We start from the raw sequence: 57671 nt of genomic DNA on the forward strand, positions 1-57671 counted from the left end.
TGGCCTGCCGGATGATGGCCGGGGATTCGGAGGCGCTGCTTTTGTACGCGGACTGCATCCTGGCCGAGAAAACCACGGATCGGCTGACGCCTGTCCTGCGGATGATCGAAGCCGCTAACCGTTATGAATATGAGCTCGACGGGCTTTTATTCTGCTTTGATCCTTTAATCGACAATTATGCCGCAAATGCTGGCCAAGAGAAACAGGCCGGGAACAAGCTCCAGGAGGAAACGGCGGTCCATTTCTTCGCCGAGCTGGCCGTATATGAATTCAAGAAGCGGCGTTACGCCACGGCGTTCCCGTATCTGCTCCAGAGTTTGACACTGAGCATTCAAAGCGGCGACGACGCCGGCGTCGTCCGCTGCGCGGCTTTGTTTGAGCAGTACCGTGAGCATGCCGGGCCGGAAGCCGTTTCGGCCTACCGGGAACTGCTCGCCGGAATAAGGCTGTATAAAGAGCTTAAGCGCCGCACTCCTTCGCGCGGCGCTTAAGATGTTGAACACGATAACCCTTTTGATGACTTATTAGGACATAACGGCTTCCATCACCTTATCAGTGACCGATTCGCTCCATTCCCAGAACTGCCGGGCCTGCTCCAGGGAGGCCGCACGCGCGGCCATTTTCGCAGGTTTGCGTTTGTAGAAATACATGCCGGACAAGCCGGCAACCTCCGGCGAGGACACCAGATATAGAGCGGTATCTGCTCCTTCCTCAGGCGTCAGGAACAAGGGCCGGAGCAGCTTGTGGGCAAAAGAGCCGAATCCGGTGCTGCGGTTTACGCCCAGACGCGTCGACACCGCTCCGGGATTTACGGCATTTACCGTGACCGGAGTTCCTTTAAGGCGTTCGTCGAGCTCCTTCATGAACCAAAGGTTAGCCAGCTTGGACCGGCCGTACGCCCCCCAAACCGTGAAGCCGCGTTCCATATGGGGATCGTTGTAATTCATCCTTCCAAACTTGTGAACGCCTGAGGAGACGATGACGATCCGTCCCTGGCCGCTCTTCTGCAATAAGGGGAGCAGCTCCCGGGTCAACACGAAATGTCCGAGATGGTTAACGCCCATATGGCGCTCAAAACCGTCTTCGGTTTCTTCCCTCTTTACGGTAACGACACCGGCATTATTGACCAGAAGATCAATATGGCCAAAGCCGGTTTTAATTTCATCGGCAGCCCGCCTAATCTGCTTCAAGGAGCCCAAATCACACAGGATCAGCTCGTGATCCTCCCTTTTGCTGCATCGTTTCACATGTTCGAGGGCTGCCGTCCCCCGTTCCAGGCTCCGGGCCAGCAGAACCACTTTCATGCCGTGCTCCGCGGCCAGCAGCCTGGCTGTAGCCAATCCCATTCCTCCGCTTGCTCCGGTCACAACGGCAATCTTCTGCCCGTTACCGGCTTTGCTGTCTCCTGGATTGGACATATAGCTTCACCTTCTGTCAGAAATCTTTAAAACCTAAAGTTAGACGACAATTAAACGGTATGCCCTCAGTCTAAAAGTTCTGGAAACAAAAATCAAGAAACGCTATCTATTCAAATTTGGACCTTCATGATATAATAAAAAGTCGTTTACCAACTTTAAATTTCGAGAATAAATATACATTATGTCTATATCCAAATGACCCTATGAGAGGTGAATTCCCTTGCTGGATAAACTTGAAGCCCTGATTGACCGTTATGAGAAGCTTAGTGAACTCCTTTGCGATCCGGATGTGGCCAGCGATCCAAAGAAGCTGCGGGATTATTCGAAAGAACAGTCCGATTTGCAGCCCACCTATGAAGCCTATAATGAATATAAACAAGTAGTTGATGAGCTTGAAGCCGCGAAAGAAATGCAGAATGAAAAGCTCGACGATGAAATGAAAGAAATGGTCAAAGGCGAAATCGACAACCTGACTGCACGCAAGACCGAGCTTGAAGAGCAGATCCGCATTTTGATGCTGCCTAAAGACCCGAATGACGACAAGAACGTAATCGTCGAAATCCGGGGAGCGGCCGGCGGAGACGAAGCCGCTTTGTTTGCGGCCGACCTTTACCGCATGTATACCCGTTACGCCGATACCCAAGGCTGGCGCGTAGAGCTCATGGACGTGAACGAAAGCGACCTGGGCGGCTTTAAAGAGGTTATTTTTATGATTAACGGCCGGGGCGCTTACAGCAAAATGAAATACGAAAGCGGCGCGCACCGCGTACAGCGTATTCCGGCAACGGAATCAGGCGGGCGGATTCATACTTCGACTTCTACGGTAGCCGTGATGCCGGAAGCCGAGGAAGTGGATATCGACATTCATGACAAGGATATCCGCGTAGATACGTTCTGCTCCAGCGGCGCCGGAGGACAGTCCGTCAACACGACCAAATCCGCCGTGCGGGTTACCCATATCCCTACAGGAATCGTGGCGACATGCCAGGACGGCAAATCGCAGAACTCCAACAAGGAGAAAGCCCTGCAGGTGCTGCGCACCCGGATTTACGACATGATGCGTCAGGAAGAGGAAGCGAAATATGCCGGCGAACGGAAAAGCAAAGTCGGCACCGGCGACCGCAGCGAACGCATCCGGACCTACAACTTCCCGCAAAGCCGCGTAACCGATCACCGCATCGGATTGACGCTGCACAAGCTGGATCAGGTCATGAACGGGGAAATTGAAGATATCCTTTCCGCGCTGACGATTGCGGAACAGTCCGAACTGCTGGAAAAAGGAGAATAACGCTTTGAACAGAGACAGATTTGTCATGTCTGCAGCGATTTCGATCAGAGAAGCCCTTCAGGAGGCTTCTTCTTTTTTGACGGCGGCCGGCATCGCCGAGCCCGAAGCCAATGCCCGGCTGCTGCTCGGCCATGTGCTGGGCTTATCGCCGGCATCCCTGCTTGCCGCGCAGAGGGAAGGGTTCCCGCAGGACCGTAAAGCGGAGTGGGAACAAGCTATTACCCGCAAAGCCCAGGGAGAACCTGCCCAATATATTACGGGTGAGCAAGAGTTTTACGGGCTTGCATTTAAAGTGAATCCCGCGGTGCTCATTCCCCGCCCGGAAACGGAGCTGCTGGTGGAACGCATCGCCCAGCTTGGAGCGGAGCTATGGCCGCAGGGGAAACAGCGGGAGGCCGCTGGGAATCCGGGAAGTGGAGGAACAGCACCGGCTGCACCAACAGAATCAACGGAACCAACAGTACCAACAGTACCAACAGTACCAGTACCGCGTGATCGGCCGCTGATGGCCGATATCGGCACGGGCAGCGGGGCTATCGCAGCCTCCCTTAAACATTTGCGCCCGCATTGGCGCGTAATGGCGAGCGACATTTCGCCCGCTGCGCTGAAGACGGCGCAACGCAACGCACGAGAGCTCGGTCTCGATATCGAGTTCCGCGAAGGCAATCTGCTGGAGCCCTTCCAGGGTATGAAGCTGGACATCCTCGTGTCCAATCCGCCTTACATCCCGGCGGCCGTCATCGAAGGGCTGCAGCCGGAAGTCAAAGATTTCGAGCCGCGTTCCGCTTTGGATGGCGGGGCGGATGGCCTGGATCCGTACCGGATCATGATGCAGCAGCTTTCGCTGCTGCAGGCGCCGCCGCGGCTGATCGGCTTTGAACTTGGCATGGGTCAGGCAGCCGACGTGGCCGATCTGCTCCGGCAAACCGGTTATTGGAGCCGGATCGAAACCGTGAAGGATTATGCGGGAATCGACCGGCATGTCATCGGCATTGCCGGAAACGAATAACATTTGTTCTGACGGGCCGGGATAGTGTAACATTAAGGGGAGTTTGAACGTAGTTCATATGTCAGGATATCAGTCACTAAGAACTTTGCGATAAGACAGAGTTCAGGCAAAAAGGACTCTGGGGGGATCCGTGTTGATCATAATCAACAAATTAAAGAAGATGGACTGGGTGATCGTAGTCATCCTGGGGCTCCTGATGGTGCTCAGCATTATCCTGATTCACAGCGGGGTAGCGGGATGGAAGGACCTCAAGGGCGCCGACAAAAGAATGGCGATTTATTATATCCCCGGTTTTATCGCTTTTTTCGGAATTGCGCTGCTTGATTACAAGCTGTTAATCAAATATTATCCGTATATTTTAGGTCTCGGTCTGCTGCTGCTGCTGCTGGTTAATTTCATAGGCAGCAGCATTAATGGTGCGCAGGGCTGGCTGAAGTTTCCCGGCGGACTCAGTCTCCAGCCGGCCGAGCTGTTTAAACTGGTGCTGATCATTACGCTGACGGCGCTCCTTATTAAGAAACATCGGGCACGCTTGTCCTTCTGGAGAAACGTGGTGCCGTTGACTCTGGTCACTCTGGTGCCCTTCGGACTGGTTATGGCCCAGAATGACATCGGTAACGGCCTGAGTTATCTGGTCATTTTGCTTGGCTTGCTTTGGATCGGGAATTTGAAATATTCGCACACCCTGATCATTCTGGTAGTGTTTGCGGTGGCCGTGGTCGTCGGCATTAAATCCTACATTTCGTTTCATGATCAGATCGAAGCTTCCCTCGCGGGCACAAGCAAAGCACACTGGCTGGACCGGATCGATCCCTGGCTGCTGCCGGACGAGGCAAGCAAAGACGCTTCCTACCATACCCGGAACGCCAAGATTGCAATCGCTTCGGGCGGGATGTTCGGCAAAGGCTACATGCACGGGGATTTCGTGCAGAGCAGCCGGGTTCCTTACACCTATTCCGACTCCATTTTTGTGGTGGTAGCCGAGGAATTCGGGTTTGTGGGATGTTCGGTGCTGCTGCTGCTATATTTTATATTGATCCACAGGATGATTCTCATTTCTTTGGAGGCGAAGGAGAGGAGCGGGCCTTACCTGATTGTCGGGGTGGTCGCGATGCTGCTCTACCAGATTTTCGAAAATATTGGCATGTTTATCGGCATTATGCCGCTGACCGGAATTACGCTGCCGTTCATCAGCTACGGCGGTACTTCCCTGCTTATCAATATGGCAAGTCTGGGCGTGGTGATGAGCGTGCGTCTCCACGGGCGCGAGAAGGAAGATGCGATCGTACAGAGCGGGGCTTCCTCGTAAGACAGGAAAGGTTGGACAGCTTCTTCAAGCTTCCAGCCGAAAGAAGAAGACGGCAACAGGAAAACGGCGGCTGACTTCCCGCAAGGGAGGAAGCGGCTGTTTTTGTTTTTTTACCGAACCCAGTGAAAAAATAGAGTTGATAGGTTTATAGATTTGAAATCCGGACATACTGGCTGATAGAAAAGAGATCAGCGAGGAGGACGGTTTCAATGGGGAACGGAATGAGACGCGGCGGCAGAGGGAATAAGCCAAAAACGACGATGCTTCTGATATTCAGCTTGTTCATTTTGCTGATGTCCTGGGAAAATCAGAAGACGGACGCGGCGGCGGTACAAACCGAAATTCCCCAGGAATCGATCCGGCTGCGGATCCTGGCAGATTCGGACAACCCGGAAGACCAGCTGGTCAAACGGAAAGTGCGCGATGCGGTCGTGCAGCAAATAGACGGCTGGGTGCAGGCGCTGGATAACCCGCAAAGCCTGGAGCAGGCCCGGGCGACCATCCGGGAGCATCTGCCGGAGATTGAAAGTCAGGTAGCGGCCACGCTGAAGGCGAACGGAGAAAGCTATGGCTACAAGGCCGAGCTGGGCATCGTGCCTTTTCCGGCCAAATTGTATGGCGGCGAGGTTTATCCCGCCGGGAACTACGAAGCGCTGCGCATAACGCTTGGATCGGGACAAGGCCAAAATTGGTGGTGCGTATTATTCCCGCCCCTTTGTTTTATCGACAGCGGCAGCGGGGACGCGTTAGCCCAAAACAGCGGAACGCAAACGGCTTCGGCTGCGGCACCGGCGGATTCGAAAGCCGGAAATCCGGACAGCCAGGGAGCCGGGCAGGATAACGGACAGGCGCAGCCGCCGGAGGTACGTTTCTTTTTATGGGATATGCTGCAGGATTTTTGGGGTTGGGTAACCGGATTTTTTGCTTGAGCATAATAAAAAGAGGACAAAGCGGCTGCCCGGGCGGGCGGCCCTTTTGCCGCGGATTTACGGATATTCCGCCAGGGGCTACAATAGAAGGTAAAACGTCGAGGATGTTCCTATTAAATAAAGAAAGAATGAGCTGACTGATGACTAACAATGATCAACAAAATCCCCTCTACTCGGGGGTTTCAGAAGAAGGTTTTCCTGCGAAAACCAAGGGATTGCCTGAGCGTTCCACCCGGTATTGGGACGTCCGGAGTTTGCTGAAAAAGGCCGAGCCGGGCTTGCAGACGGAGGCCGAAGAAAACGGACCGGGCGGTTCCGGGGAGAGACGGATTGAGGCGGTCGGCCCGGCTGAAGCGGCGATTGCGGAAGCCGCTTCCGTGCTGGCCGCCGGAGGAACGGTGGCGTTCCCGACGGAAACGGTATACGGACTTGGCGCGGATGCCCGTTCCACGGAAGCGGTGGAACGGATTTTCGCCGCCAAGGGGCGTCCGTCCGACAACCCGCTCATCGTGCATATTGCCGATGAAAGCCAGCTTGCGGAGCTGGTGACGGACGTGCCGGAGACCGCCAGAAAGCTGATGGCGGCTTTTTGGCCCGGGCCGCTCACGATCGTGCTGCCCGTGCGCGAAGGCGCCGTCAGTCCGAAGGTGACGGCGGGCTTGTCCACCGTGGGCGTGCGCATGCCCGCCCACGAAATCGCGCTGCGGCTGATCGCCGCAGCGGGCTGCCCGGTGGCGGCGCCTAGCGCCAACCGGTCGGGCCGCCCGAGCCCCACGCTGGCCAGCCACGTGGGCGAGGACCTCGCCAGCGCCATCGACGGCATTGTTGACGGCGGGCCCACCGGGGTGGGCCTGGAGTCAACGGTGGTCGAATGCGGCGCAGGCGGCGAAGTGACCGTGCTCCGCCCCGGCGGGATCACGGCCGAAGCGCTCGCCGCGGTGGCGGCGAGCGTCGCGCTTGACCCCGCCCTGCAGGGCGGCGGGGAAGCCCATGTCCCGGCGCAGCCGCGCTCGCCGGGCATGAAGTACACGCACTACGCCCCGAAAGGGCGGCTATGCGTGGTCAAAGGCGCCGCGCCTTCGGTCGCGGCCCGCATCCAGGCGGAGCTGGATGCCGCCGCCGCGCGCGGCGAACGCACCGGGGTGCTCGCGTTTGACGAGCACCTGCAGCTGTACCGGGCTGACGCGGTACAGTCGCTCGGCAGCCTCGCCGAGCTGTCCGAAGCGGCGCACCGGCTTTACGCCGCGCTGCGCCGCTTCGACGAGGAAGGCGTCGGCTTTATGCTGGCCGAAGCCTGCCCGGAGGAGGGCCTCGGCGCGGCCGTGATGAACCGCCTGCTTAAGGCGGCGGGCCATGAGGTTATATACGTGTAAGGCGCCTTTCAAGGCGATAAACAACCTTTTTTCTTCAAATTCATGTACTTTCAAATTCATGTACACTGTAATTCGCAAAACCTGTAAACGGGAGGGAATCTCCATGATCCGAATCGGGCTAGGCGGCTGGGGGGATCATGATCTCCTTTATCCTCCCAAAACACCGGCCAACCAAAAGCTGGCGGTTTATGCCCGTCATTTTCCGGTAGTCGAGGTCGACAGCTCTTTTTATGCCGTGCTGGGGGAAGCTACGTACCAGCGCTGGGTGGAACAGACGCCGGCTTCCTTTGCCTTTATTCTTAAAGCTTACCAAGGGATGACGGGTCATTCCCGGGGAGAGATCCCTTTTACCGACGCCGGGGAGATGTACGACGCTTATCTGAACTCCATCCGGCCTGTCGTCGAATCCGGCAAGCTAAAAGCCGTTATGTTTCAGTTTCCGCCCTGGTTCGACTGCAGCCCTGAGCATGTCCGCCAGCTGCGGGCCGTTAAGAAACGTATGGAGGGGCTTCCGGTCGCTCTGGAGTTCCGGCACCAAAGCTGGTTTTCAGCCGATTTTAAAGAGCGAACCCTGGATTTCATGCGGGAGGAGGGCTGGATCCACATCGTCTGCGACGAACCGCAGGCGGGGGAGGGCTCCGTGCCTACGGTGCTTGAGCCTACGACTCCCGAGCTTACCATCGTCCGCATGCACGGCCGGAATACGTCCGCCTGGAACCAAAGCGGGGCGCCGAATTGGCGCGAGGTCCGCTATTTGTATCATTACAGCCGGGACGAACTGGCCGAATGGGTCGGAAAGCTGGAGGAGCTGAAGGAGAGAGGAGCCCGCGACATCTGCATGATTTTTAATAATAACTCAGGCGGGGATGCCGCTCCCAACGGGAGGTCCATGATGGAACTGCTGGGCCAGCAGGCGGCTGAGCTGCCGCCGGAGCAAATGGATTTATTTTGAGGCCCGGGTAATGGAACAGCCGGCATGTCATGATTGGTCCCTTGTCCGCATATGGTTGTACAAACCCTATTGCAGACTTGGAGGCGTGCGCGCATGGATTACGCTACTGCTCACTTCGGGCAGCTCGCAACAATTATAGTAATGGCCGTAGCTCTAGGCATGGATGCATTCTCCCTCAGTGTGGGTATCGGCATGAAGGGCGTGCGCCGCTTCGATGCGGCGAGAATCAGCGGGCTGATCGCGGTGTTCCATATTTTGATGCCGCTTCTGGGGATGTTTACCGGCTTATACGTAGGGCATCTGCTCGGGGCCATAGCGCGTTATTTTTCCGGCGGATTGCTTGTCCTGCTCGGCGCTCATATGGCTTGGGCCTCCTTGCGGGAAGAAGGGGCCAGACCTATCGACCATACCCGGTTTTTGGGCGTGATGCTGTTTGCGTTCAGCGTCAGCGTGGACTCTTTTTCGGTCGGGGTTTCGCTGGGCATGTTCCACAGCAGCCTGCTGGCTACCGTGCTTGCATTCGGTTTGTTTGGCGGTTTGATGTCCGTCATAGGACTCTGGCTGGGCAGCCGGGTGGGCAAGAATCTCGGCGATTACGGGGAAGCGCTGGGAGGGGCCATTTTGTTTGCGTTTGGTCTGATGTTTATCTTTTGATACAATGAGATGAAGCAGGAGGGCTTTGCTTTCAGATCCATTATAATTACGGAAAATGGGGGGAGACTTATGCGCATCTTATTTGTTTGCACAGGCAATACATGCCGCAGTCCGATGGCGGAGGGCATGTTCAGACAGATGGCGCTTGAAGCGGGTTTGCCTGTGGAGGTCAAGTCGGCAGGCGTGGCGGCGGTCCCCGGAATGTCCATTTCCAAACACGCGGAGGATGTACTCCGGGAACGTCAGATTACGGACCGTTTAACTTCAACGCCTTTAAGCGAGGAGCTGATCGAATGGGCGGACGTCATTTTAACGTTGACGCAGAGCCATAAACGGCAGCTCATTTACGCCTTTCCGGACGCCGCTTCAAAAACCTTCGTGTTAAAAGAATACGTGGATGACAGGGACGGCGCCGAAGGGGAGCTGCAGGAGCTGGACGGGCTGCTGGCAGAAAGAGCTTTGCAGGCGGCCTTGGGAGGCCGGCTTTCGGAAGGGGATTCCATGCGGATCGCCGAGCTTCAGCGGCGTATCCCTGTTTATGATATATCGGATCCGTTTGGCGGCAGCCGGAAGGATTATGAAGAGACGGCGGCTGAAATTCGCGAGGCTTTGGAGAAACTGCTGGTCAAACTCCAGCACAAGCGGGAGCAGGAAGGGTAACTGTTCCTGATTTCTGATTCTTGGATTTATTCCTGGGCGGTTGTGTTAGTACCCTCAGCCCGGTGCCGTCTTGAGCGCCGTCAAAAGCTTAATAAACATTTAAATTTGCATTTTTCCAAGTTGCATTTCTACCGGGTATGCTATATGCTAATGGCTATAAGAACAGTTCCGGTGTAACTGGCGACGGATGTGGATGAAACCACGGTGGAGCATCGGAATATACGGCCGGTCGCCTGGGCAAGAGCATGACGCACCTTTGTGCGTTCTGCTCTTTTTTCGTTTTTTACCGCCGGTCAATGCCTGTAAGGGGCAAGACTGCGGGCCGTTTCGCATCACGAGGTTTGGCGTAAAGGCAGAAGATCCCGATCGTTTCATGGAAGTTGGTCCGTTCTCATTATATAATGAGTTCAAGAATGGCCCGCGTTAGCGGGGCCGTTAACGGCGAATCCGCCGGAATTTAGGGGGAATCATTGTGGAACCAACCTTTCAGCCGGACCCGTTGGCCGGCCAGGCTGCTGAAGTTTTGAGAGAGCTTGCGGAAACGGCGAAGCTGGGTCCGGGCAAAGTTGTCATCATTGGCACCAGCACCAGCGAAATTGCCGGCGAACGCATCGGTACGGCAGGCGCTCAGCAAATTGCGGCGGAGCTTTACCGCGGCTTTGAACAGGTTCGCTCGGCGTATGGATTTGAGCTGGCTTTCCAGTGCTGCGAGCATTTGAACCGGGCGCTCGTGGTCGAGCGGGTTTTGCTTGAACGGCTGAACCTGACGGAAGTGAGCGCGGTTCCGGTACGCACGGCGGGAGGCTCCATGGCAGCGGAGGCATATCTCCGGTTTGCTGATCCTTGCTTGGCGGAAAGTATCGAAGCCCATGCCGGCCTCGATATCGGCGAAACCCTGATCGGCATGCACCTGCGCAGAGTGGCTGTGCCGCTCCGATTGTCCCGGCGGTACGTCGGACAAGCGAGGGTGAATGCGGCGATGACCCGGCCGAAGCTGATCGGCGGAGAGCGGGCGGTTTACCGGCTGCCTCAAACCGACGGAGAAAAACTTTGCGACTGATTTATGAGATTTGTTTTTCCTTTTAGGAAGTCATTCAATTTTAAATATACGCAGGGAGGATTTTTGGGATGATGGAGTATTTGAGAAAGCAAGATCCGGCGGTGCTGGAAGCAATGAATCTGGAGCTGAAGCGCCAGCGCAACAACATTGAGCTGATCGCCTCCGAGAACATCGTCAGCGAAGCGGTCATGGAAGCCATGGGCTCCGTATTGACCAACAAATACGCGGAAGGTTACCCGGGCAAAAGATACTACGGCGGCTGCGAACACGTGGACATCGTCGAGGATCTGGCCCGCGACCGCGCCAAAGAGTTGTTCGGAGCCGAGCATGCCAACGTGCAGCCGCATTCCGGCGCTCAGGCCAACCTGGCCGTTTACTTGGCAGCCCTGAAACCTGGAGATACCGTGCTTGGCATGAACCTGGCCCATGGCGGTCACCTGACGCACGGCAGCCCGGTTAACGCTTCCGGTTTGCTGTACAACTTCGTCGCTTATGGCGTACAGGAAGATACGTTTACGATCGACTATGAAGAAGTCCGCAAAGCGGCGTTCAAACACCGTCCTCGCCTGATCGTGGCTGGCGCCAGCGCTTATCCGCGCACGATTGATTTTGAAGCTTTCGCCTCCATCGCAAACGATGTCGGCGCTTTGTTTATGGTGGACATGGCTCATATTGCCGGACTTGTTGCCGCAGGCCTTCATCCGAACCCTGTGCCGCACGCTCATTTTGTCACGACGACTACACACAAAACGCTCCGCGGTCCGCGCGGCGGCATGATTTTGTGCAAAAAACCTTGGGCGCAGGCGATCGATAAAGCGATCTTCCCGGGTATCCAAGGCGGTCCTTTGATGCACGTCATCGCCTCCAAAGCGGTTGCTTTGGGCGAAGCGCTGCAGCCTTCTTTCAACACCTATGCAGAAAACGTAGTGAAAAATGCGAAAAAGCTGGCTGAAACGCTGCTTGCAGAAGGTTTGAACCTGGTATCCGGCGGCACGGACAACCATCTGATGCTGATCGACACCCGCAACCTGAACATCACCGGCAAAGAGGCCGAGCATGTGCTCGACTCGATCGGCATCACGGTTAACAAAAATGCGATTCCGTTCGATCCGACCAGCCCGTTCGTCACAAGCGGTATCCGGATCGGTACGCCTGCGGCTACTTCCCGCGGCATGGACGAAGACGCCATGGTCGAAATCGGCCGGATCATTGCCGCAGCTCTGAAAGCGCCGAAAGACGCAGCGGAGTTGGAGAAAGCAAAAGCGCGCGTTACGGCGCTGACCGACCGTTTCCCTCTGTATCCTGAAATGAAATACTAAGGCCTAAGTCCCGGATAGCTTTTGCACCGGACTGAAAGGCCCTTGACCCGCCCGCTCTCCCTTGGGAGCCGGCGGGCCTTTTTGTTTTTCGCCCCCGACTTCCGAACCGGTTAACAAGTGAAAATCACAAGAAACAATAATAAAATCCAACTTTTTCGCAAGCGTTTTCAGATAATAAGGACTTCTCCTAAATTGTCGTTGATTTATCCAAGAAGACATAATTCCCTGCATTCCGCGGGTCTGGGCCCGAATTTATACTGAAGCTATAAAGAAGGAGGAGAGCATACATGTCTTCGCTTACGTTAGCGCAGTCGAGGCGCAAAAACAAAAAGTCGAACAAAAGCGGCTGGTATTTGTTCGCTTTATCGGTTCCTTTTATCATCTGCATGCTTTTGTTCAGCTACTTTCCGGTTTATGGCTGGATTTATGCCTTTTTTGACTACAAACCCGGGATCCCGCTTTCGATGACCCCGTTCGTCGGGCTGGAGAATTTCAAGGAGCTTTTCAGTTCTTCGCCGGACCTGATCAACGCATTGATCAATACCTTAGCCATGAACCTTTTGAACCTGCTGTTTTCCCCGCTGGCCATCCTGTTTGCGATCATGGTGAATGAGGTTAGGTCGGGAAAATATAAAAAATTCGTGCAGACCTTCTCCACGCTGCCGAACTTCATCAGTTGGGTGCTCGTCTATTCCCTGGCGTTTGCCTTTTTCTCCAGCGAAGGCCTGATCAATATGGCGTTCAGCAAGCTGGGTCTCAGCTGGGCGATCGACCCGCTGGGCAATGAGAGCGCCACGTGGATTTTTCAAACGCTGCTGGGCATCTGGAAAACGCTTGGCTGGAACGCGATTATCTATATCGCCGCTATAGCGGGCATTGACTCCGAGCTCTATGATGCCGCGCGGGTGGACGGGGCCAGCCGGCTTCGGACGATCTGGCATATCACGATTCCCGGCGTTATGCCTACCTTCCTTGTGCTTACGCTGCTCAACATCAGCAACATGCTGTCGAGCTCTTTTGACCAATACTTCGTTTTCTACAACCCTCTGGTGGCAAACAAAATCGAAGTGCTGGATTATTACGTATACCGGATGGGGATTATCGTGGGGGATTACCCTTACGCGACGGCTGTCGGCATTTTCAAAACCGTCGTCAGCGTCATCCTGCTGTTCTCCGTCAACCGGTTGTCGAAGCGGCTGCGCGGGGATAGCCTGATTTAAGTAGAAAGCGAAGGAGTGAACGGAATGAGTTTAACGCGCATTCGTGGTTTCGATATTTTGAACTACCTGCTGCTGGCTTTGTTTGTTGTGATCTGCGTGTATCCTTTTTATTACGTGTTTATTTATTCCATCAGCAATCCCGCCAAAGTGGCGCAGGGCATTTTCCTGCTTCCCGCCGGCCTGGACTTTACGACTTATAAAAGCATCCTGCAGCTGCCCTACATCGTGAATTCGTTTTTTGTTTCAGCAGGCAGGACGGTCGTGGGAACCATTCTGACGATCCTCTGCTGCAGCCTGTTCTCCTATCTGCTCAGCAAACAGGAGATGGCGCTGCGCAAGGTGGTGTACCGGCTGCTGGTCGTGACGCTGTATATCAATGCGGGGCTGATTCCTTGGTACATCACGATGAAGATGCTTCATTTGAACAACAACTTTTTGCTTTATGTGCTTCCGAGCGCGGTTTCCGGATATTACGTCATCCTGATGAAGACTTATATCGAACAAATTCCGAAGGCGCTTGAAGAATCCGCAATGATCGACGGGGCCGGGTATATGACCTTGTTCTGGAAGGTGATCTTCCCGCTGTGCAAACCAATCGTAGCTACGGTGGCGATCTTTGCGGCCGTCGGTCAATGGAACAACTGGATGGATAACTATTTTCTCGTGCAGAACCAAAGCCTTAAAACGCTGCAGCTGATCCTGTACGAATATCTGAACTCGGCCAACGCCCTGGCGACGATGGATGCTTCCAGTATTACCCGCAACGCGCAGAACATCGTGCTGACGCCGGAGTCGATCAAAATGTCGACGACGATGATCGTGGCGCTGCCGATTTTGCTGGTCTATCCGTTCCTGCAGCGGTATTTCGTAAAAGGCATCATGCTTGGCGCGGTTAAAGGCTAAAAGCAGCAAGCCGGCCGGCGGAGGAATGAGTTCCGCCGGCCCGGGAAAGAGGTATGTACAGCCCTTGCGGGGCTGTGTATATAATATTTTTGTAAACATAGAGGGGACGTGCAAAATGAAAAAAAGAAAATATTCGATATTTTCGCTGGCGGTTGTCCTGACCAGTCTGTCCTTGGTCATTGCAGGCTGCGGAGGGGGGAATAATGCCGCTTCCAACAATTCATCCACAAATGTAAGCGCATCAAATTCGGGCGACGCTTCCACCGGCGGCAAGGCGCCGATCACGCTGACCATCAGCACCGACCAGCTTTTCTCTTCGGGAGCGCCTGGCATTCAGAAAAATCCGGTGGCGGACGAAATCAAGAAACAAACCGGCGTGACGATGGATATCATCAGCAGCGATCCGGAGAAGATCAAGGTTATGCTCGCCGGCGGCGACCTGCCGGACATTATGATCGTTCCGCCTGAGCAGGGAAGAGCGGCCATGGATGGCAAGCTGGCTATGCCGCTGAACGATTTGCTGGACAAGAAAGGGCAGGACATCCTGAAATACAAATCGGCGCTGGACGTGATCAATAAACGTTTGAACAACACGGACGGGAACTATTATTTCCTGCCGATCAACGTTGTTCCGGACGCCAAGCAATATGTAACCTATTCGCCAAACGTAGCCTGGTACACCCGCTGGGATTTGTACAAGGAAGAAGGTTATCCGGAGCTCAAATCCTTCGATGATATGATTCCGATGATTGCCGACGAACTCAAAAAACACCCGAAAACCGATGAAGGCAAAAAGGTCTACGGCATTTCCGGCTGGACCGATTGGGGCCTCTGGTCTTATCACGTTCCCTTCATTTATGAAGAAGGCTGGACGGAAAATACGAAAAATACCATCACCAAACCGGACGGCTCTTACGTGCACCGCTTTGCGGCGGACGGCCCGCTGTGGAGAGGCGTAGAGTTCTATAACAAGGCCTACCGCGCCGGGATTTTGGATACCGATATGTTTACGCAAAAAATGAGCGACTATGAAGCAAAGCTGAAAGCCGGTCAGCTTCTGTCCATCCATATGGGCTGGGAAATCGACGCCGCCAATGCTTACTTCCGGGCCAAAGGCCAGGACGACAAAGGTTTTGAAGCGCAAGTGGTTGACGGGGCTACCGACCAGGCTTACGGCCTGCAATCCATCGTCGGCGACAACGATCCGTGGATCATTATTACCAAAAGCTGCAAGGATCCGGAACGGGCCATGGAATTCCTGAACTATTTCCGCACTTATGACGGAGCTCGCCTGCTGCTTGACGGCGTGAAGGGCGTTCACTGGGATGTAGAAAATGGCAAACCGGAAATCAAGGATGATGTTATTCAGCAAATGACGACCGATTCAAACTTCGCCGCTAAAACCGGCATCGGCCTGTATGGCAAATTGACAGGCATCGGCGGCAGCGCTATCGTTCCTGATGACGGTGCTTATGTGGATCTGAGAAACTCCGACAAGTTTATCCTGACCAAGCTGACTCCGCTGGATAAAGACTACAGCGAGCATTACGGCGGTAAATTCCCCGGCGATGCATGGGATAATCTTGTGAAACAGGGCAAAGCCAAACCGCTCAGCCCGTCCTTCATTCCGGCCATGCCTGCCCTGCAGCCTCAGGGTACCGACGATTTGGCCAAAAAAGAAAGCAACATCGAGCAGATTCTGATCCGGGAAATTCCAAGAGCAATCATGACGGACAGCGATGAAGCTTTCCAGAAGCAGAAGGACCGGATTATGGGGCTGATCAACAAAGCGGGTTTTGAGGAAGTTGATGCCTACTGGAAATCGTCCTATGAACAAGGCCTGCAAACTTACAAAGAACTTACAAGCAAATAAGGGAACAAGCAAATAAGGGAACAAGCGAATCCGCAAAAGGTTTGGCGCGGATTTAAGGCCAGAGCCGGATACCGGCCCGCTATGCTGCGGGCCGGTATTTTGGCGCTCAATTCGAGACGTCAGAGTGGTATGATGGGAATAGAGTCGAATGGACCGATCAAGGGGGCTGCTGCATGTTTAAAGTGATGATCGTTGAAGATGAACTGCTGGTTCGGGTAGGACTTAGAAACTCAATTCCCTGGCAGGATTTTGAGATGGAGGTTGTCGCCGATGTCTCCAACGGCCGGGAAGCGCTTGAGGTGTACCGGACCGAGAATCTGGATCTGATAGTGACGGACCTGAAAATGCCCGTCATGGACGGCTTGGAGCTGATCACGGCCATCCGGGCGGAAAATTCGGATATCCGGATCCTGATCCTCTCCTGCATCGAGGAGTTCGAATATGCCCGCAAGGCGGCCGGACTGAAGGTTTCGGGGTACATTTTGAAGCTCACCATGTCCTTGGACGAAATGGAGAATGTCCTCCGCGAGGTGCATAAAGAGCTGCTGCAGCGCAAACGGGCCGTGCCGGAGCCTTTAAATCATCCTTTAAACGTGAAGATGCTTAAAGGCAAGCTGATTAAAGACAACATTTTCTACGGGCTCCCTTCGGGCAGCGATTTGGAATCCGCCCTGCGTCAGGTGGATCCCCGCATTGAATCCGGGCGTACGGTCCTTGCGCTCCTGGAGACCAGTCATTATTCGCGCCTTTTAAAGCGCTTTCAGGATGAGCGCGGCGAATTGATTCATTTTACGATCTCCAATATTTTGGACGAAATCGTCAATCCTCACCATGCCGGGGAAGCCTGGCACGACAGTGACAACCGCTACCTGATATTGTTCACCTATCCGGACGGGGGATCGGAGGAGGAGGTCTATGGCCAAATCCGGGATGTTTTTGACAATATTGTCCGGGCCATGAACTCTTATCTGGATATTCCGGTATTTATGGGAGTCAGCCGGGTCCACCGCGGCTGGGGTATGCTGAAGCCGATGTACGACCAGTGCAGCGCCATCCTGCGGAACCGTTTTTTAGCCGACACTTATCTCAAGTTTGCCGCGCAGTGGCGGAGCGAAGATCTGGAGTCTTTGTGGATCCGGAAAATGCTGCAAAGCAGCACGTTGTGGGACGCCATGGGCGGTACCTTTGCCAGGGACCTTCAGCAGGAAATGAGAAGCCGGCTCGGCGAGCCGCCGAGCGGCGAGGAAGCGTGGCGTCAGCTTTTTATAGAATTGATCAACTGGACTTATGTTTACCTGGAGATCCCCAAGGAACATGCCGAGCTGCTGGAGCTTACGGAAGCCGAACGGATCAAGGGCTGCTACACCCTGGAAATGTGTATTCAAGAGTGGGAGAAACATCTGAAGGAAACTTCCAAAATGAAGGACATGGTGCGGACCGTAAGCGTTGAAGTTGAGAAAGCGGTGCGTTTCATCCATCAGAATTACGGAAGGGACATTACGCTGAAAGAGGTATCGGAATACGTCCGGCTCAGCCCCAACTATCTCAGCCTTCTGTTCAAAAAAAGCATCGGGCGGAATCTGACCGAATATTTGACGGAATACCGGATCGAGAAAGCCAAAGACCTGCTGCTGAACACTTCGCTCAAAACCTATGAAATTGCCGAAAACGTCGGCGTGGCGGACAGCGCTTATTTCAGTCGGATTTTTAAAAAGTCCACCGGCGTCTCCCCGCTTGAGTTTCGAAAGAAAAAAGTGCTGAGCAGGGAAGTGGGCGCCTATGAAAATACTTAAGCTGTTTAGCGACCGCAATTTCAACTTCAAGCTGAAAACGCAGCTCACCGCTTCGTTCCTGATTATGATGCTGTTTATCATCGGTTTGTTTTCCCTGTTCATCTACAAAAGCGTCTTATACATTCTGAAAAATCAGTCGGAGGAGCTGCTCGTCAGACAGTTCAGGCAGTCCGAATACAGCATCCAGAACGTCCGGGACCAGATGGAAAAGGTGGCGGAGCTGATGACGATCAACAAGGACCTGCAGAGCTTTGTGGACAACAACCCGCATGCCCAGCCGGCGGACCGGATTACCCAGGCGAACGAGGTCATCAAAACGATGGACGGCATATTGGGGACCTATCCCTACCTTTACAGCATTTCGCTCTACCAGGCGAACGGGGAATCCCTTTCGACTACGGGCAACAGCAGCTGGTACAGCACCGACCGGAAGGAGGCGCCCTTTTATGCATCCAGCCTTTATAAGGACATCACCGAGAAAGGGCTTGGTTTGCTGTGGGAAGGCGCATATGATTCCAGGCTGTTCGAAACGACAGACCGGATTTACGATTTCAGGCCATCGGTTCCGCTGATTACGATGGCCCGCAACGTCAACGTGCTGGGAAGAAGCGACCAGCCCGCGGTACTTGTTTTTAACATTAAACAGACGGATTTCAGCCCGATTTTCAGCGGGGAGTGGAATATGAAGGGGTCTCAATACCTGGTAGATGACCGGGGGAAAACCGTATCCAGCACGGAGCTGAGCTCCATCAACACGATGATCCCGTTTGCCGACCGGATGGACCGGAAGAGTACTTACGGCAGCTTCATGGCGGACAGCAAAGGACAGACCACGCAAATTACCTACTACCGGATCGGCGGAACGGGCTGGACGCTGGTCAATGAAACGCTGGAAACGGAGTTCTTGCGGAACATAGCCATTTTGCGCCAAATCGTCTTCACGATCATGGGCGTCAGTATCGTGCTCGCTTTTATGCTTTCCTCTTACTGGATTTATAGAATTACGCGGCCGCTTACCCATCTTGTCCGGGCCATGAGGGAGATGGAGATGGGGAAGGTGGGCGTAGTGCTGGACGATACCCCACGAACCGAGCTTGGCGTGATCGGCAGAAGATTTAACAACATGTCCCTGAGCATCGAGCAGCTGATCGAGGAAAATAAAAAAATCGAGGAAGGCAGGCGCCAGCTCGAATTGGAAGCTTTGCAGTTCCAGATTAATCCGCATTTTTTGTATAACGCTTTAAATACGATTAAATGGATCGCCATCGTCCGCAAGGAGCCCGGCATCGTTGATGCCATTACGACGCTTGGGAATCTCGTCCGGTCCATTTATAAGGAAAATGCCTTGTTTGTCCCGCTTGAGGCGGAGCTCCAATACTTGCACCACTACCTGAAAATCATGAACACGCGTTACGGCGAAGGCGTAGAGGTGTTGTTCCAGGTGGATGAACGGCTGCTCGGCCACAAGATCATCCGGTTTATTTTGCAGCCGATTGTGGAGAACGCCTTTATGCACGGAATGAGCTCGATCGGCTACAAGGGGCAGATTACGATCAGCGCCGAGGACAAAGAGGGAGATTTGTTCATTAAGGTACATGACAACGGGAAAGGCATGGGTGAGAAGAAAATAGGGGAAATTCAGTCCCTGCTGAAGAAAAACAGCCTTTCTCCTTCCCCGGCAGGCGGTGTCGGCAGTATCGGTTTGTCCAACGTGAACCGCAGAATCAAAATGCAGTACGGGGAACATTACGGACTGACGCTGATCAGCGAAAGCGGGCAGGGGACGACCGTTACGATCCGCATCCCCGCCGCTTTTTGAACCCGGGGCGCCTCTTGCCCTTAGCTTCAAAAGAGGAAGATTGTACTGAAAGTCATAGATAAATCCATAGGTTTTAGCAGAACCCTTCTCTATAATAAGCTTTGATCCAAAATATTGTAAGCGTTTTACCATAAGAGGGAAGGAGATTGAGCGAGTTTGAAAACAAGAATGAAGCAGCTTCGCAATCTGTTCCTGGTTACAATCATTGCCGCCGCGCAGTTTGGTCTGAGCGTTCCGCGAAGCCAGGCAGCACAGACAGCACACACAGCACACACAGCACAGACGACGCAGACGGAAGAACTCGGTCTGGCCCAAAAGCCGCTCATGGGCTGGAGCAGCTACAGCCTCCAGGTTTACAACGAAAACGGGATTGACTGGGTGACGGCGGATCGGGTCAAGGCCCAGTCCGACGCCATGCATGAGAAACTCCAGCCATACGGGTACAAGTACATCAACATCGATGCCGGCTGGAACGGCGGTTTTGACGAATACGGCAGGCCGCAGCCGAAGGAATCCTTGTATCCGAACGGGATTCAGGAGGTCATCGATTATGTGCATCACAACGGCCAAAAAATCGGATTGTACATGATTCCCGGCCTGAGCAAGGAAGTTTACGATGAAAATCTGCCGATCTACGGTACGCCTTATCATGCGCAGGACATCGTTGCCCTGCCGCTGAGAACGGCCGATTATTGGGGCATCAATTATAAAATCGATTTTTCGAAACCCGGGGCGAAAGAGTATATCAAATCCGTCGCCGATCAGTTCGGGGAATGGGGCATCGATTTTCTGAAATTCGACAGCGTTACGCCCGGCTCTGGGATCAATAATACCTCCATCGACGCGCGCGATGACGTAAAGGTTTTGTCGGAGGCGCTGAAGCCTTACAACATCTGGCTTGAGCTATCCTGGGCGCTGGACATCAACTATGCAGACACCTGGAAGAAATACGCCCAAGGCTGGCGGATCGAATGGGACATCGAAAGTTATTCGGGCCCCGGCACAACCTTAACGAAATGGGAGAATATCGCCAGGTTATTCCCGGCTGCCGCCAAGTGGGCCCGTGAAGCCGGTCCCGGCGGCTGGAACGACTTCGATTCGCTTAACGTCGGCAACGGTTCGATGGACGGATTGACGCCGGATGAACGGCAAACGGCCATGACCTTCTGGGCCGTATCGTCGGCGCAGCTCTACCTCGGCAATGATATGACGAATCTGGACAACTACGGACTCGGCCTGCTGACCAATCCGGAGGTCATTGCGGTGAACCAGGCGGGTCATCCCGCGCATCCCGTTTCCATGGATACCGACCAGCAGGTTTGGTATGCCAACAACGGGGACGGCACGTTCAGCGTCGCTTTGTTTAATCTGGCCAATTCGCCCGCTCAAGTGAAAGTGGACTGGAGCGAAATCGGATTAAACGGCAAAGCTTCCGTCCGCGACTTATGGAGCAAAACCGATCTGGGCACCTTTGCGGCCGGGCTGGATAACATCACGCTGGCGCCGCATGCCTCCAGACTATTTAAGGTCACGGCGCTTAACGGCAAAGTGGGCGTCAATGACGACGAATCCGGCGTGAGCTACAGCGGAAGCTGGACGCGGAACGGCGGACAGGAATGGACGGCTGGCAGCCAGGAGGTAGTCATTGATTATACGAATGCTCCAGTTCCGGCTGCTGCGGCGGCAAATGCGGATACAGCCGAATCCGCAGCTGTTGTTCCGGATTTGGACGTCACTTCCGCACCTGCCGGGGACTCCGCCGGTGCCCGGGATACTGTGTCTTCCGGCGATCCGGGGGCCTTGGGCGATTCCAACGCTTTGACGGCTTCTGAGGCAAACCCCACTGTCTCCGAAGCGGTTTATATCAACGACACGGACAGCCGGATTGTGTACGGCAAGGAAGCCGATACCGGCAGCGGCAGCTGGGGTTACAGCTCGGGCAGACCTGCCGAATGGAACGATTATAAAGGCGATGTCCACTACGGAGAACACGGTGAAGTCACGTTCGAATACAGCTTTACCGGTACGGGAATCGAATTCCTGACCGAACAGGACCAATCCGGCGGCGATATTGATGTCTATGTGGACGGGGATTTCAAGGAGACGGTCAGTGCCAACGGAACCCCGCATCTTGGACAGTACTCCGTTTATCGGGTATCCGGTCTTCCGGCCGGTCCTCATACGCTGAAGGGCGTTAAAAAAGGCGGGGATTATCTCATCGTCGACGGCTTCAAAGTGACGACGGACACCCTGCTGGGAACAGCCACTGCAACCTATGATAAAAATGATCCGCAGGATCTCCCGGTCAGCCTGACCCTCGGCAGCGATTCCTTTACAGGCATTTCGAATGGGGGAACCGAGCTGGCGAGGGGGACGGATTATGCCGTTAATGGAGACATGGTGACGCTGCTCAAGTCGTACCTGCAGAAGCAGCAGCCGGGTCAATTGGATTTAATGTTCCACTTTGAGGGGGATGCCACCCAGACCTTAGCGCTGCAGGTCGTGCAGGCGGTGGATAACAGCGGAATCAGTCCTGAGGCCGTCAGCTTTGACAAACGGGCTGCTCTTCAAGCGGATGTGCCGATTGCCCTGCAGTTGAGCGGGAATCAATTAAGCGGCATCTGGAACGGGGACAGCAGCCTTAAAGCGAATGTGGATTACAAGCTGGATGGATCTAACGTGCTCCTCAGCCGGGCTTACCTGTCCACGCTCCCTCAGGGAGTTACGAACCTGACGTTCAAGTTCTCGGCTGGCGCAAGCGCAAGCCTGGCGGTGAGCGTGACTGACTCCTCCATGACCGAACGTTATCAGATCTTGAATGACGACGATCCGGCCATTCATTATTCGGATAACTGGTCCACCAACGGCGGCCGCGGTTTTGGCGACTACATGGACAACGTGCACTACAGTGAAAATAACGGAGAATCCTTCGAATTTACGTTTACGGGCGTCGGCATTCAGTACTTGACCGAACTGGATCCGGCACAAGGAGACGTGGATATTTACCTGGACGGCCAGCGGGTCGATACCGTCAGCACCTATGCGCCTGAACGTGCCGCCCAACAGGTTGTCTACCAGGTAACCGGCCTTTCAAACGGTACCCACACCCTGAAAGGGATCAAGAAGTCGGGCCGCTTTATGCTGGTGGATGCGCTCAAAGTCCAGCTGCCTGACCTGATTGCGCCGACGTCTTTCGTATTTAACAGCAAACCAGGCGCAAGGGCGGATATTGACGTTCAGGTTTTAACCAATGTCGATAATCTGAGCGGTGTCTATAACGGAACGGAGGAACTGGCCAAAGGCAGGGATTACAAGGTAAAAGGAAATACCGTTACCATCCGCAAATCCTACCTGGCGGCTCAAGATACCGCTTCGCTTCGCCTGACCTTCGCTTTCAGAGGGGACTACCGGAATGATGTTCATGTGACGGGAATGGACGGCGATTTTTATGAATACACGTTTAAGGGAACCGGCGTAAGCCTGATTGGACCAACCGGACCGGAACTGGGGAAAATGGCCGTCTACATTGACGGAAAGCTCCAGAAGACGGTCAACGCTTACAGCAGCAAACGTATGACCCAGCAAACCTTGTTCAGCAAATCGGGCCTGCGGTCCGGCTCTCATACCGTAAAGGTGGTGAAGGTATCCGGCCAACGGATGCTGGCTGATAAGCTGGAGTTTAAAGTAGCCCTCGGCGGGGGCCCCTCCTATCCGCATTCCCTTGCCGACGAGGATAGCGAATAAGAATCAACGGCACGATGTTTCAAGTCAAGCATGCCACCAAGCCGGACCGGGGGATTTATGCCCCCCGGTCCGGCTTTCCTGGCGCTTGAAGCGATAAAGGACAGGAGGAGAAGGAATGAAGCTGTTTTATGACACCCCGGCCCGGGTGTGGACCGAAGCCCTGCCAATCGGCAGCGGTCGGCTGGGGGCGATGCTGTATGGCGGCGTAGAAGAAGAACGGTTTTTGCTGAATGAAGATACCCTTTGGTCGGGTTACCCGCAGGACGGCAATAACCACTCTGCCGCAGGACATTTAGCGGAAATGCGAAACCTGGTTCGCGAAGGACGATATACCGAAGCGGACCGGCTGGGCAAAAAAATGATGGGCCGCTACACCCAGTCCTATTTGCCGCTTGGCGGCGTAACCCTCCATTTCGAACATGGGGATGTAGCCGGCAGCTATAAACGGGAATTGGATTTGGCCGAAGGAAAAACCTGCACCGAATATGTCATTGGAAACACGACCTACAAACGCGAAATCTTTGCCTCCGCTTGCCATCAGGTTATTGTCGTGCGCCTTTCGGCCAGCGGCTCGGGCAAGCTTGGTTTTCACGTGACGGCGGACAGTCCTCTGCGAAGCGGAACGCTGGCGGAAGAAGGACATTTTGTCCTCCGGGGAACGGCGCCGGCTTATGTCGCGCCTAATTATTACAATCCGGAGGAGCCGATCCTGTACGAAACGGCTGAAGGTCGGCGGGGCATGGCGTTTGAGGCCAGACTGGCCGTTTCGGATACGGATGGCGACTGCGTGACCGAAGCGGACGGGATCCGGGTCACCGGAGCCAGCCGGGCCACGCTGTTGATAGCTGCGGCGACTTCCTTCGCCGGATTTGACCGGATGCCGGAGGACATGAATCGTCTTTTCCGGGAGACGGCAGAGCGGCTTGAGGCAGCATGCGGTTTAAGCGGCGACGCGCTTTATGCCGCGCACGCTGCGGAATACGGGGAGTTGTTCCGCCGAGTGGAGCTTCGCTTGGGAAAAGGGGGAGGGCGACAGCCGGAATCCGGTGTAGCCCAAACACCCGGCGTAAGCCCGGCAACCTCAACCCGTACAGCCTCTGACTCGTCGCCTATGCCAACGGACAAACGTGTCCAAGCCGGAGGCGCCGACGATAACGGACTGGTGGAGCTCATTTTCCAATATGGCCGCTACCTGCTGATCGGAAGCTCTCGGCCCGGCACTCAGCCGGCCAATCTGCAGGGCATTTGGAACAAGGAAACCCGGCCGCCCTGGAGCAGCAACTGGACGCTGAATATCAACACCCAAATGAATTATTGGCCTGCGGAGAGCTGCGGCCTGCCGGAGCTGCATGAGCCGCTGCTGGATTTCATCGGCCATCTGGCCGTGAACGGCCGGGAAACCGCGCGTCTTCACTACGGGACGGCAGGATGGACGGCGCACCACAATTCGGATGTCTGGGCGCATACTGCTCCAGTGGGCGAGTTTGGCCACGGGGATGCCGGCTGGGCGCTTTGGCCGATGGGCGGCGTATGGCTGTGCCAGCATCTGTGGGAGCATTTCGCATTTGGACGGGATAAAGTCTATTTGCGTGAGCAGGCTTATCCGGTCATGAAGTCGGCCGCTTTGTTTTGTCTGGATTGGCTGTTTGAAGATGAGGAAGGCCGGCTGATTACCGCGCCATCGACTTCGCCCGAGCATAAATTCGTAACGCCTTCCGGCGGCACGGCCGCCGTGAGCGCCGCGTCAACGATGGATCTGACGCTCATTTGGGATCTGTTCACGAACTGCATCGCGGCGATCGGCGAGCTGGGGGAGGATACCGAGTTTCGCTCCGAGCTGGAGGCGGCCCGGTCCCGGCTGTACCCGCTGCAGGTCGGCAAATATGGCCAGCTGCAGGAGTGGTACAAGGATTTTGAGGACGAGGATATCCACCACCGGCACGTTTCACATCTGTTTGGGGTGTATCCGGGAAGGCAGCTGACGGAAAAAACGGCGCCCGAGCTGTTTGCGGCGGCCAGACAATCGCTGGAACGGCGAGGGGACGACGGCACAGGCTGGAGCCTGGGCTGGAAAATCGCGCTTTGGGCGCGCTTCAAGGACGGCAACCGCGCCTGGGCGCTGCTTGACCGCTTCCTGAAGCTGGTCCGGGATGACGAAACGGATAATTACCATCACGGCGGGGTTTACGCCAATTTACTTTGCGCGCATCCGCCGTTCCAGATCGACGGAAACTTTGCGGCAACGGCCGGTATAGCAGAGATGCTGCTTCAGTCGCACGAGGGATTTCTGGAGCTGCTCCCCGCCCTGCCGGACCGCTGGTCCGACGGGTATGTGAGCGGTTTGCGGGCCCGCGGCGGGTTTGAAGTCTCTATTTCCTGGGCGGATGGAAAATGGTCCGAAGCTATAATCCGTTCCCGCTCTGGCGAGCCTTGCGCCGTACTGGCCCCTGCCGCGACCCGGATTATGAAAGACGGCCTGCCGGTGGAAGCAAAGCGGGATGAAGCGGCAGGCGTATGGACCTTTGCAACCCGGAAAGGGGCCAGCTACACGCTGACAGCCGAATGAACGCAAAACCCAAGCCTTACGCCGGGGGAAGCCCAAGCTTGGGAGCGGTACCCCCATCTCCAGCGGAGGCAAAGTTTTTTTGAAGATAGAAATAACGAATTTTCATAGGAGGTTTTTTGGGGATGAGGAAACTGCACCTGCTGAGCAATGCGCATTTAGACCCTTCGTGGCAATGGGAATGGGAGGAGGGAGCGGCCGCGGCCGTTTCCACCTTCAGGGCCGCAGCGGACTTTTGCGAGGAATATGACGGTTATGTTTTTAACCACAATGAGGCGATTTTGTACAAATGGATCGAAGAATATGAACCCCGCCTGTTTGAACGGATTCAAAAGCTGGTCCGCGAAGGGAAATGGAACATCATGGGCGGCTGGTATTTGCAGCCGGACTGCAACATGCCTTCGGGCGAATCTTTTGTCAGGCAGATCCTGATGGGCCGGGTTTATTTCAGCGAGAAATTCGGCGCCCGGCCGACGGCGGCGATCAATTTCGATTCGTTTGGCCATACGCGCGGGCTGGTACAGATCATGGAGAAGGCCGGATACGACTCCTATATCTTCATGCGTCCTGAAAACCGGGTTATCGTACCCGGACAAAATTTTGTCTGGCAGGGATATGCGGGATCCAGCATTATGGCGCATCAAATCTCGGACGGTTATTCCACCCTGCTCGGCAAGGCCCATGAAAAAATCGCGGCCTGGATCGAAAAACATCCCGAAACCGAGACCGGCCTCCTTCTCTGGGGGGTAGGCAACCATGGGGGCGGTCCATCCCGGATCGACCTGGACGCCATCGCCAAGCTGGCTGGAGAATCGAAGGCCAAAGGAATTGACGTGGTCCACTCTACGCCGGAAGATTTTTTTGCCGAATTGAAAGAGCGGGGCGGGCTTCCCGTTTACGATCAGGATCTTAACCCGCGGTTCGTAGGCTGTTATACCTCCATGATCCGCATTAAGCAGAAACACCGGCAGCTTGAAAACGAATTGTTTATGACCGAAAAAATGCTGGCTGCCGCCGATGCCCAAGGCCTGCTTCGCTATCCGAGAGCCGAACTGAACGAGGCCGTAAATGATCTGCTGTACGCCCAGTTCCATGACATTCTGCCAGGGTCTTCGATCCAGGCGGTTGAAGATGCTTCCTTGCGCCTGCTGGAGCACGGACTGGAGATTTTGGCGCGGCTCAGAACCCGGGCGTTTTTTGCGTTGTCCGCCGGACAGTCGAAAGCCAAGCTGAAGGAATACCCGATTCTGGTCTACAATCCGCATCCTTACCCGGTCCGACAGCTTGTGGAATGCGAGTTTATGCTGGAGGATCAGAACTGGGAGGATTATTTCTCCGTGCCGGCTGCTTACCGGGGCGAAGAACGACTGCCGTCCCAAACGGAAAAAGAGCAAAGCAATCTGAATCTGGATTGGCGCAAACGTGTGGTCTTCGAGGCCGAGCTGGCCCCGTCTTCGATGAACCGGTTCGACTGCCGGATCGAGCGGGCGGACAGCAAGCCGGAGCCGCGGCTTAAGCCGCGGGACGGGAAATACGTCTTTGATAACGGCAGGCTGCGGGTGGCCGTCAGCACCTTGACCGGGCTGATCGAAGAATATGCCGTGGACGGCGTATCACTGCTGCGCGGTGGTGCTTTCCGTCCGCTCGTGATGGCGGACAATGAAGATCCGTGGCGGATGGATACCGATTCGTTCAGGGAAGTCATAGGAGCTTTTACACTGATGAACCCGGGACAGGGAACGGACTTCTCCGGAGTCCGCAAAGCCCTGCTGCCTTCGGTGCGCGTCATCGAAGACGGCGAAGTCCGCACGGTGATCGAAGCGGTTCTTCATTATAATCAGTCGTATATTTGCCAAACCTACAAGCTGCCGAAGACCGGAACGGAAATGGAAGTGAACCTGAGGGTTTACTGGAATGAAAAAGATAAAATGCTCAAGCTTTCCGTTCCTACGGTGCTGAGCGGAGGGGATTCCCGTTACCGTGGTCAAACCGCGTTCGGCGTCAGCGAGCTGGCCGCGGACGGCACGGAAGCCGTATCCCAGCGCTGGGTGGCGCTGGAGGGAACCGCCGATGGAGATGAAGCAGGACCGGAGCTTGCGGTGACCTGCATCAATGACGGCGTTTACGGCTCGGATTGCCTGGACGGCGAAATCCGTTTATCCCTGCTGCGGGGAGCAGGCTACTGCGCCCATCCGATCGGCGACAAAACGATTATGCCGCAGGACCGTTTTCTGCCCCGGATCGACCAGGGCGAACGGCAGTACACGTTTTGGCTGAACGGCGGGCCGCGCCGCGAGCGTCTGGAGCAGGTGGACCGGGAGGCGCTGGCGCACGGCGAGCGGCCGTATGCCCTTTCCTTTTTCCCGTCGGGCGAAGGACAGCTTCCCGGAACCTTCATCCGGATCAAAGAGGATGTGGTTCAGCTCAGCGCGTTTAAAAAAGCGGAACAAGCCGATCGTTATATTCTCCGCTTGTTTGAACCTACAGGCACGGCGCGAACCGCGACCGTGGAAATCCCGTCGCTCGGTCTTTCGGCCGGGATCAAGCTGGAGGGTTTTGAAGTCAAAACACTGTCTTTTGACCCCGCGGATCGCACCCTTCGCGAAGCAGAGCTGTGCGAGGGATTGTGATCATAATCTTCTATGAATCTTGGAGCAGACGTTTTCAAGACGAGTCACTTGAATTCATAACGATAGAAAGGGGGAACGGCGTATGAAGGATTTATTGGAGTTGAACGGCGCCCATGCCCGCGTCATCCGGCGTAAAGGCTTGCCGCGGACAGCCCGGAAGATCGCCGGGGGCGATCCGTTTACGGCTGCTTTTCTCGGCGGCTCCATCACCGAAGGAGCAGGCGCATCCGATCCCGATTCAACAAGCTGGCGGGCGTTGACGGAGCATTTTTTACGCGATAAGCTTGGACAACTTAACGGAAGCGCTCCTTCGTTCCGCAGCATAAATGCCGGTGTAGGCGGCACGGATTCTACGCTGGGCGCTTATCGTTTGAAAGAACAGGTGCTGGAGGCGGGCGAAGGTCCGGTTGATCTGCTTTTTGTCGAGTTCAGCGTGAACGACGGGGAGGACCGGGAGGAGTCGCTGAGGGGGATGGAAGGCATTGTCCGGGCCTGCCGCCGGCTGTCGCCGGAGACGGAGTTTTGTTTCGTTTATACGGGCGACGATTCTAATTTGGCTAGCCTTAATCCGTTTAATATTGCGGTGCATGAAGAGGTCTCCGATGCTTACGGAATTCCTTCGGTCAATTTTGCCGCGGGAGTGTACGGTCTAATTGAGAAGGGGGCTGCGGTGTGGACCGAGCTTGCGCCCGACCGCGTCCATCCAAATGATTTGGGTCATTCGCTGTATGCCCGTTTCATGCGTGAGTTCCTGGAAGAGGAGCTGCCGCTGGCTGGAGCGGCTGATCAAGCTTGGCGTGAACCTGATTGGCCTAGTGCGTCCGATTCTTTTTCCGGTCCTTTGATTCAAGGAAACTATGAATTTGCAGACATGCTGCCGGTTTCGGCCGTACAGGGCTCGGGAGCTTTTTTGACCAGAAAACTGCAGCCGGAAGATCCTCTGATGAACTGGAGATACTCTACGGAGCATGTCTATACCGACGAGGCCGGCGCTTCCTTCAATTTTACGGCGCATGGCCGGGGGGCGGGCGTGCTGCTGTTATGCGGTCCGGACACGGGTATGCTTGAATACTCCATCAATGGGGCTTCTTTCACCCGGGTAAATCCCTTTGACGACTGGTGCCTGAAAGCGTACCGTCCTGTGCCCGTCCTGTTTGCTCCTCCGGAGCAGCCGGGTGAAATGAGAATTACGGTGCGCAACTCCGCAAGCAGGGACGACCGCAGTCAGGGGAACGGGCTTCGCGTGTTGAGAGCGCTGATTCATTAATTGTAGAAAAAAGTTACGGACAAACCCGGACGGGAGCGGATCCCCCTCCGGGTTTTCTCCGTGCGAAGCGAAATCCGACAAGCTTTAAAAAGGCTTCCCGGACGATCGGCGAGAAGACCGCCCCTTTTTCCGCAAAACATAACGGCGGCAGGTGAAAACGCGTTCGCCAAGTGATATAATGAACAAGATTTACGGACATGCTTGATTAGGAAACATAATGGCAAGCTGTGAATATTGGGATCTGTACGGAGGGAATATAATGGGAAAATTGATTGTTTGCGACCATCCCCTGATTCAGCACAAGCTGACATTCATCCGCGATATGCGGACCAGCACCAAGGAGTTTCGGGAACTGGTGGATGAAGTAGCCACTCTGATGGCTTATGAAATTACAAGAAATCTGCCGCTTGAAACGATTACGGTACAGACGCCTGTAGCGGAAACGCAAACCCAGGTGATTTCCGGACGGATGCTCGGGCTGGTTCCGATTTTGCGGGCGGGGCTTGGCATGGTGGACGGCGTATTAAAACTGATCCCTGGCGCAAAGGTGGGCCATGTGGGTCTGTTCCGGGATCCGGAGACGCTGCAGCCGGTTGAATATTATACCAAGCTGCCTACGGACGTGCAGGAACGCGAGCTGATCGTTATCGACCCTATGCTGGCAACGGGCGGTTCGGCGATTGCGGCTCTCGACGTGCTGAAGAAACGCGGCTGCACCCAAATCAAAATGATGAACCTGATTGCGGCCCCTGAAGGCGTAAAAGCCGTGCAGGACGCGCATCCGGACGTGGATATTTATGTGGCTGCCCTGGACAGCCATCTCGATGATCACGGTTATATCATTCCGGGGCTTGGCGATGCCGGAGACCGTCTATACGGCACCAAATAGCCCTCATCGGCTGGTGACACCTGCAATCATGAGAGAAACGGAAACGGGGGATAAGAGTGTCTAAGATTAAAGTAATGACGATTTTTGGCGTTAGACCGGAGGCCATCAAGATGGCTCCGCTGATTCTTGAACTGGAGAAACATCCGGAGCATATTGAATCGGTCGTATGCGTAACGGCCCAGCACCGCGAGATGCTGGATCAGGTTCTGGAGGTTTTCAAGATTCAGCCGGATTATGACCTGAACGTCATGAAAGCGCAGCAAAGTCTGAATGAAATTACGATCCGCGTTCTGGAGGGGCTTGAGGGCGTCTTAAAGGAAGCAAAACCGGACATCGTCCTGGTTCACGGGGATACGCTGACCACCTTCCTGGCGAGTTATGCTTCTTTCCTGCAGCAGATCAAAATCGGCCACGTAGAGGCCGGACTCAGAACCTGGAACAAAATGTCCCCGTATCCGGAGGAGATGAACCGCCAGCTGACCGGCGTTTTGGCTGACCTGCATTTTGCGCCGACGGATTGGTCCGCGGGCAATTTGCGCAAAGAGAACAAGTCGGAGTCAAGTATTTACATCACAGGCAATACCGTTACGGATGTGTTTCAATATACGGTAAAAGATGATTATACTCATCCTGTACTCGACTGGGCGGACGGCAAACGCCTGATTCTGATGACGGCGCACCGCCGCGAGTCCCAAGGGGAGCCGCACCGCAACATTTTCCGCGCCGTGAAACGGATTGCCGACGAATTTGAAGATATTGCGATCTGCTACCCCGTGCATCCAAGCCCGGCCGTATCCGGACCGGCGCATGAGATTCTCGGCAACCATCCGCGCATCAAGCTGATTGAACCGCTGGATGTGGTGGATCTGCACAATTTCTACCCGCACACCCACCTGATCCTGACGGATTCGGGCGGCCTGCAGGAAGAAGCGCCATCTTTCGGTGTTCCGGTGCTTGTCCTTCGCGATACGACGGAAAGACCTGAAGGCATTGAAGCGGGTACTCTGGAACTGGTCGGTACGGATGAAGAGAAGGTGTATGAACGGACAAAAGCACTGCTCAGCGATACTGAGACTTATCAGGCCATGAGCCGGGCCGCCAACCCGTACGGAGATGGAAAAGCGTCGAACCGGATTGTCAATGCGATACTTCACCATTTCGGTCTGAAAAGCGAGCGTCCTGAGGAATTTCACAGAAAGTTCACAAATGAAAATGATATGATGTCTTAAGAGAAAAACGTACAGCATACAGTTAAACTGTACGGTTTTCAGGGGTTTACAGAGTTGAAAATGAAAATCGGGTTTCAAAAGCGCTTTCTTGCAGGCTCTGTCGGCTTTCCCGTCAATTGACAAAGTTTATTTTGTATTAGTAAAATGAACTAGAATTCCGAGGGTGGGACAGAAAATGGACAAACCTGAAAGAGGCGGATCCGCCTGGAAAACGGCTAGCATAGTCAGTTTGATAGGGGTGGATTTTGCCGTCTGTACGATGGCTGGTTTTTACGTCGGCTCATGGCTGGGCAACCTGCTCGGCAATCGCGGAATTGGAGTCGGAATCGGGGTGTTGGCTGGCATGGCCGCCGGAGTGTTCGGCGCCGTGGCTGTAATTAGAAGGATAATGAGGGAAAACGATGAATGAATTAACCAAATATCGAGTACTCGTCATCCGGATAGTTCTGATATTTTCGGCATTATGCCTGCTGATTTCCGTTATTCTTCCTGAGCATCGTGCAATCGCTCACGGTTTGATTTTAGGTTCCATCGTAAGCTGTATCAACGTTATTCATATGGCTTACAAAGTACGACTGATTATTGAGGCAGCGGTATTGGCCGCGGAGGGCAAAGGCAGCAAGAAACGCGTTGGGCTCGGGTTTGGTTTCCGGTTGGCAACATCCATTTTGGCCATTCTAGTGCCTCTTGAGTTTCCTCATTATTTTAGTGAACTTGCCGTTTTGGCCAGTCTGGTGTTTGCCCACTTCCTGCTTCAAATTCTGGGCATCATTTTCTCTATTAAAGAGGAGAGAATGAGGGATGAACTGGCCCGGAAAGAGAAAGCTAAACAACAGAGTTAGAATTCCCGACTGGGAAAGGGGTGAGAATTATGCTGCATAAGTCACCGATTATTGAATGGCATGGGCTTCACATCGACCTGTCCGTCATTCTGATGCTTGTCGTTTCCTGTCTGGTCGTGTTCCTGCTGGCTTTCATCGCTACGCGGAATTTGTCGGTCGAGAATCCGGGCAAACTTCAAAGCTTTATGGAATGGGTTGTTGATTTTGTGAAAGGGCTGATCTCAAGCACCATGGATATGAAGAAAGGAAGACCTTTCCTTTCGCTTGGGTTAACGCTCATTATGTTTATTTTTGTAAGTAACATGCTGGGATTGCCGTTCGGTATCGTAACGGAATATAACGATAAAGACGCGGCGCACATCTTTGGCAAGCCGATTGTGTCCGTCACCGAGCAATTTGATAAGCTTGAGGCTCAACAGGCTGCGAGCGGTGAGCATGAGGAAATCGAGGTGGGAGTCGCCTGGTGGAAATCGCCGACGGCCGATGCCGGGGTGTCCATGGGACTCGCGATCATGATCTTCCTGATGGTCCACTTCCTGGGCATGACGCGAAATACCAAAGGCTACTTTAAACACTACATTCAGCCTTATGTGTTTTTCCTGCCGATCAACTTGATTGAGCAATTCTCGAAAGTGCTAACGCACGGCATGCGTCTTTACGGGAACATTTTTGCGGGTGAGGTATTGATCTCCGTGCTCTTGAAGCTTACGGCTTTAGGCGTCGGCGGTTGGATCGCTTCCGTTGCGGGTCTCGTAGTATGGCAGGGCTTCAGTATCTTTGTAGGTTCCATTCAAGCGTTTGTCTTCACGATTCTGACGTTTGTGTATATTTCACAAGCTATGGAGACTCATGACGAACATTAGCGAATGGGTTGGGGCTTAAAGCAAGGGTTGTAGCGGCCGGGGATATTTGTTTGTTGGTCCTTAGCCTGATCATAGTTTTATAAAAATTGACATCTTTTAAGGAGGATTTTTTAAAATGGGAGTTATGGCATTTATCGCCGCTGCGATCGCAGTAGGCTTGGGCGCATTGGGCGCAGGTATCGGTAACGGTTTGATCGTTAGTAAAACTGTAGAAGGTATTGCTCGTCAGCCGGAAGCAAAATCCACTTTGCAAACAACTATGTTTATCGGTGTAGGTTTGGTCGAAGCCCTTCCAATCATCGGGGTAGTCCTTGCGTTCATTTTCTACGCAGCTGCTTAATAAACGGACAAGAGAGATATGGCGGGGAAGGCGAGGCCGTCCGCGCCATATCTCTTTCACCTGAATCCATCTTTAAGCTTCCGGGTCCGGAAGCTAGAATGTACCGATGACTGGAAAGGAGTGACTGGGATTGGAATTCTCATGGGAATCTCTCGTGTTTGCGTTAATAGCGTTCCTGATTCTCTACTTTTTGCTTAACAAGTATGCGTTTGGTCCTCTTTTCTCCGTAATGGAAAAACGCCGCGAGCTTGTGCTTCAGCAGGTAGAAGAAGCCAAGCAAACGCGCGAACAGGCTAATGTATATGTAGAAGAGCAGAAACAAGCGCTGCAGCAGGCACGCAAGGATGCATACGATATTATCGAGCAATCTAAGCAAACAAGCAGCAAACAAGCGGCCCAAATCATTGAGCTCGCGAAAGATGAAGCCGTACGTCTCAAAGACGAGGCTGTCCGCGATATCGAAAACGAGAAGAACAAAGCGGTCGAACAGCTTCGTTCGGAAGTGGGCGTTGCATCTGTCAAGATTGCGTCCAAGCTGCTTGAGAAAGAGGTTAAGGAAGACGGCGTGCAAGAAGAACTCGTTGACCAATACCTCAAAGAGGTCGGTGGCCGCTCATGAGCAGCAAAGTAGCGGTTGTTGCCTCCCGTTATGCCAAAGCCATTTATGAAATCGCGGCTCAGGAAGGCCGTACGCTTGAAGTCGAACAGGAACTGAAGGCGGCGGTCGAAGCATTGACGGCCGACAAAGAGATCGTCAACTTCATCGCGGCTCCTAGCATTACCGATCAGGCGAAACTGCAGGTAATCGAAACTAGCCTTTCCGGCAACCTTTCGAAACCGGTTATTTCCCTGCTCAAATTGCTGGTAGAACGCGGAAGAGTCAATGTTTTGCCAGAGCTGCTTGAAAGCTATATCCGCATCTCCGGGGAAGCGCTCGGCCTCGCTACGGCTGTGGTATATACGACTTACCCTCTGAACGAAGAAGAAAAACAAGAGGTTTCCGAACATTTCGGCACTCTTGTGAACAAGAAAATCCGCGTGGAAAACGTGGTGGATAACAGCCTGCTCGGCGGCATGAAAGTCGTCATCGGCGATACGCTTTACGACGGAAGTCTTGCCGGCAAGCTGGAACGGCTTGAGAAATCTTTTCGAAGACAAGCACTGTAGATAGGGGTGAAACACTTGAGTATCAGACCTGAGGAAATCAGCACACTGATTAAAAGTCAGATCGAACAATATAAGACGGAAATCGAAGTAGCCGAAGTCGGAACCGTTATTCAAGTCGGTGATGGTATTGCCCGTGTTCACGGACTCGAAAACGCGATGGCTAACGAGCTTCTCGAATTCGAAAACGGGGTTGTAGGCCTTGCGCTCAACCTTGAAGAAAGCAATGTAGGTGTCGTTATTCTGGGCCCTTACAGCGAAATCCGCGAAGGCGACCAAGTGAAACGCACCGGACAAATCATGCAGGTTCCTGTAGGCGAAGCTATGCTTGGCCGCGTAGTGAATCCGCTGGGTCAGCCGGTAGACGGCAAAGGCCCGATCGCGACTACGGAATTCCGTCCTGTAGAGCATAACGCTCCAGGCGTTATCGACCGTAAATCCGTACATGAGCCTATGCAAACGGGGATCAAAGCGATCGATTCCATGGTACCTATCGGCCGCGGCCAACGGGAATTGATCATCGGCGACCGCCAAACCGGTAAAACGGCTATCGCGATCGACACGATCATCAACCAAAAAGGCAACGGCGTGAAATGTATTTACGTTGCGATCGGTCAAAAACAATCCACGGTTGTAGGTGTAGTTGAAACCCTTCGCCGCCATGGCGCTTTGGACTACACAATCGTGGTAACGGCTTCGGCATCCGAGCCGTCCCCACTCTTGTACATCGCTCCTTATGCGGGCGTAACTATGGGTGAGTACTTCATGTACAAAGGCGAGCATGTCTTGATCATCTATGATGACCTTTCCAAACAAGCCGCGGCATACCGCGAATTGTCCTTGCTGCTTCGTCGTCCTCCAGGCCGCGAAGCGTTCCCTGGTGACGTATTCTATCTGCACTCCCGTTTGCTGGAACGTGCAGCGAAGCTTAGCGATGAACTTGGCGGCGGTTCCATTACAGCCCTGCCGTTTATCGAAACTCAGGCTTCCGACGTTTCCGCATACATCCCTACCAACGTGATCTCGATCACCGACGGTCAGATCTTCCTGGAGTCGGACCTGTTCTATTCCGGTCAACGTCCGGCGATCAACGTCGGTATCTCTGTATCCCGTGTAGGCGGTTCCGCGCAGATCAAAGCGATGAAGAAGGTAGCCGGTACGCTCCGTCTGGATCTTGCCCAATACCGTGAGCTTCAAGCGTTCTCCCAATTCGGTTCCGATTTGGATAAATCGACCCAAGCCCGCCTTAACCGCGGTGCCCGGATGATGGAAATCCTGAAACAAGGCGTGAACCAGCCGCTGTCTGTTGAAAAACAGGTTATCAGCTTGTACACAGCTGTTAAAGGATATCTTGACGAGATTCCGGTTGGCGACATCCGCCGTTTCGAAGCTGAATTCTTGTCCTTCGTTGAAAATCAGCATGGCGAAGTGCTACAGTCGATCCGCGATACCAAGGATCTGACCGCAGAAAACGAAACCGCGCTGAAAGACGTAATCGAGAAATTCAAAAAAGGCTTTGCAGTTAAAGCCTAATATATAAATATGCACGGGCTTTGGCGATGGCCAAAGCTTGCGTGCATACGGACCAATAAATGCTTTGGGCTTCGCTCAAAGTCAGGTTTATGCTTACGAAGTAGTTTTGGCTCTGCCAAAACTTTAAGGTGGTGAAATCATGGCAAAAGGAATCCGCGAGATTAAACGCCAGATCAAAAGCGTACAGAACACCCGTCAGATCACGAAAGCGATGGAGATGGTCGCTTCCGCTAAGCTGAGAAGAGCCCAGGAGAAAGCGCAAGCTGCCCGTCCTTATGAGGAGAAGCTCAAGGAGGTCGTGACCAGCATTGCCGCCGGTTCCCAAGGGGTCAGCCATCCGATGCTGGAGACGCGCCCTATTAAAAGAACGGCGTATATCGTGATTACTTCCGACGGCGGCCTTGTCGGCGGCTACAACTCCAATATACTTCGTAAAGTCATGGAGCGTTTGTCGCAGCATGCTTCCAAAGAAGAGTACGGATTGTTCGTAGTAGGACGAAAAGGTCGGGATTACTTCAACCGCCGCAACCTTCCGGTAGTGGAAACGGTTGTCGAGTTGTCCGACACCCCTTCATTTGCCGATATCAAGAAGATTGCGAGCGCAGCCGTTCAGGGGTTTGAAAGCGAACAGTTTGATGAAATCTACATTTGTTTTAACCGATTCATCAATCCGCTTACGCAAATTCCGACGATCGATCGTCTGCTCCCGTTCGAACGGGCGGAGAGCGGTGCCGTTAGCGGTGAATTGAAAGCATCCTACGAATACGAGCCTTCACCGGAAGGCGTTCTTGAAGTGCTGCTTCCCAAGTATGCCGAAACGCTCATTTACGGGGCGCTTCTGGAAGGTAAAGCGAGTGAGCTTGGCGCCAAGATGACGGCGATGGGATCTGCAACGAAAAACGCATCGAAGATGATCGGCGAATTGACCTTGACTTACAACCGGGCTCGTCAGGCTGCAATTACCCAGGAAATCACGGAAATTGTCGCAGGCGCAAACGCCCAGTCCTAAATTTAAAGGCTATGATGACAGTTTGCGGGAACAAGGCGCTTAGGCTGCTTATTCCGGGGCTGTCATGTGCATGAAGCCGGAATTGCACCTTAAGCAGTGCTCCGCAAACTTTGAGGAGGGAAACAAAAGATGAACAAAGGACGCGTTGTCAGCATTATGGGTCCGGTTGTCGACGTTGAATTTCAACGCGGTCAGCTTCCGGAAATTTTCAACGCTATTAGTATCCCGGGTGATGCCGCTGCCGGCCGCCCGAACGATTTGACCCTGGAGGTCTCTAACCATCTGGGCGACAATCTGGTTCGCTGTATCGCCATGTCTTCTACAGACGGATTGGTTCGCGGCGTTGAAGCCACTAACCTCGGTGCTCCGATTTCCGTGCCTGTAGGCGAAATAACATTAGGCCGCGTATTTAACGTACTTGGCGAAACGATCGATAATAAAGGACCGGCTGAAGGCGGAACTAAAAATCCGATTCACCGTCAGCCTCCTACTTTTGAAGAACTGTCCACCCAATCCGAAATCCTGGAAACAGGCATCAAGGTTATCGACTTGCTCGCTCCTTACGCTAAGGGCGGTAAAATCGGTTTGTTCGGTGGCGCGGGCGTAGGTAAAACCGTTACGATTCAGGAACTGATCAACAACATCGCGCAGGAACACGGCGGTATCTCCGTATTTGCGGGTGTTGGCGAACGGACTCGCGAAGGTAACGACTTGTACCATGAAATGTCCGATTCCGGCGTTATCAGCAAAACGGCGATGGTATTCGGTCAGATGAACGAACCGCCGGGCGCACGTCTTCGCGTAGCCTTGACGGGTCTGACTATGGCTGAATTCTTCCGCGACGAAGAAGGCCGCGACGTTCTGCTCTTCATCGACAACATCTTCCGCTTTACCCAAGCGGGTTCCGAAGTATCCGCCCTGCTCGGACGCATGCCGTCCGCGGTAGGTTACCAGCCTACTTTGGCAACAGAAATGGGTCAATTGCAAGAACGGATTACATCGACCAAAAAAGGTTCCGTTACGTCGATTCAAGCGATCTACGTGCCTGCGGATGACTATACCGACCCGGCTCCGGCGACTACTTTTGCTCACTTGGACGCCACAACGAACCTTGAACGTAAAATTTCCGAAAAAGGGATCTTCCCTGCCGTGGATCCGCTGGCTTCCAGCTCCCGGATGCTTACGCCGGAAATTGTTGGCGAAGAGCACTATAATGTAGCGCAAGGCGTTAAACAAATCCTTGCCCGCTACAGAGAACTTCAAGATATTATCGCCATCCTCGGTATGGACGAATTGTCTGAAGACGACAAATTGGTTGTTGCACGTGCTCGTAAAATCGAGCGCTTCTTGTCGCAGCCATTCCACGTTGCCGAACAGTTTACAGGTATTAAAGGTAAATATGTTCCGGTTGCGGAAACGGTTCGCAGCTTTAAAGAAATTCTGGACGGCAAACATGACGACCTTCCGGAAGCAGCCTTCATGTATGTAGGGACTATTGAAGAAGCTGTGGAGAAAGCAAAAACTCTGTAAGCTTGTAGCTGACGGAGATCCTTTGCAAATAGCCTAAGGAGTGATGAGCGTGAATACCTTTTTGCTTGAAATCGTCACACCGGAGCGCGTAGTTTTCTCCCAGCAGGTGGATAACGTCATTGTACGCGGCACAGAAGGGGAATTCGGCGTTATGGCCGGCCACGTGCCCTTGGTTACTCCTCTTCAGGTTGCGCCCATTGTAGTTAAAGCCGGCAGCAATAGAACCTCAATCGCCGTTCACGGCGGTTTTATTGAAGTGCAGAAGGAGAAAGCGATCATTCTGGCCGAAAGTGCGGAGCTTTCGCAGGATATCGATGTGGAACGCGCCAGAGCGGCTAAAGAACGGGCCGAACGCAGACTCGCTAACCGCAGCAGCAAGGACCATGTTGATCACCGCCGGGCGGAGTTGGCCCTGCAAAGAGCCGTAACCCGGATTAACGTGTCTTCGAGAAGCAAGGAATAGTAATAAGCAAAGGTCGGATCCCGTTGGGATTCGGCCTTTTTATTTTTACATAAGAAAGCAGATTCACCCCGATTTGCGGTTGAATACCGGATTATCAGCGTTTTTTGAGGGAAGGTACCGATTTAATACTGCCTTTAAAGTCCCATGTTACTTTTTGATTATCCAATGGATTCATGAAGGAGCTCTACAAGAAATCCGGACGGTTGGGGTAAACTAAATGAACCAGGATGCCGATGATAATGAATGGGACCAAATTCCAGGGATTAGAAGAAATTGAAACTATTTTTTTCATTCATAGGAATCGATTTCATATAAAGGGTTAAAAAAAATCTTTAAAAAAGACACATTGTTAACGCTTTATTACAATAAAAAACTGGATTATTACCCGTTTGGCAAGTATGATATAGAAGGTCTATTTATTTACAGGTTTATGCGGAAGACAAAGTTTTTGGTTATATTAACCGAACGACGGCTGCCGGCATAACATATCGTACACAAGGAGGAAGGGCTGGAGTGGATATAACGCTGAGTGAAATTTCGTCTTCAGCGGCAGTCAGCTCGCTTACGGCGATTATTATCAGCCTAATCTGCATCTGCATCTCCTGGTGGGCATTGCAGAATCTGAAGCTGGATCTTGTTATCAGGCATCCAAAAGGACCTCAAGGCAAGCTGCTGCAGCTTTTGCTTGCGATTGTGCTGGGTAAGTTTGTTGCCGATTTTGTGATCCAGTACCTGGGCTATACCCATATGCTGCGTTACTTGTTTTAATTTTAATGACAGTGGTTATATGTGTGTTAGGCCTCGCAAGCTCTAATTTTTTGTCGAATAACATCAAAACGAAGTGTTAACAATGGTGAATAAGGGTCTTGTTCTTTTTATGATTCATTAAAATGCCCAGTGGTTAGGGTCCTGATTCCTATGTCCTATCCCTCCGGCAAAAGTACCTTGTGCGCCTGAATTTAACAATGCTAAGATGAACTTTGTGATTTGAAATGGAGTTCCATTATGAATTTCATACCAGCGGAGCAATCCGCCAATCATGGTGAGAAAAGAGAAAATGAACGCGCGGAGGGAACCGTATGAGTAAATTTATCGTCCGCGGCGGCAATGTGTTGACCGGGAACGTTAAAGTTAGCGGAGCAAAAAACTCAGTGCTGCCGATTATCGCAGCTTCTTTATTAGGTGAAGAAGGAGTCAGCATTATTCGAGATGCTCCACCTCTTGACGATGTTAGGACGATCAGCCGAGTATTGGAGTCGTTGGGGGCTGAGGTTACATATGACCAGGAGGTTATTACCGTTGATGCCCGCCAGCTTTCTTCTTATGAAGCTCCATATGAGTGGGTCCGTAAAATGAGAGCGTCTTTTCTGGTCATGGGTCCGCTTTTGACCAGACTCGGTCATACGCGTATCTCGCTGCCAGGCGGCTGTGCGATCGGTACAAGACCGATTGACCAGCATCTCAAAGGTTTTGAGGCCATGGGGGCTAAAATTAAACTGGGGCAAGGTTTTGTTGAAGCCACCAGCGAAGGAAAGCTCCGCGGAGCAAAAATTTACCTGGATGTCGCAAGCGTCGGCGCGACTGAAAATATTATGATGGCCGCTGCTTTGGCGGAAGGCACTACCATCATTGAAAATGCCGCCAAAGAGCCGGAGATTGTCGATCTGGCCAATTACTTAAACAGCATGGGCGCGATCGTGCGCGGCGCAGGAACGGAAATGATCCGGATCGAAGGCGTCGAAAAGCTGCACGGCGTAGACCATACCGTTATTCCTGACCGCGTAGAAGCCGGTACTTATATGATTGCTGCAGCAATCACCGGCGGGGACGTGTTTGTGGAAGGCGCGATCGCCGATCACCTGAATCCGGTCATCGCGAAGCTGGAGGAAATGGGCGTTCAAATCGAGATTAAGGAAAACGGCATTCGCGTGATGGCGAAACATCCGCTGAAATCGGTAGACGTTAAAACGCTGCCGTATCCGGGATTCCCGACTGATATGCAGTCGCAGATGATGGCGCTGCTGTTGAAATCCGAAGGCACCAGCGTAGTCACCGAGACGGTATTTGAGAATCGCTTTATGCATGTGGAACAATTTTCACTGATGAACGCGCAAATTAAAGTCGAAGGACGTACGGCTATCGTTACCGGTGCTTCGAAGCTGGTCGGCGCCAAAGTGTGCGCAACGGATCTTAGAGCCGGAGCGGCCCTGATCCTTGCCGGATTGATCGCAGAAGGCACGACGGAAGTCAGCGGTACTCATCATATTGATCGCGGATATGTGAACCTGGCTGAAAAATTGTCCGGACTTGGCGCCGATATTTGGCGCATCGAGCTGGATGAGGAAGGCAAAACCTCTGAACGCAGCCGAGCTGCGGAAGAATTGCCAAAACTGAAAGTTCAAACGAGCTGGGTTTAAAGTCTTTTAGATCCGGGTCGCTTTTGGAAACCTATAAAACCGCCTCTTTGGGCGGTTTTTGCTTTTTTATTGAAGTCTCTTCGTTCAAGGAAGGAATCTTACATTTACATAGAAGAAATACGAAAGTTTTGCAGCTTGCGGAAAAGGACAGCTATAATAGAAAACAAGAAAGCGCAATCAAACATTCGAATTTCGGGAGAAGGGATGACGCAGATGGCGTTGATTCAATGTCAATTTTTTTCGGAGGTTTTGGGGCTTAGTACGCAGATGACGGTTATTCTTCCCCAGGAAACGACCCGGGAAATCGGGGTGGAAAGCGTTCGGCGCGAGGGGAAATATCCGGTGCTTTTTCTGCTGCATGGATACAGCGACGATGATACGATCTGGCTGAGACGCACGTCTATCGAACGGTATGTATCGGCACTTGGAATTGCGGTAGTTATGCCTAACGTGCACCAAAGCTTTTATAGCGATATGGAATATGGCAATCCGTATTGGACGTTTTTGTCTGAGGAGCTGCCGAGGTTGGCGGCTTCCTTTTTTCCGCTGTCAGAGCGAAGAGAAGACCGTTTTGTGGCTGGGCTGTCTATGGGCGGCTACGGAGCGGTCAAGTGGGCGCTGCGCTGCCCGGATCGTTTTGCGGCTGCGGCCAGCTTGTCCGGCGTGCTTGATCTGGCGGGTCATATGAATAATAATCCACATACGTTAAGAAGCCTACAGCTGGTGTTCGGGGACCGGAATATCGAAGGCTCGGAGGATGATACGCTTTGGCTGCTCGAAAAAACGGCGGCTTCCGGCGGGCCGAAACCCCTGATTTATCAATGCTGTGGAACGGAAGACTTTCTATATGAAGGGAACGTAAAGTTCAAAGAGCTGGCGGACCGGGTCGGTTACGAGATCACTACGGTTTTTGATCCGGGCAATCATAATTGGGAGTATTGGGACGATCATATCCAGAAGGTTCTGGAGTGGCTGCCGATTAAAAGTCGGGTGAAGGCCTAGCTTCAATTAAGCTCATCAGCTAAGTCCATTAACGCAAACGGGAATAGAAAAAAAGCAAGCGGAGCCTGGCATTAGCCGGGTTCCGTTTTTTAATTTGCTGGGAGGTTTTAGGACCAGATTCTATCTTTCTTTCAGCTTCCGGTTGAGATTAAAAGGTTCTAGCAGATACGAAAAACTCATATCTATAAGTATACTGAAAGCCGCAGCTAGAAAGGCTGATAACGGCAGCAGGTAAAGCAGCAAGAGAATGCGGTGCGGAGGTTAATAGCCGGAAATGAACAAGGACAGGGCATCTCTTACTTTTAAACTTACCGATCAGACGCAGAAAAAAGCGTTACCTGCTAGCGGGAAGCATGAAACGGAAGACGGGATTCCAGAGGAACGGCGGGAGGATCCAAGAAGCGGCACGGAAGATGTAAGGCACGTGAGCTTAGCAGGTAAGGCGGTTCAAATGAGGCATAAGGATAATATGGGCCGGATGAGGCATGCGAATCTTGCGGGCGATGCGGATAAGGCGAGCCTTGCGCGGCAAGCGGGTGGGGTGAGCAAGGCAAGCCATGTGGGGCAAGCGAATCATGCGAGCGATGAAGGTAAGGCGAGCCGCGCGTGGCAAGCGAACCTTGTGGGCGATGCGGGTGAGGTGAGCCAAGCGAGTCATGCGAGCGATGCGGGCGCGCGGCCGCTGCGCTGGCCCGCGGGCGGACGCCGGCCACCCCGCTGGGGCGGCCCGCGCCGCCGGAGGCGCCTGCGGCTGCCCTTGGCAGCCGCAGGAATTGCCGCGCTGGCTGTGCTGCTGCCAGCGCTCCTGGTGCACCGCGGCGGCGTAACCGCGCCGCAGAGCACCCCCGCGGCCGGCCAGCAGGCGCCGGCCGCTTCAGCCCCGCCCGCCGCTGCGCAGCGGGCGGACGGGCCCCCGGTGTCCGTGTACCTGACGGACACCGGGGCCGTGGAAACCCTGCCGCTCGAGCAATATGTGCTCGGCGTGCTGGCGGCGGAGATGCCGTCCGATTTCGGCATCGAAGCCTTGAAGGCCCAGGCCGTTGCCGCCCGGACCTTCATCGTCAGACGGCTCGCCGCGGGAGAGCGCAGCGGCGTCCCGGACGGCAGCGCCGATGTGACCGACACCGTCACTCATCAGGCGTACTTGTCGAAAGCGGAGCTTGCGGCCTGGAAGAAGGCCGGTAAAAGCGCCGCGCTGGAGAAGCTGCAGAAAGCGGTGGAGGACACGGCGGGAAAAATCATGACCTACGAGGGGCAGCCGATCTCGGCTTTGTTTTTCTCGGCCAGCGGCGGTTATACCGAAAATTCGGAGGATTACTGGAGCGCAAAAATTCCTTATCTCCGCAGCGTACCCAGCCCCTGGGACGCGAAAATTGATCCTTCTTATAAAGAAACCGTGCAGATTCCATTAGATGAGGTTTATAGCAAACTCGGATTAAGCGAACCTTCGCTTTCCGCCCTGGCTCAGACGGGATCCGGCCAAACGGCCGCCGCATCTCTTTTTTCAATACTGGGCCGCACACAGGGGGAGAGCATAAAAGAGATAAGAATCGGCGGCAAGCTGTTTACGGGCCGGGAGGTCAGAGAGAAGCTGGGGCTCCGGTCAAGCCGTTTTGATATAAAGGTTCAGCAGAACGAAGCTCTCATTACCACCTACGGGTACGGACACGGGGTAGGCATGAGCCAGTGGGGCGCTAACGGAATGGCTCAGGAGGGATACAGCGCCGACGAGATTTTAAAGCACTACTATACCGGGATTTCCTTCGAAACTTCTTCCAAATTTCTATAAATGAAAACTTTTGAAAAATTTACTATAAACCAAGTATAAAAGAGTTCGCCGCGGTAACACTTGTTACTGAGGTGATAAGCATATGAATGAACAAAAAAACAAACCAAACCAAGAAGAATCTCCTAAAAACCTTATAGGAGAACCGGTCGCTCCGGTATCTGCTTGGAAGAAAGCATTGTCGAAAAGATGGGTTTACCCGGCAGCCTATATGGTCGCAGCAGCTCTTATCCTAACGTTAGTTTGGGTCTATCAGGACGCCAGTCACAAGCAGGCGGCTGAAAATACCACGACTACCGTAACGGATGACGTGAGTTCGGTAGAAACAGGCGCCGAACCGGCAGCCGATCCGCAGGCCGGCCAAAAAGGCGAAGAAGCTGTAGAAACCACAGCGGTAAGCGAAGATTTTGCATGGCCGGTAGCCGACGCTTCCCAAGTAACAATTGTTAAGCCGTTTTATGATAAAGACGGTTCCACGGAAGAGCATGAAGCAGCAATGGTACAATACAAGGATGAATTTATGCCGAATACGGGAATCGACGTAGCCCGCAGCGACAACGCCGCTTTTGAAGTTCAGGCATCGCTCGGCGGCAAGGTAACGAAGGTTGAGCAGCACGCTTTGAACGGATACACCGTCGAAGTGACGAACGCCAACAACCTGAAGACCGTTTATGAAAGCTTGGCTGACGTGAAAGTGAAGCAAGGGGACGAAGTGAAGCAAGGTCAAACGATCGCATCCGCCGGTAAAAATGAAATCGGCAAAGCGCTCGGCAACCATCTCCATTTCGAGGTTTACGAAAACGGCGAAGCGGTGAATCCGGCTTCCCTGCTGCCTGACAACGGCAGCGACAATAAATAATCAGCGGTTATAAACGCCGTATGAACAGAAACCGGAGAGAGCGACTCTCCGGTTTTTCTGTTTTTCCCAAAAAAATCCGATGCTTGTACCGGCCGCTGCCGCAAACGCCAATATGCAGGACTGGCGCGGTTTTGTCCTTGTCCCAATGCGGGGCCGGATGTTTACCTCCCGATGACCTTTTTCCCTTTGCGAATCGAAGGCCGCATGAAACAAAGAATATCTAGGCCCGCCCCTCATATAATGTACCAAACTATCTCGAGTAGGGAGGCGGGAGCGTGCACGATTACATTAAGGAGCGTACCATCAAAATTGGCCGCTGCATCGTGGAGACCAAACATACGGTCAGGACGATCGCCAAGGAATTTGGCGTCTCGAAAAGCACCGTGCATAAGGATTTGACCGAGCGGCTGCCGGAAATCAATCCGGATCTTGCCGACCAGGTGAAGCACATCCTGGAATACCACAAATCAATCCGGCATTTGAGAGGGGGAGAAGCGACCAAAATCAAATATAAAAAAGGCAGCTCCAAAAATCGGGAAATCGTGACATCCGTTCAATAACCCTGAATCCCTCAAAAAAGTGTTTAAGTCTGTGGAAATTCGGGTAAAAAATAAGTTTAAACAGCAGGATGCAGCTTTTAGGATTGAATCGCTCCCCTGAAGTATGATATTTTAAAATATGGTAACAGAATGCGGAATTTTCCATGGAAAAAGCCGGATTCTCTCGAAAATCGCATAATTTTGTCGGAAAGCCGGATGATGCGAATACAGCGGAGTCTTTTTACCATATTTTTATAAAATAACGCTTTGGGGGATGCAGGTATGGGCAAGGATATCGGGATTGACCTTGGAACGGCGAATGTGCTGATACACGTAAAAGGAAAAGGAGTAGTGCTGGATGAACCGTCTGTTGTTGCTATAGAAAGCGACACCAAACGTGTCCTTGCCGTGGGTGAAGACGCCAGGCGCATGGTGGGCCGCACACCGGGCCATATTGTGGCAATCCGTCCGCTGATGGACGGCGTAATTGCCGACTTTGAAATTACGGAAACGATGTTAAAGCATTTTATCAACCGTGTCGGAGGGAAAAACTGGTACAGCCATCCCCGCATTCTCATCTGTGCGCCTACCAACATTACGTCCGTCGAGCAAAAGTCGATTCGCGAAGCGGCGGAACGCAGCGGCGCCAAAGAAGTTTTTATGGAAGCAGAACCTAAAGCTGCAGCTATTGGCGCAGGTATGGATATTTATGAACCGAGCGGCAACATGGTAGTCGATATCGGAGGAGGAACGACCGATGTGGCGGTGCTCTCCATGGGAGACATCGTCACGGCTTCCTCTATAAAAATGGCGGGGGACAAGCTCGACGACGCTATCATCCGTTATATCAAAAGCAAATACAAATTGATGATCGGCGAACGTACGGCCGAAGACATCAAGATTAACATCGGTACCGTCCATCCGGGCGGCCGGGACGCCAGCATGGACATCCGCGGCCGGGATATGGTATCCGGTCTGCCGCAGACGATCGGCATTACTTCTGCTGAAATTCAGGAAGCGCTTTGGGATTCCGTATCTTCTATCGTATCCGCAGCTAAATCCGTGTTGGAGCGCACGCCGCCGGAACTTTCCGCGGACATCATCGACAGAGGTGTCATTTTGACCGGCGGGGGAGCGCTTCTCCACGGGCTGGACGAGCTCCTGGCGAACGAGCTTCGCGTTCCCGTGCTTGTAGCTGAAGATCCGATGCATTGCGTAGTAAAAGGAACGGGAATTATGCTCGATAATTTGGACCGAGCCGTAAAGAAAAAATTTTAATAGCCGATATATAGAGAAGTACGCGTAGGATTTTGAGGCAGAATTTCGATGTAGGATTTGAAGGTTTAGGATAAGATGTCGCAGCAAGCTGCTACATAAAAAATAGATCAATGGAAATCGGAGGCTTCTTCCATGCTGAGAGGACTTTACACGGCTGCCGCCGGCATGATGACCCAGCAGCGTCTGCATGACACGGTGACCCAGAATATCGCAAACGTCAATACGACGGGCTATAAGCAAGCGAACAGCGTTGCACGTTCTTTTCCGGAGGTTTTGCTTTCGGCTGTCGGCGGTAATCAAAGAACGGTCAATCCGATCGGTAAGCTGAACACGGGCGTGTTTGCCGAGGAAAGCCTGCCTAACTTTACGCAGGGAGATCCTGAAGAAACAGGGAAAACCACGGACTTCGCGCTGGTCAATTCGCTTCAGCTTCAGAATCCGAATACCGGGCAGAATTACGTCTTTGACGCCAACGGCAAGTCCGTCCAGGAAGACGGCAGCGTCGTTTACGAGCCGCAGGCCTTTTTTACGGTTCGCGATAATGACGGCAACCAGAAATATACCCGTGACGGCGGGTTTCATGTAGATGCGGCCGGCCGCCTTTTGACCGCTCAAGGCTACGAAGTGCTGGGAGCGGATAACAATCCGATTACGGTTGACGGAGCCGTAGATCAATTAAAAGTAGACAGTCAGGGCAGAATGATAAATACGGATGGAACAACCGGACCCCAGCTTCTGATTAGCGTCGCCAATGAGCCGAATCAGCTGGTTCGGGACGGCAACGGGGTGTATGAAGCGGCGGATCCGGCTGCAGCGGGAATCAATCCGATGGCAGCGGGCGCCCAAGTGGAAGTCCGCCAGGGTTCGCTGGAGAGCTCCAACGTGGATTCCGCGCAGGCGATGGTCGATTTGATGGCGGCACAGCGCGCCTATGAAGCCAACCAGCAGGTCATCCAGTATTACGATAAAAGCTTGGACAAAGCCGTTAACGAAATAGGACGGGTATAGGAGGTGCTGCATGAATAACTCGATGATCAGCTCCATGGTGGCCTTAAACAGCCTGCAGCAGCGGCTGGATCTGCTTGCCGATAATGTTTCCAACCTGAATACGAACGGATATAAAAGCAAAGACGCTTCTTTCGAAGATACCTTGACCAGCGTGCAGCAGCAGAAGGAAGGCATGACCAAGCTTGCCGGACGCAGCACGCCGCCGGGATACAATGTCGGTTACGGAATTAAAATGTCCGGCCTCAGCCTGGATTTTACGCAGGGCTCGATTAAAGATACCGATTTGCCTACGGATCTGGCGATTAACGGCAACGCTTTGTTCCAGGTACAGACGCCGGATGGCGTCGCCTGGACGCGCACGGGCGATTTCCAGCTTCATCCGGATCCAACGGATCCTGAACAGGCTGCGCTGGTGACTAGTCAAGGGTATAATGTGCTGGATACAACCGGGCAGCCGGTTACGGTGCCGGTGAATGCCAAATTGCAAGTGGGCACCGACGGCACTTTGACGATCACCGATTCCACCGGCAGCTTCCTTTACGGCAAACTCCAGCTGGATTACGTTAACCGGCCTGAGGGACTTGTAGAGCTGAACGATAATTTGTACGGCTTGGCCAACGGAGCGGTTCAAACGGACGTGTTGTCTTCTCTCGACACTATGGCAGTGGACGATCCCCGTTTGAATTCGGTTTCCGTGCGCCAAGGGGCTTTGGAGCAGTCCAATGTGGATTTGTCCAAAGAAATGACGGATATGATGCGGGTGCAGCGCGCTTATCAGCTTTCGGCACGCGCTTTGACATCGAGCGAAGACATGATGAACATGGCGAATCACTTGCGTGGATAAGGTGGTGCTGAAATGAACGAATACACCGGACCGGAGCAGCAGGAACGGATAGACGGACCGAGACGCTCGCGGGTACAGGAAAGAAACGGGGAACAAGAACAACGCCAGGCCGAGGCTGCTGGGCTTGAACAGGAGGCTCCAAAGAAGGAACGGCGGAAACGCCGCTGGGTTTGGAGACTGGTTTGGACGCTGGTGATCCTTATTTTTCTGGCCGCGGCCGGTTTCGGCGGCGTGGTGGTAGGGTATGTATTCTTCGGTAAGCAGCCCTGGAGCGAATTGCAGGATTGGAGCACCTGGCGTCATGTTTATGACCTGGTTTTTGCTCCGTAAATACGGTTTGCCTTCATAAGATAAACGTTTTGCAGCAACCTCTGGAACTGCCGGATCAGGCGGGGCCAGAGGTTATTTTATGGAAAAAACATCCCTCTAAAGGCGGGGGCGGAGTAGACGAAGGTGGTTTCCTTTTTCATGGCGGAAAATGTATAATGGTGGGGGATTGTTATACAGCAGGCAAGGTTGGGTAAATCAAAAGGGCTGTATCCTTTATCCGGCATGCGGCCGAATTCAGGATAAGCCCCTTATCTTAACCTTCGCTTCTGCAGGGACGAAGGATAATTAAAGTATGGCCCTTTATTTTGGTTTTATGCGGGGCCCTTAAATTGAAAGGGGTAACAACCAACCATGATGGATGTACGTGAAATTCAACAAATTATTCCGCACCGCCCTCCGTTTCTTCTGGTCGACCGGATTCTGGAGATGGAGCCGGGCAAGCGGGCTGTAGGCATCAAAAACGTAACGATTAATGAACCTTTTTTTGTAGGCCATTTTCCGGACTACCCGGTGATGCCAGGCGTTTTGATTACGGAAGCTTTGGCTCAGGTGGGAGCAACCGCTATTCTGACGCTCGAAGATAATAAAGGGAAAATCGGCTTTCTTGCCGGTCTGGACGGCTTCCGTTTCCGCGGACAAGTCGTGCCTGGCGACACGCTTCGGCTGGAGGTGGAGATCATCCGCGTTAAGGGCTCCATCGGCAAAGGGAAAGCGGTAGCGAAGGTGGAAGATAAGGTAGTAGCCGAAGGCGAAATTATGTTTGCTTTGTCTTAAATGTAGAGAGACATAAATAAACCTTACCAATAGGAGGAATTGTGATGAGCGACCAATTGACCGTGCAGGACAAAGTACAAAGCTGGCTTGAGGATGTCCATATCGACGAAACGACCAAAGAGGAGCTTCGTTCGCTTGAAGGCCATGTATCCGAACTTGAGGACCGTTTTTACAAGGACCTGGAATTCGGCACAGGAGGGCTGCGCGGCGTAATCGGCGCAGGCAGCAACCGGATGAACCGTTATACGGTCGGACGGGCTACGCAAGGTTTTGCGGCCTACCTGCTGGCAAATGCCCGGGAACATGGGAATACGGCTCCTTCCGTGGTGATCGCCCATGACTCGCGCCACTTCTCTCCAGAATTTGCTTTGGAAGCCGCACTGGTGCTCGCGGGCAACAGGATTACGGCCAAGCTGTTCCGTTCGCTCCGTCCTACTCCGCAATTATCTTTTGAAGTACGCCGTTTGAACGCCGACGGAGGGATCGTGATCACAGCGAGCCATAATCCGCCGGAGTATAACGGCTATAAGGTTTACAATCAAACAGGGGGCCAGCTTGTTCCGCATGAGGCTGAACAGGTGATCGCCCGGATCCGCGAGGTAGCCTCTTTTGCCGAAGTCAAAAGATTGACCCGCGAAGAAGCGGAAGCCAAAGGGCTGCTTGTCTGGCTGGATGAAGGGGAAGACGAGGCTTTTGCAGATACGGTTGCTTCGGTCAGCGTAAACCGTGAGCTGCTCCAAGGCGGTGCGGGCAAGGACGTTGTAGTGGTTTATACGCCGCTTCACGGGACCGGCAATAAACCCGTCCGCCGCGTTTTGGACAAGCTGGGCTTTTCGCAGGTCCACATCGTGCCGGAACAGGAACAGCCGGACGCGGAATTTTCCACCGTTAAGTCGCCGAACCCGGAAGAGCGCGAAGCCTTTACGATGGCGATTGAGCTCGGCAGCAAGGTAAATGCCGATATTCTGATCGGCACGGACCCGGATGCGGACCGGATGGGCGCAGTTGTCCGGACGGCTGAAGGAAAATATGAAATTTTAACCGGTAACCAATCGGGGGCTTTGCTCGTTAATTATTTGTTGAGCCAATTGAAGGAGCAGGGCAACCTTCCGGCAAACGGAGCCGTCGTGAAGACGATCGTAACCAGCGAGCTCGGCGCGGTTATTGCCCGCCACTATGGTTTGACCGTGTTTAACACGCTCACCGGCTTCAAATATATCGGCGAGAAAATGAACGAGTTTGAGCAATCCGGCGATCATACTTTTGTTTTTGGTTATGAAGAAAGCTACGGCTATCTGGCCGGCAACTACGCCCGGGACAAGGATGCGGTGGTAGCGGCGTCATTAATTTCCGAAGCGGCGGCATACTACAAGCAGCAGGGCAAAACGCTGATGGATGCGCTTGAGGACATTTACCGCGAATTCGGTTATTACCGGGAGGCGTTGTCTTCGCTGACGATGAAAGGCAAAGACGGCGTAGCGAAAATCAATGATCTGATGACGACTTGGCGCGTAAGCCCGCCCGCTTCGGTTAACGGCGCCAAAGTCACCGAGGTGCTTGACTATTCGAAGGGCCTGGACGGCCTGCCGAAAGAAAACGTACTGAAATTCCTGCTGGAAGACGGCTCCTGGTTCTGCCTGCGTCCTTCCGGTACCGAACCTAAGATCAAATTCTATTTTGCTGTAAAAGGTTCGTCCGACGAAGACGCGAAAGCCAGACTGGCCTCGCTGCAGGAAGAGGTTTTATCCCGCGTTGAGGCGTAAGTAAGCCTTGCAAGCGGTCCGGGCGGGGACGGCCCCGCCCTTTATATGAATCCATGGAATGGACAGGCCTTTGGCCTTTCCATTTTTGGATTTTTAGCGGGAAGGATGAGGAAGTCCGAAACAGGCAGTTCGAGGGCCGATTCTCGTTCCTACTATAATGAGGAGGTTCATTCGTGCATTCAACATGGAAAAAGTGGAACAACACCACCCGCAAATGGCTGTGGATTTTGGTTGTTGTGGGATTGGTGGCCTCTCTGCCGCTCATTTACGAACGTGTAGAGACGGAAAATTCCGCAAAGCAGGTGCAGTTCGTTTTTAATTACCGCAGTTTGCTTGATATTTCGTCCTACCAGGCCAATCAGGAAACGGCTCTCTCGGATGAGCTGGACAGGCTGAAGGATGCCGGAGTGAACACGATCGCCGTGTTTGAGAGCAACCTGGACGAGCTCAAGAAGTCCCGCCGCATCATGGTGTATACTGCCCAGGATGTTGCGGAAATGAACAAAACGGCGGTTACGTCGCAAGACAATGCTACTTATATTGCTTTTACGTCTGCTGAAAATGCGGCCATTTATGCTCCGATCATTGAAGATGCATTTAAACCTTTTAATATTGAGGTAACGCCATGGAGCGTAAATAATCTGCAAGGGCTTCGGCTTAATACTTCTCCGGAGGATGCCGGGTTAAAAACGCTCCAGCCGGATCCGCAAGCGCTTGAGCTGATTCACGGTAAAGGATTTATGATTCTGCCGCGCATGAACGACAACGGTCCTTACAACCAGGAAACGGTGAATAAGGAGCTGGATTTGTTCGCAAGCTACGGCGTCAACCGGATTTTGTTCGACGGCAGTGCCGTCAAAGGTTTTGGAGACAATGCGGATAAAAACACGCTGCAGGCTTTTGCCGATGCTCTGAAACAAAGAAATATGGGCATTACGGTCATCGAAGGACTAAAACAGCAGCAGGACGGTTTTGCGAAACTCGCTTACCTGCTTGATTACAATGTGGTGAGACTGCATTCGATCAGTGACGCGGACGCGACCCAGTCCACTTCGACGTTGTCCGACCGGATTGCGCTGGCTGTGAAGGACCGGAAGATCCGGATGGTTTATTTGAACGCCTCCCCTTCCCGCAATCCGGCCAAAGCTACGATTACCGACCCGATCGACAACCTGATCCATACGCTGCAGGAACCGGGAAAGGCAATCAGCCGCGTGGAGAAAGACGGTTATCAGATCGGTACGGCCCAGGCGTTTAACGTTGTCGATCATTCCTGGGAGAAAGCGGCCAAGCTGTTTGTCGTGCTGGGAGCCGTCGCTTTTACGGCCATGATGATTTCCTTGTTCCTGCCTTCCTGGACTTTGGCCATGCTGATCCTGGGACTGATCGGAAGCGCAGGCTTGTACGTTCTGAAGCCGACCCTGCTGGAGCAGATGCTGGCGCTCGCTGCCGCGATCAGCGCGCCAACGGTGGCTACCATCTTGGCGATCCGCAAGGTAAAAGAGCTGGGTTCTGCTCATTCGGACATGAGCGTATCCCGCCGGCTTTCGCACAGCATCGTGCTGTTCATCAAATCCGCGCTGATCAGCTTAAGCGCCGTACCGTTTGTGGTCGGGCTGCTGAACAGCATCACTTATGCGCTGGTTCTGAACCAGTTCCGCGGCGTAAGCCTGCTGCATGCGGTACCGATGCTGCTGGTGGCCATTTATGTGTTCCTCTATCAAGGGAACTCCGTTTTGGCCGAGCTTCGCAAATGGCTCCGCATGCCGATTACGCTGCTGTGGGTGGTCATCGCCGGGATTGTCGGCATTGCCGGGCTGTATTACCTGTCCCGGACAGGCAACTCGGGCAGCTTGCTGCCGGGTGAAGCTGCCTTCCGGGCTTTTCTGGAAGACACGATCGGCGTCCGCCCTCGGAACAAGGAATTTTTGTTCGCTCACCCGCTGTTTATCGTCGGCGTGTTTGCGTCCCTGCGTTATCCGAAAATTTTGTACATCATGATCATCGCCGCTATCGGCCAGCTTTCCATGGTGGATACGTTCGCGCATATTCACTCGCCGTTCTTCATCTCCTTGATCCGCGGCGTTCTGGGCCTGGGCTTCGGCTTGATCTTCGGTTTGATTTTCGTACTCATTTGGCAAATCCTTGAAAGGTGCTGGAAGAAATGGTCGCCACTGCTGCTCGAAAAATAGTCCTGTCCGGCTACTACGGCTTCCGCAACAGCGGTGACGAAGCGGTGCTGCGCTCGATTTTGTCCGCGCTGGAGGAAGAAGGAACCCAAAGCGGGATAACGTTTGAGCCCATCGTGTTATCAGCCGATCCGGAATGGACAACTAAAATGTATAACGTTCGTGCCGTTCCTCGGATGAAATTATCCGAAGTCAGGAAAGCTATACAAGAAAGTGACGGATTGATCAGCGGAGGCGGCAGCCTGCTGCAGGATGCAACAGGACCTGCTTCCGTCCCCTATTATTTGGGGATCATCAAGCTGGCGCAGTGGCTCGGAAAACCTACCTTTGTTTACGCGCAGGGCATCGGGCCGGTCTATCGCAGGCTCTTTCATCGGCTGATCGCTTCGGTCTTCAAAAAGTGCCGTTACATCTCCGTCCGGGATATGGAATCCGCGGAGCTCCTCCGCACGATGGGCTTAAAAACGGAGCGGATCGAGGTTGTGCCGGATCCGGTAATGGGTATGAAGCTGCCGGAAGCCGGAGCGGCTTCGGCTTTCGGCCCGGGATCAGAACCGGCGTCTGAAGAAGAAGTGCCGGTGGTCGGCATCTCCGTCCGCTTCTGGAACAAGGAACGGGCGGAGCTTTCCGCCCTGGCTGCAGGGCTGGCCGATCTGGCCCGCCAGCGCCGCGTGCATCTGCGGTTCCTGCCGTTCCATCTGCCGTCCGACGAAGAGGCCTCCCGCTTCTGCATGGGACGGATCGGCGAACTGGACGGCACGGGCAGCGTCGTCAGCATCGCGCCTGCAACCGATAACCCGCAGGATATGCTGCGGGAGGTGGACGGCTGCTCGCTGCTGATCGGCATGAGGCTGCACAGCCTCATTTACGCCGCTTCCCGCCGCGTGCCGCTGCTGGGCATTTCCTATGATCCGAAGATCGATCATTTTCTGGCCCGGCTCGGCAGCGTCCCGGTCGGGACAAGCGATCAGCTCTCCGCAGAGAAGCTCACCGCCAAAGCGCTGCATTTTCTCGGAAACCGCGAGGAATGGCAGAAACAGCACAGCGGCCAGATCGAGCAGCTGAAGCGGGAAGCGATGCTTCCGGCGCAGCGGATCGCGGATTATTTTTTGAAAGATAAAGGGTGACAAAGGTGAATCAGAACAACTCGATTCCTACGGTGAATTTATTCGGCATCCGGGTCAGCAAGTGGGGAATGAAGGATACGGTCCGTTACTTGGAACACGCGATCGAATCGCGCCGGCCGCATCAAGTCGTTACGGCAAATCCGATTATGGTCATGGCGGCCCTGGAAGACCCTTCTTATATGGATATCATGAAAAAGGCGGAGCTGATCGTACCCGACGGCACCGGCGTCGTATGGGCGGCCGGCAAAGCCGGCAATCCGGTTCAGGAGCGCGTGGCCGGCTTTGATCTCCTGCATGAGCTGATGAAGCTGGGCGAGCAGCGGGCTTGGAAATTTTACCTGCTCGGTTCTTCGCCCGAAGTGATTCAGGCAGCAACGGAAAGGTTACAAATGCTTTATCCGGGAGTGAACATTGTCGGCTCGCGCGACGGCTATTTCAAAGCCGAACAGGATCAGGAGATCGTGGACGCGATTAAAGCGGCTGAGCCTGACGTTTTGTTCGTGGCCCGCGGGGCGGATACGCAGGAGCCTTGGATCGCCAAGTACAAGCAGCAGCTGGCTGTTCCGGTTATGATGGGTGTCGGGGGAAGCTTTGACGTCATCTCCGGACGCTCGAAAAGAGCGCCGAAATGGATGCAGAAGCTGCGTGCCGAATGGCTGTACAGGCTGATTAAGGAGCCTACCCGCTATCGCAGAATGCTTGCGCTGCCGAAATTCGCCGTAAAAGTGCTGAAGGAGAAAGAAAACCTCGGTTAAATTCGTGAAAATGGGCTAATTCGCTAGAATATCGGCCTACAATAGCTGTTTGGAGAGGTTGGTCTTTAGTTGCTTTCGGAGTATAATTCATTCCGGTAGAACAAATGGGGGTTGAAATTAACATGTTGATGATTTATATCATCGGGTTTGTGCTGACGCTTGCTTTGGCACTTGTCCTGACTCCGCTCGTTAAGAAGTTTGCTTTCTTTATTGGGGCAGTTGATAAGCCAAATGCTCGGAAGGTGCACACCACCGTTATGCCTCGACTTGGCGGACTGGGCATTTTCATCTCCGTCATGGCTGCATTGTTTGTGATCCTGCCTTTTATTCCGGATAATATCTTGTCCGCGCGGGACGAAAACTTTGTTAAAGCCTTTATGGTTGGCGGTACGATGACTATGCTTCTTGGAGCGCTTGACGACCGGTTTCAATTAAATGCGAAACTTAAATTTTTGGTGCAGATCGCGACAGCTTGCGTGGTTGTTTTTGGATTTGATATTCGACTTGAATTTGCAAATATTCCATTTCATTCTTATTCTTCCGTTGAAAGCTGGATTGCCATTCCGTTTACGATCCTTTGGATTGTAGGAGTAACGAATGCGATTAACCTGATCGACGGCCTCGACGGCCTTGCTGCGGGCGTTTCCGCCATTGCCATCGGAACTATTGCTGTTATGTCCTTTATTATCGGGAATGAAATTATAGCGGTTATCTGCTTGCTGCTGCTGGGCAGCATTATCGGTTTCCTTTATTACAACTTCCATCCTGCAAAAATCTTCATGGGCGACTCCGGCGCGCTGTTCCTGGGCTTCAGCCTGGCGCTCCTGTCCCTGCTCGGATTTAAACAAGTGGCAATCGTATCGTTCCTGACGCCGCTGATTTTGATCGGCGTGCCTCTGTCCGACACGATGTTTGCGATCGTACGCCGCTGGATGCAGAAGAAACCGATTTTCTCGCCGGACAAAGGCCATCTGCATCATTGCCTGCGCGAGCTCGGCTTCAGCCACCGTCAAACGGTGCTGATCATTTACGGCATCGCCGCTTTCTTTGGGGTTTTGGCGGTCATCCAGTCTTCGGCTGCGCTTTATTCGGCTAACTGGGTAACGTTTGTGGTGATCTGCATCATGGCCTTCTTCCTGCAAATCGGTGCGGAAGTCATCGGCCTGATCGGCAAAACCAAACGCCCGCTGCTCAACTTCCTGATGCGCCTGCGCGTCAAAGCTACAGCAGAACGCGGCTCGAAATGAGTTGAAAATGGACGAGCCTGCCGCTAAGGCAGGCTTGTGACCGGACCGGTCGCCTTAATCGGCGAGCGGTCTTTTTTTGTTGTCCGGATAATTTCCAATCATTCAATT

49 protein-coding genes and 1 riboswitch (1 of these 50 cut by a window edge) are annotated in these 57671 nt (G+C 53.5%); of the genes, 48 read left to right on the forward strand and 1 reads right to left on the reverse strand.

The genetic code is table 11. From position 1 onward, the window contains the following. Positions 1-491 carry the 3' portion of a helix-turn-helix domain-containing protein gene (locus AC3ZPD_RS14740; protein WP_490985034.1) on the forward strand. The gene continues 949 nt to the left of window position 1, outside the view, so the window shows 491 of its 1440 coding nt (coding positions 950-1440); the start codon falls outside the window, past its left edge; its stop codon occupies positions 489-491. 33 nt (positions 492-524) lie between these two features. Here AC3ZPD_RS14740 and AC3ZPD_RS14745 read toward each other — a convergent pair whose 3' ends face one another. Next, complete coding sequence (locus AC3ZPD_RS14745; RefSeq protein ID WP_490985035.1) at positions 525-1418, reverse strand: SDR family oxidoreductase; 894 nt, start codon at positions 1416-1418, stop codon at positions 525-527. 220 nt (positions 1419-1638) lie between these two features. On the opposite strand from AC3ZPD_RS14745, the gene prfA reads away from it, so the two are divergent. From prfA to AC3ZPD_RS14980, 47 genes are all read left to right on the forward strand, one after another. Beyond that, complete coding sequence (prfA, locus tag AC3ZPD_RS14750) at positions 1639-2706, forward strand: peptide chain release factor 1 (RefSeq protein ID WP_490985036.1); 1068 nt, start codon at positions 1639-1641, stop codon at positions 2704-2706. A 4-nt stretch (positions 2707-2710) separates the two neighbouring features. Then, positions 2711-3715 (forward strand): N5-glutamine methyltransferase family protein, encoded by a 1005-nt coding sequence (locus AC3ZPD_RS14755; protein ID WP_490985037.1) that lies wholly within the window; start codon positions 2711-2713, stop codon positions 3713-3715. Positions 3716-3854: 139 nt separating this feature from the next. Continuing rightward, positions 3855-5024, forward strand: coding sequence for an FtsW/RodA/SpoVE family cell cycle protein (locus tag AC3ZPD_RS14760; protein WP_490985171.1), 1170 nt, complete (start codon positions 3855-3857; stop codon positions 5022-5024). A 209-nt stretch (positions 5025-5233) separates the two neighbouring features. Further along, positions 5234-5953: a stage II sporulation protein R gene (gene spoIIR, locus AC3ZPD_RS14765; RefSeq protein ID WP_490985038.1), complete on the forward strand. Its 720-nt coding sequence runs from the start codon at positions 5234-5236 to the stop codon at positions 5951-5953. A 140-nt stretch (positions 5954-6093) separates the two neighbouring features. Then, positions 6094-7326: an L-threonylcarbamoyladenylate synthase gene (locus AC3ZPD_RS14770; RefSeq protein ID WP_490985039.1), complete on the forward strand. Its 1233-nt coding sequence runs from the start codon at positions 6094-6096 to the stop codon at positions 7324-7326. Positions 7327-7429: 103 nt separating this feature from the next. Beyond that, the gene (locus AC3ZPD_RS14775; protein ID WP_490985040.1) at positions 7430-8278 is read left to right on the forward strand and encodes a DUF72 domain-containing protein; all 849 of its coding nucleotides are present in this window, start codon (positions 7430-7432) and stop codon (positions 8276-8278) included. Between the two features lie 93 nt (positions 8279-8371). After that, positions 8372-8932, forward strand: a complete 561-nt coding sequence (locus AC3ZPD_RS14780; RefSeq protein ID WP_490985041.1) for a manganese efflux pump MntP — start codon at positions 8372-8374, stop codon at positions 8930-8932. Positions 8933-9001: 69 nt separating this feature from the next. Then, positions 9002-9592: a low molecular weight protein arginine phosphatase gene (locus AC3ZPD_RS14785; protein WP_490985042.1), complete on the forward strand. Its 591-nt coding sequence runs from the start codon at positions 9002-9004 to the stop codon at positions 9590-9592. Between the two features lie 163 nt (positions 9593-9755). Continuing rightward, positions 9756-9838, forward strand: a riboswitch (ZMP/ZTP riboswitch). 226 nt (positions 9839-10064) lie between these two features. Continuing rightward, positions 10065-10652 carry a TIGR01440 family protein gene (locus AC3ZPD_RS14790; protein ID WP_490985043.1) on the forward strand — a complete coding sequence of 196 codons (588 nt, stop codon included), beginning with the start codon at positions 10065-10067 and terminating at the stop codon, positions 10650-10652. A gap of 68 nt (positions 10653-10720) precedes the next feature. Continuing rightward, positions 10721-11971 carry a serine hydroxymethyltransferase gene (gene glyA / locus AC3ZPD_RS14795; protein WP_490985044.1) on the forward strand — a complete coding sequence of 417 codons (1251 nt, stop codon included), beginning with the start codon at positions 10721-10723 and terminating at the stop codon, positions 11969-11971. 287 nt (positions 11972-12258) lie between these two features. After that, positions 12259-13191 (forward strand): ABC transporter permease, encoded by a 933-nt coding sequence (locus AC3ZPD_RS14800; RefSeq protein ID WP_490985045.1) that lies wholly within the window; start codon positions 12259-12261, stop codon positions 13189-13191. A gap of 24 nt (positions 13192-13215) precedes the next feature. Then, positions 13216-14094 (forward strand): carbohydrate ABC transporter permease, encoded by an 879-nt coding sequence (locus AC3ZPD_RS14805; RefSeq protein WP_490985046.1) that lies wholly within the window; start codon positions 13216-13218, stop codon positions 14092-14094. Between the two features lie 115 nt (positions 14095-14209). Beyond that, the gene (locus AC3ZPD_RS14810) at positions 14210-15967 is read left to right on the forward strand and encodes a type 2 periplasmic-binding domain-containing protein (protein ID WP_490985047.1); all 1758 of its coding nucleotides are present in this window, start codon (positions 14210-14212) and stop codon (positions 15965-15967) included. A 173-nt stretch (positions 15968-16140) separates the two neighbouring features. Continuing rightward, complete coding sequence (locus AC3ZPD_RS14815; protein WP_490985048.1) at positions 16141-17760, forward strand: response regulator transcription factor; 1620 nt, start codon at positions 16141-16143, stop codon at positions 17758-17760. Beyond that, entirely contained in the window at positions 17747-19579 is a 1833-nt protein-coding gene (locus tag AC3ZPD_RS14820; protein ID WP_490985049.1) for a cache domain-containing sensor histidine kinase, read from the forward strand. Before AC3ZPD_RS14815 ends, AC3ZPD_RS14820 begins: the two co-directional genes overlap by 14 nt. A 156-nt stretch (positions 19580-19735) precedes the next feature. Next, positions 19736-23323 carry a X2-like carbohydrate binding domain-containing protein gene (locus AC3ZPD_RS14825; RefSeq protein ID WP_490985050.1) on the forward strand — a complete coding sequence of 1196 codons (3588 nt, stop codon included), beginning with the start codon at positions 19736-19738 and terminating at the stop codon, positions 23321-23323. A gap of 115 nt (positions 23324-23438) precedes the next feature. After that, complete coding sequence (locus tag AC3ZPD_RS14830) at positions 23439-25889, forward strand: glycoside hydrolase family 95 protein (protein ID WP_490985051.1); 2451 nt, start codon at positions 23439-23441, stop codon at positions 25887-25889. Between the two features lie 122 nt (positions 25890-26011). Further along, positions 26012-28516: a glycoside hydrolase family 38 N-terminal domain-containing protein gene (locus tag AC3ZPD_RS14835; RefSeq protein WP_490985052.1), complete on the forward strand. Its 2505-nt coding sequence runs from the start codon at positions 26012-26014 to the stop codon at positions 28514-28516. A gap of 82 nt (positions 28517-28598) precedes the next feature. Next, the gene (locus tag AC3ZPD_RS14840; RefSeq protein ID WP_490985053.1) at positions 28599-29783 is read left to right on the forward strand and encodes an SGNH/GDSL hydrolase family protein; all 1185 of its coding nucleotides are present in this window, start codon (positions 28599-28601) and stop codon (positions 29781-29783) included. Positions 29784-30042: 259 nt separating this feature from the next. Then, the gene (gene upp / locus AC3ZPD_RS14845; RefSeq protein WP_490985054.1) at positions 30043-30672 is read left to right on the forward strand and encodes a uracil phosphoribosyltransferase; all 630 of its coding nucleotides are present in this window, start codon (positions 30043-30045) and stop codon (positions 30670-30672) included. 56 nt (positions 30673-30728) lie between these two features. Continuing rightward, the gene (wecB, locus tag AC3ZPD_RS14850) at positions 30729-31901 is read left to right on the forward strand and encodes a non-hydrolyzing UDP-N-acetylglucosamine 2-epimerase (protein ID WP_490985055.1); all 1173 of its coding nucleotides are present in this window, start codon (positions 30729-30731) and stop codon (positions 31899-31901) included. A 175-nt stretch (positions 31902-32076) separates the two neighbouring features. Continuing rightward, positions 32077-32310: an AtpZ/AtpI family protein gene (locus AC3ZPD_RS14855; protein WP_490985056.1), complete on the forward strand. Its 234-nt coding sequence runs from the start codon at positions 32077-32079 to the stop codon at positions 32308-32310. Next, positions 32303-32743 (forward strand): ATP synthase subunit I, encoded by a 441-nt coding sequence (locus AC3ZPD_RS14860; protein WP_490985057.1) that lies wholly within the window; start codon positions 32303-32305, stop codon positions 32741-32743. Before AC3ZPD_RS14855 ends, AC3ZPD_RS14860 begins: the two co-directional genes overlap by 8 nt. Before the next feature lie 29 nt (positions 32744-32772). Further along, on the forward strand, positions 32773-33606 hold the full coding sequence (gene atpB / locus AC3ZPD_RS14865; RefSeq protein WP_490985058.1) for a F0F1 ATP synthase subunit A: 834 nt from the start codon (positions 32773-32775) through the stop codon (positions 33604-33606). 115 nt (positions 33607-33721) lie between these two features. Then, positions 33722-33946, forward strand: coding sequence for a F0F1 ATP synthase subunit C (atpE, locus tag AC3ZPD_RS14870; RefSeq protein ID WP_068698517.1), 225 nt, complete (start codon positions 33722-33724; stop codon positions 33944-33946). 130 nt (positions 33947-34076) lie between these two features. Further along, on the forward strand, positions 34077-34565 hold the full coding sequence (atpF, locus tag AC3ZPD_RS14875) for a F0F1 ATP synthase subunit B (protein WP_490985059.1): 489 nt from the start codon (positions 34077-34079) through the stop codon (positions 34563-34565). Further along, a complete protein-coding gene (locus AC3ZPD_RS14880) occupies positions 34562-35113 on the forward strand; it encodes a F0F1 ATP synthase subunit delta (RefSeq protein ID WP_490985060.1) in 552 nt (183 codons plus the stop codon). The genes atpF and AC3ZPD_RS14880 overlap by 4 nt, the downstream gene beginning before the upstream one ends. A 15-nt stretch (positions 35114-35128) precedes the next feature. Further along, on the forward strand, positions 35129-36643 hold the full coding sequence (atpA, locus tag AC3ZPD_RS14885; RefSeq protein ID WP_490985061.1) for a F0F1 ATP synthase subunit alpha: 1515 nt from the start codon (positions 35129-35131) through the stop codon (positions 36641-36643). 139 nt (positions 36644-36782) lie between these two features. After that, positions 36783-37652 carry an ATP synthase F1 subunit gamma gene (atpG, locus tag AC3ZPD_RS14890; protein ID WP_490985062.1) on the forward strand — a complete coding sequence of 290 codons (870 nt, stop codon included), beginning with the start codon at positions 36783-36785 and terminating at the stop codon, positions 37650-37652. 129 nt (positions 37653-37781) lie between these two features. After that, positions 37782-39182, forward strand: a complete 1401-nt coding sequence (gene atpD, locus AC3ZPD_RS14895) for a F0F1 ATP synthase subunit beta (protein ID WP_490985063.1) — start codon at positions 37782-37784, stop codon at positions 39180-39182. Between the two features lie 49 nt (positions 39183-39231). Continuing rightward, positions 39232-39645, forward strand: a complete 414-nt coding sequence (locus AC3ZPD_RS14900) for a F0F1 ATP synthase subunit epsilon (RefSeq protein WP_490985064.1) — start codon at positions 39232-39234, stop codon at positions 39643-39645. Positions 39646-40158: 513 nt separating this feature from the next. Beyond that, complete coding sequence (locus AC3ZPD_RS14905) at positions 40159-40413, forward strand: DUF1146 family protein (RefSeq protein ID WP_490985065.1); 255 nt, start codon at positions 40159-40161, stop codon at positions 40411-40413. Positions 40414-40724: 311 nt separating this feature from the next. Next, positions 40725-42062, forward strand: coding sequence for a UDP-N-acetylglucosamine 1-carboxyvinyltransferase (gene murA, locus AC3ZPD_RS14910; RefSeq protein WP_490985066.1), 1338 nt, complete (start codon positions 40725-40727; stop codon positions 42060-42062). A gap of 213 nt (positions 42063-42275) precedes the next feature. Beyond that, the gene (locus tag AC3ZPD_RS14915; RefSeq protein WP_490985067.1) at positions 42276-43064 is read left to right on the forward strand and encodes an alpha/beta hydrolase; all 789 of its coding nucleotides are present in this window, start codon (positions 42276-42278) and stop codon (positions 43062-43064) included. A 274-nt stretch (positions 43065-43338) separates the two neighbouring features. Continuing rightward, entirely contained in the window at positions 43339-44853 is a 1515-nt protein-coding gene (gene spoIID / locus AC3ZPD_RS14920) for a stage II sporulation protein D (protein WP_490985068.1), read from the forward strand. An 82-nt stretch (positions 44854-44935) separates the two neighbouring features. Further along, a complete protein-coding gene (locus AC3ZPD_RS14925; RefSeq protein WP_490985069.1) occupies positions 44936-45709 on the forward strand; it encodes a peptidoglycan DD-metalloendopeptidase family protein in 774 nt (257 codons plus the stop codon). 275 nt (positions 45710-45984) lie between these two features. Next, positions 45985-46269 carry a sporulation transcriptional regulator SpoIIID gene (gene spoIIID / locus AC3ZPD_RS14930; protein WP_068698498.1) on the forward strand — a complete coding sequence of 95 codons (285 nt, stop codon included), beginning with the start codon at positions 45985-45987 and terminating at the stop codon, positions 46267-46269. Between the two features lie 261 nt (positions 46270-46530). After that, positions 46531-47526: a rod shape-determining protein gene (locus tag AC3ZPD_RS14935; RefSeq protein WP_490985070.1), complete on the forward strand. Its 996-nt coding sequence runs from the start codon at positions 46531-46533 to the stop codon at positions 47524-47526. Between the two features lie 132 nt (positions 47527-47658). Then, positions 47659-48534, forward strand: a complete 876-nt coding sequence (locus AC3ZPD_RS14940; RefSeq protein WP_490985071.1) for a flagellar hook-basal body protein — start codon at positions 47659-47661, stop codon at positions 48532-48534. A 10-nt stretch (positions 48535-48544) separates the two neighbouring features. Further along, entirely contained in the window at positions 48545-49378 is an 834-nt protein-coding gene (locus tag AC3ZPD_RS14945) for a flagellar hook-basal body protein (protein WP_490985072.1), read from the forward strand. Positions 49379-49390: 12 nt separating this feature from the next. Further along, the gene (locus tag AC3ZPD_RS14950; protein ID WP_490985073.1) at positions 49391-49708 is read left to right on the forward strand and encodes a DNA-directed RNA polymerase subunit beta; all 318 of its coding nucleotides are present in this window, start codon (positions 49391-49393) and stop codon (positions 49706-49708) included. A gap of 351 nt (positions 49709-50059) precedes the next feature. Further along, positions 50060-50482, forward strand: a complete 423-nt coding sequence (fabZ, locus tag AC3ZPD_RS14955) for a 3-hydroxyacyl-ACP dehydratase FabZ (protein ID WP_490985074.1) — start codon at positions 50060-50062, stop codon at positions 50480-50482. Positions 50483-50526: 44 nt separating this feature from the next. Further along, on the forward strand, positions 50527-52245 hold the full coding sequence (locus AC3ZPD_RS14960; RefSeq protein ID WP_490985075.1) for a phospho-sugar mutase: 1719 nt from the start codon (positions 50527-50529) through the stop codon (positions 52243-52245). 173 nt (positions 52246-52418) lie between these two features. Beyond that, a complete protein-coding gene (locus tag AC3ZPD_RS14965; RefSeq protein WP_490985076.1) occupies positions 52419-54437 on the forward strand; it encodes a DUF5693 family protein in 2019 nt (672 codons plus the stop codon). Continuing rightward, entirely contained in the window at positions 54410-55561 is a 1152-nt protein-coding gene (csaB, locus tag AC3ZPD_RS14970) for a polysaccharide pyruvyl transferase CsaB (protein ID WP_490985077.1), read from the forward strand. The genes AC3ZPD_RS14965 and csaB overlap by 28 nt, the downstream gene beginning before the upstream one ends. A 5-nt stretch (positions 55562-55566) precedes the next feature. Continuing rightward, positions 55567-56316, forward strand: coding sequence for a WecB/TagA/CpsF family glycosyltransferase (locus tag AC3ZPD_RS14975; protein ID WP_490985078.1), 750 nt, complete (start codon positions 55567-55569; stop codon positions 56314-56316). A gap of 122 nt (positions 56317-56438) precedes the next feature. After that, the gene (locus AC3ZPD_RS14980) at positions 56439-57563 is read left to right on the forward strand and encodes an MraY family glycosyltransferase (RefSeq protein ID WP_490985079.1); all 1125 of its coding nucleotides are present in this window, start codon (positions 56439-56441) and stop codon (positions 57561-57563) included. Positions 57564-57671: the final 108 nt, after the last annotated feature.

Source organism: Paenibacillus mobilis, assembly GCF_058267595.1.

Coding starts and splice junctions, on each gene's coding strand:
- AC3ZPD_RS14915 (WP_490985067.1), top strand. CDS start 42,276: ATGGCGTTGATTCAATGTCAATTTTTTTCGGAGGTTTTGGGGCTTAGT.
- AC3ZPD_RS14940 (WP_490985071.1), top strand. CDS start 47,659: ATGCTGAGAGGACTTTACACGGCTGCCGCCGGCATGATGACCCAGCAG.
- upp (WP_490985054.1), top strand. CDS start 30,043: ATGGGAAAATTGATTGTTTGCGACCATCCCCTGATTCAGCACAAGCTG.
- AC3ZPD_RS14855 (WP_490985056.1), top strand. CDS start 32,077: ATGGACAAACCTGAAAGAGGCGGATCCGCCTGGAAAACGGCTAGCATA.
- atpB (WP_490985058.1), top strand. CDS start 32,773: ATGCTGCATAAGTCACCGATTATTGAATGGCATGGGCTTCACATCGAC.
- glyA (WP_490985044.1), top strand. CDS start 10,721: ATGATGGAGTATTTGAGAAAGCAAGATCCGGCGGTGCTGGAAGCAATG.
- spoIIR (WP_490985038.1), top strand. CDS start 5,234: ATGGGGAACGGAATGAGACGCGGCGGCAGAGGGAATAAGCCAAAAACG.
- AC3ZPD_RS14815 (WP_490985048.1), top strand. CDS start 16,141: ATGTTTAAAGTGATGATCGTTGAAGATGAACTGCTGGTTCGGGTAGGA.
- AC3ZPD_RS14840 (WP_490985053.1), top strand. CDS start 28,599: ATGAAGGATTTATTGGAGTTGAACGGCGCCCATGCCCGCGTCATCCGG.
- AC3ZPD_RS14880 (WP_490985060.1), top strand. CDS start 34,562: ATGAGCAGCAAAGTAGCGGTTGTTGCCTCCCGTTATGCCAAAGCCATT.
- AC3ZPD_RS14830 (WP_490985051.1), top strand. CDS start 23,439: ATGAAGCTGTTTTATGACACCCCGGCCCGGGTGTGGACCGAAGCCCTG.
- csaB (WP_490985077.1), top strand. CDS start 54,410: ATGGTCGCCACTGCTGCTCGAAAAATAGTCCTGTCCGGCTACTACGGC.
- spoIID (WP_490985068.1), top strand. CDS start 43,339: ATGAACAAGGACAGGGCATCTCTTACTTTTAAACTTACCGATCAGACG.
- AC3ZPD_RS14860 (WP_490985057.1), top strand. CDS start 32,303: ATGAATGAATTAACCAAATATCGAGTACTCGTCATCCGGATAGTTCTG.
- atpE (WP_068698517.1), top strand. CDS start 33,722: ATGGGAGTTATGGCATTTATCGCCGCTGCGATCGCAGTAGGCTTGGGC.
- AC3ZPD_RS14805 (WP_490985046.1), top strand. CDS start 13,216: ATGAGTTTAACGCGCATTCGTGGTTTCGATATTTTGAACTACCTGCTG.
- AC3ZPD_RS14835 (WP_490985052.1), top strand. CDS start 26,012: ATGAGGAAACTGCACCTGCTGAGCAATGCGCATTTAGACCCTTCGTGG.
- AC3ZPD_RS14950 (WP_490985073.1), top strand. CDS start 49,391: ATGAACGAATACACCGGACCGGAGCAGCAGGAACGGATAGACGGACCG.
- AC3ZPD_RS14800 (WP_490985045.1), top strand. CDS start 12,259: ATGTCTTCGCTTACGTTAGCGCAGTCGAGGCGCAAAAACAAAAAGTCG.
- AC3ZPD_RS14785 (WP_490985042.1), top strand. CDS start 9,002: ATGCGCATCTTATTTGTTTGCACAGGCAATACATGCCGCAGTCCGATG.
- AC3ZPD_RS14945 (WP_490985072.1), top strand. CDS start 48,545: ATGAATAACTCGATGATCAGCTCCATGGTGGCCTTAAACAGCCTGCAG.
- atpD (WP_490985063.1), top strand. CDS start 37,782: ATGAACAAAGGACGCGTTGTCAGCATTATGGGTCCGGTTGTCGACGTT.
- AC3ZPD_RS14810 (WP_490985047.1), top strand. CDS start 14,210: ATGAAAAAAAGAAAATATTCGATATTTTCGCTGGCGGTTGTCCTGACC.
- AC3ZPD_RS14980 (WP_490985079.1), top strand. CDS start 56,439: ATGTTGATGATTTATATCATCGGGTTTGTGCTGACGCTTGCTTTGGCA.
- AC3ZPD_RS14775 (WP_490985040.1), top strand. CDS start 7,430: ATGATCCGAATCGGGCTAGGCGGCTGGGGGGATCATGATCTCCTTTAT.
- fabZ (WP_490985074.1), top strand. CDS start 50,060: ATGATGGATGTACGTGAAATTCAACAAATTATTCCGCACCGCCCTCCG.
- AC3ZPD_RS14925 (WP_490985069.1), top strand. CDS start 44,936: ATGAATGAACAAAAAAACAAACCAAACCAAGAAGAATCTCCTAAAAAC.
- AC3ZPD_RS14770 (WP_490985039.1), top strand. CDS start 6,094: ATGACTAACAATGATCAACAAAATCCCCTCTACTCGGGGGTTTCAGAA.
- AC3ZPD_RS14935 (WP_490985070.1), top strand. CDS start 46,531: ATGGGCAAGGATATCGGGATTGACCTTGGAACGGCGAATGTGCTGATA.
- AC3ZPD_RS14820 (WP_490985049.1), top strand. CDS start 17,747: ATGAAAATACTTAAGCTGTTTAGCGACCGCAATTTCAACTTCAAGCTG.
- AC3ZPD_RS14960 (WP_490985075.1), top strand. CDS start 50,527: ATGAGCGACCAATTGACCGTGCAGGACAAAGTACAAAGCTGGCTTGAG.
- murA (WP_490985066.1), top strand. CDS start 40,725: ATGAGTAAATTTATCGTCCGCGGCGGCAATGTGTTGACCGGGAACGTT.
- AC3ZPD_RS14780 (WP_490985041.1), top strand. CDS start 8,372: ATGGATTACGCTACTGCTCACTTCGGGCAGCTCGCAACAATTATAGTA.
- atpG (WP_490985062.1), top strand. CDS start 36,783: ATGGCAAAAGGAATCCGCGAGATTAAACGCCAGATCAAAAGCGTACAG.
- AC3ZPD_RS14745 (WP_490985035.1), bottom strand. CDS start 1,418: ATGTCCAATCCAGGAGACAGCAAAGCCGGTAACGGGCAGAAGATTGCC.